This is a genomic window from Spirosoma liriopis (assembly GCF_023196085.1).
Lineage (GTDB): Bacteria > Bacteroidota > Bacteroidia > Cytophagales > Spirosomataceae > Spirosoma > Spirosoma oryzicola.
On sequence record NZ_JALPRF010000001.1, the window covers coordinates 1,210,693 to 1,268,363 of the forward strand.

Annotated in this window: 41 protein-coding genes (2 of these 41 only partly in view); 23 read left to right on the forward strand and 18 right to left on the reverse strand. The window is 49.9% G+C overall.

Features of this window, described 5'->3' with window-relative positions; genetic code table 11:
- The 4 genes from M0L20_RS05050 to M0L20_RS05065 form a co-directional block, all read left to right on the forward strand.
- Positions 1 to 237 carry the 3' end of a lysylphosphatidylglycerol synthase transmembrane domain-containing protein gene (locus tag M0L20_RS05050; protein ID WP_248475965.1) on the forward strand. 810 nt of this gene lie to the left of the window's left edge, so the window shows 237 of its 1,047 coding nt (coding positions 811-1,047); its start codon lies off the left edge, out of view; it ends in the stop codon at positions 235 to 237.
- Between the two features lie 26 nt (positions 238 to 263).
- Positions 264 to 743: a D-glycero-beta-D-manno-heptose 1-phosphate adenylyltransferase gene (rfaE2, locus tag M0L20_RS05055; RefSeq protein ID WP_248475966.1), complete on the forward strand. Its 480-nt coding sequence runs from the start codon at positions 264 to 266 to the stop codon at positions 741 to 743.
- 267 nt (positions 744 to 1,010) lie between these two features.
- Positions 1,011 to 1,436 (forward strand): DUF2147 domain-containing protein, encoded by a 426-nt coding sequence (locus M0L20_RS05060; RefSeq protein WP_232559773.1) that lies wholly within the window; start codon positions 1,011 to 1,013, stop codon positions 1,434 to 1,436.
- Positions 1,437 to 1,665: 229 nt separating this feature from the next.
- Complete coding sequence (locus M0L20_RS05065) at positions 1,666 to 2,331, forward strand: zinc metallopeptidase (RefSeq protein ID WP_435531820.1); 666 nt, start codon at positions 1,666 to 1,668, stop codon at positions 2,329 to 2,331.
- 110 nt (positions 2,332 to 2,441) lie between these two features.
- Here M0L20_RS05065 and M0L20_RS05070 read toward each other — a convergent pair whose 3' ends face one another.
- Positions 2,442 to 2,843 carry a phage holin family protein gene (locus tag M0L20_RS05070; RefSeq protein WP_232559775.1) on the reverse strand — a complete coding sequence of 134 codons (402 nt, stop codon included), beginning with the start codon at positions 2,841 to 2,843 and terminating at the stop codon, positions 2,442 to 2,444.
- Positions 2,844 to 2,920: 77 nt separating this feature from the next.
- On the opposite strand from M0L20_RS05070, the gene M0L20_RS05075 reads away from it, so the two are divergent.
- The 3 genes from M0L20_RS05075 to nspC all read left to right on the forward strand — a co-directional run bounded on the left by M0L20_RS05075 (position 2,921) and on the right by nspC (position 5,850).
- Positions 2,921 to 3,649 carry a class I SAM-dependent methyltransferase gene (locus M0L20_RS05075; RefSeq protein ID WP_248475968.1) on the forward strand — a complete coding sequence of 243 codons (729 nt, stop codon included), beginning with the start codon at positions 2,921 to 2,923 and terminating at the stop codon, positions 3,647 to 3,649.
- Between the two features lie 297 nt (positions 3,650 to 3,946).
- Positions 3,947 to 4,642: a response regulator transcription factor gene (locus M0L20_RS05080; RefSeq protein ID WP_232559777.1), complete on the forward strand. Its 696-nt coding sequence runs from the start codon at positions 3,947 to 3,949 to the stop codon at positions 4,640 to 4,642.
- Between the two features lie 62 nt (positions 4,643 to 4,704).
- Positions 4,705 to 5,850 (forward strand): carboxynorspermidine decarboxylase, encoded by a 1,146-nt coding sequence (nspC, locus tag M0L20_RS05085; RefSeq protein ID WP_248475969.1) that lies wholly within the window; start codon positions 4,705 to 4,707, stop codon positions 5,848 to 5,850.
- Positions 5,851 to 6,039: 189 nt separating this feature from the next.
- On the opposite strand, the gene M0L20_RS05090 is transcribed toward nspC, so the two are convergent.
- The gene (locus M0L20_RS05090) at positions 6,040 to 7,020 is read right to left on the reverse strand and encodes a UDP-glucuronic acid decarboxylase family protein (protein WP_232559779.1); all 981 of its coding nucleotides are present in this window, start codon (positions 7,018 to 7,020) and stop codon (positions 6,040 to 6,042) included.
- A gap of 107 nt (positions 7,021 to 7,127) precedes the next feature.
- Entirely contained in the window at positions 7,128 to 8,459 is a 1,332-nt protein-coding gene (locus tag M0L20_RS05095) for a UDP-glucose dehydrogenase family protein (RefSeq protein ID WP_232559780.1), read from the reverse strand.
- A gap of 372 nt (positions 8,460 to 8,831) precedes the next feature.
- On the opposite strand from M0L20_RS05095, the gene M0L20_RS05100 reads away from it, so the two are divergent.
- The gene (locus tag M0L20_RS05100; protein WP_248475970.1) at positions 8,832 to 9,971 is read left to right on the forward strand and encodes an acyl-CoA dehydrogenase family protein; all 1,140 of its coding nucleotides are present in this window, start codon (positions 8,832 to 8,834) and stop codon (positions 9,969 to 9,971) included.
- Between the two features lie 78 nt (positions 9,972 to 10,049).
- Here the strand turns inward: M0L20_RS05100 and M0L20_RS05105 are convergent, their stop codons facing one another.
- Complete coding sequence (locus M0L20_RS05105; protein WP_232559782.1) at positions 10,050 to 10,292, reverse strand: GlsB/YeaQ/YmgE family stress response membrane protein; 243 nt, start codon at positions 10,290 to 10,292, stop codon at positions 10,050 to 10,052.
- 71 nt (positions 10,293 to 10,363) lie between these two features.
- The gene (gene pgeF, locus M0L20_RS05110; RefSeq protein WP_248475971.1) at positions 10,364 to 11,134 is read right to left on the reverse strand and encodes a peptidoglycan editing factor PgeF; all 771 of its coding nucleotides are present in this window, start codon (positions 11,132 to 11,134) and stop codon (positions 10,364 to 10,366) included.
- 226 nt (positions 11,135 to 11,360) lie between these two features.
- Here pgeF and M0L20_RS05115 point away from each other — a divergent pair, with 226 nt between their 5' ends.
- From M0L20_RS05115 to M0L20_RS05145, 7 genes are all read left to right on the forward strand, one after another.
- Positions 11,361 to 11,759 carry a T9SS type A sorting domain-containing protein gene (locus M0L20_RS05115; protein ID WP_232559784.1) on the forward strand — a complete coding sequence of 133 codons (399 nt, stop codon included), beginning with the start codon at positions 11,361 to 11,363 and terminating at the stop codon, positions 11,757 to 11,759.
- Positions 11,760 to 12,039: 280 nt separating this feature from the next.
- A complete protein-coding gene (locus M0L20_RS05120; RefSeq protein ID WP_248475972.1) occupies positions 12,040 to 13,716 on the forward strand; it encodes a putative maltokinase in 1,677 nt (558 codons plus the stop codon).
- Between the two features lie 25 nt (positions 13,717 to 13,741).
- The gene (locus M0L20_RS05125; RefSeq protein ID WP_248475973.1) at positions 13,742 to 14,590 is read left to right on the forward strand and encodes an SDR family NAD(P)-dependent oxidoreductase; all 849 of its coding nucleotides are present in this window, start codon (positions 13,742 to 13,744) and stop codon (positions 14,588 to 14,590) included.
- Between the two features lie 63 nt (positions 14,591 to 14,653).
- Positions 14,654 to 16,669, forward strand: coding sequence for a 1,4-alpha-glucan branching protein GlgB (gene glgB, locus M0L20_RS05130; protein WP_435531815.1), 2,016 nt, complete (start codon positions 14,654 to 14,656; stop codon positions 16,667 to 16,669).
- Between the two features lie 139 nt (positions 16,670 to 16,808).
- Positions 16,809 to 17,579 (forward strand): hypothetical protein, encoded by a 771-nt coding sequence (locus M0L20_RS05135; RefSeq protein ID WP_248475974.1) that lies wholly within the window; start codon positions 16,809 to 16,811, stop codon positions 17,577 to 17,579.
- 325 nt (positions 17,580 to 17,904) lie between these two features.
- Entirely contained in the window at positions 17,905 to 18,312 is a 408-nt protein-coding gene (locus tag M0L20_RS05140) for a response regulator (RefSeq protein WP_248475975.1), read from the forward strand.
- Positions 18,313 to 18,318: 6 nt separating this feature from the next.
- Positions 18,319 to 21,138, forward strand: coding sequence for a PAS domain-containing protein (locus tag M0L20_RS05145; protein ID WP_248475976.1), 2,820 nt, complete (start codon positions 18,319 to 18,321; stop codon positions 21,136 to 21,138).
- 41 nt (positions 21,139 to 21,179) lie between these two features.
- On the opposite strand, the gene M0L20_RS05150 is transcribed toward M0L20_RS05145, so the two are convergent.
- The gene (locus tag M0L20_RS05150; protein ID WP_232559791.1) at positions 21,180 to 22,142 is read right to left on the reverse strand and encodes an alpha-E domain-containing protein; all 963 of its coding nucleotides are present in this window, start codon (positions 22,140 to 22,142) and stop codon (positions 21,180 to 21,182) included.
- Positions 22,143 to 22,291: 149 nt separating this feature from the next.
- Here M0L20_RS05150 and M0L20_RS05155 point away from each other — a divergent pair, with 149 nt between their 5' ends.
- On the forward strand, positions 22,292 to 23,056 hold the full coding sequence (locus tag M0L20_RS05155; protein WP_435531821.1) for an NIPSNAP family protein: 765 nt from the start codon (positions 22,292 to 22,294) through the stop codon (positions 23,054 to 23,056).
- 144 nt (positions 23,057 to 23,200) lie between these two features.
- A complete protein-coding gene (locus M0L20_RS05160) occupies positions 23,201 to 24,595 on the forward strand; it encodes a Gfo/Idh/MocA family protein (protein WP_248475978.1) in 1,395 nt (464 codons plus the stop codon).
- A 73-nt stretch (positions 24,596 to 24,668) separates the two neighbouring features.
- Here the strand turns inward: M0L20_RS05160 and M0L20_RS05165 are convergent, their stop codons facing one another.
- From M0L20_RS05165 to M0L20_RS05175, 3 genes are all read right to left on the reverse strand, one after another.
- Positions 24,669 to 25,913: an OmpA family protein gene (locus tag M0L20_RS05165; RefSeq protein WP_248475979.1), complete on the reverse strand. Its 1,245-nt coding sequence runs from the start codon at positions 25,911 to 25,913 to the stop codon at positions 24,669 to 24,671.
- 141 nt (positions 25,914 to 26,054) lie between these two features.
- Positions 26,055 to 26,663: a hypothetical protein gene (locus M0L20_RS05170; RefSeq protein ID WP_232559795.1), complete on the reverse strand. Its 609-nt coding sequence runs from the start codon at positions 26,661 to 26,663 to the stop codon at positions 26,055 to 26,057.
- A 94-nt stretch (positions 26,664 to 26,757) separates the two neighbouring features.
- Entirely contained in the window at positions 26,758 to 28,617 is a 1,860-nt protein-coding gene (locus M0L20_RS05175; protein WP_248475980.1) for an ABC transporter ATP-binding protein, read from the reverse strand.
- Positions 28,618 to 28,797: 180 nt separating this feature from the next.
- Between M0L20_RS05175 and M0L20_RS05180 the strand changes: the two genes are divergently transcribed.
- Together M0L20_RS05180 and M0L20_RS05185 are read left to right on the forward strand one after the other, a co-directional pair.
- The gene (locus tag M0L20_RS05180) at positions 28,798 to 30,213 is read left to right on the forward strand and encodes a thioredoxin family protein (RefSeq protein WP_248475981.1); all 1,416 of its coding nucleotides are present in this window, start codon (positions 28,798 to 28,800) and stop codon (positions 30,211 to 30,213) included.
- A gap of 121 nt (positions 30,214 to 30,334) precedes the next feature.
- Entirely contained in the window at positions 30,335 to 30,847 is a 513-nt protein-coding gene (locus M0L20_RS05185) for a low affinity iron permease family protein (protein ID WP_248475982.1), read from the forward strand.
- A 4-nt stretch (positions 30,848 to 30,851) separates the two neighbouring features.
- On the opposite strand, the gene M0L20_RS05190 is transcribed toward M0L20_RS05185, so the two are convergent.
- From M0L20_RS05190 to M0L20_RS05230, 9 genes are all read right to left on the reverse strand, one after another.
- Complete coding sequence (locus M0L20_RS05190) at positions 30,852 to 31,931, reverse strand: AAA family ATPase (protein ID WP_248476601.1); 1,080 nt, start codon at positions 31,929 to 31,931, stop codon at positions 30,852 to 30,854.
- Between the two features lie 136 nt (positions 31,932 to 32,067).
- Positions 32,068 to 32,985: a PorP/SprF family type IX secretion system membrane protein gene (locus M0L20_RS05195; RefSeq protein WP_248475983.1), complete on the reverse strand. Its 918-nt coding sequence runs from the start codon at positions 32,983 to 32,985 to the stop codon at positions 32,068 to 32,070.
- A gap of 107 nt (positions 32,986 to 33,092) precedes the next feature.
- Positions 33,093 to 35,459: an OmpA family protein gene (locus M0L20_RS05200; RefSeq protein ID WP_248475984.1), complete on the reverse strand. Its 2,367-nt coding sequence runs from the start codon at positions 35,457 to 35,459 to the stop codon at positions 33,093 to 33,095.
- A gap of 172 nt (positions 35,460 to 35,631) precedes the next feature.
- Positions 35,632 to 36,570 (reverse strand): PorP/SprF family type IX secretion system membrane protein, encoded by a 939-nt coding sequence (locus M0L20_RS05205; RefSeq protein WP_435531822.1) that lies wholly within the window; start codon positions 36,568 to 36,570, stop codon positions 35,632 to 35,634.
- 63 nt (positions 36,571 to 36,633) lie between these two features.
- On the reverse strand, positions 36,634 to 46,227 hold the full coding sequence (locus M0L20_RS05210) for an Ig-like domain-containing protein (RefSeq protein WP_248475986.1): 9,594 nt from the start codon (positions 46,225 to 46,227) through the stop codon (positions 36,634 to 36,636).
- A gap of 609 nt (positions 46,228 to 46,836) precedes the next feature.
- Entirely contained in the window at positions 46,837 to 50,118 is a 3,282-nt protein-coding gene (locus M0L20_RS05215) for a hypothetical protein (RefSeq protein ID WP_248475987.1), read from the reverse strand.
- Positions 50,119 to 50,212: 94 nt separating this feature from the next.
- Positions 50,213 to 51,268, reverse strand: coding sequence for an NAD(P)/FAD-dependent oxidoreductase (locus tag M0L20_RS05220; protein WP_248475988.1), 1,056 nt, complete (start codon positions 51,266 to 51,268; stop codon positions 50,213 to 50,215).
- Between the two features lie 54 nt (positions 51,269 to 51,322).
- Positions 51,323 to 52,036, reverse strand: coding sequence for a (d)CMP kinase (gene cmk / locus M0L20_RS05225; protein WP_232559805.1), 714 nt, complete (start codon positions 52,034 to 52,036; stop codon positions 51,323 to 51,325).
- Positions 52,037 to 52,163: 127 nt separating this feature from the next.
- Entirely contained in the window at positions 52,164 to 52,703 is a 540-nt protein-coding gene (locus tag M0L20_RS05230; RefSeq protein ID WP_232559806.1) for a GNAT family N-acetyltransferase, read from the reverse strand.
- A gap of 189 nt (positions 52,704 to 52,892) precedes the next feature.
- Between M0L20_RS05230 and M0L20_RS05235 the strand changes: the two genes are divergently transcribed.
- The 4 genes from M0L20_RS05235 to M0L20_RS05250 all read left to right on the forward strand — a co-directional run.
- Complete coding sequence (locus M0L20_RS05235) at positions 52,893 to 55,070, forward strand: TonB-dependent receptor (protein ID WP_248475989.1); 2,178 nt, start codon at positions 52,893 to 52,895, stop codon at positions 55,068 to 55,070.
- Positions 55,071 to 55,107: 37 nt separating this feature from the next.
- Complete coding sequence (locus M0L20_RS05240; protein ID WP_248475990.1) at positions 55,108 to 55,761, forward strand: hypothetical protein; 654 nt, start codon at positions 55,108 to 55,110, stop codon at positions 55,759 to 55,761.
- 75 nt (positions 55,762 to 55,836) lie between these two features.
- A complete protein-coding gene (locus tag M0L20_RS05245; RefSeq protein ID WP_248475991.1) occupies positions 55,837 to 57,315 on the forward strand; it encodes a histidine kinase in 1,479 nt (492 codons plus the stop codon).
- A 12-nt stretch (positions 57,316 to 57,327) separates the two neighbouring features.
- A protein-coding gene (locus M0L20_RS05250; RefSeq protein WP_232559810.1) for a LytR/AlgR family response regulator transcription factor crosses the window boundary here: on the forward strand, positions 57,328 to 57,671 show its beginning. The gene runs 439 nt beyond the window's last position; 344 of the gene's 783 nt are visible here — the first part of the coding sequence; the start codon lies at positions 57,328 to 57,330; the stop codon falls past the right edge of the window.

Genomic DNA, 57,671 nt, shown 5'->3' on the forward strand with positions numbered 1-57,671 from the left:
ATGGCTGCTCCAACGCCTGGCGGCATCGGCTCCTTTCACTTGCTGGTCGGACAGGTGGCGCTTCTGTATGGGCTGACCAGTCAGGACGGACAAGTGCTGGCTACCTTTATTCATGGCGTATCGACGTTGATGATTATTGTTCTCGGCATATCCAGCCTATTAGTTGTGCTGTTCCGCCGGAACAAAACGACGGAGCTTGCCGACGTACTTGATGATCCGAAAGCGATCAAACTGTAGACGCCTATTTGTACATACTTTTTTGCATGACTGAATCAAAAATTCTCACCCGTGAGCATGCTATCCAACAGGCCGACAAATGGCGAGCCGAAGGACAGCAAATCGTTTTTACCAATGGCTGCTTCGATATTGTTCACCTGGGTCATATCGATTACCTCGAAAAAGCCCGGCATCTGGGCAACCGCCTGATTCTGGGTCTAAATACCGACGCTTCTGTTAGCTGCATCAAGGGGCCACTCCGACCGGTCGTTAATGAATACGCCCGCGCTCGTTTGATGGCTGCCCTGGAATTTGTGGATGCCGTTACACTTTTTGGCGAGCCAACCCCGCTGGAATTGATCGAGGCCGTTAAACCTGATATTTTAGTGAAGGGCAATGACTATACCGTAGCCACCATTGTTGGGGCTGATTTTGTCATAAGCCGAGGGGGGCGTGTCGAAACGGTAGCGCTTGTACCCGGTTATTCGACCACAAAGCTTATCGAACGCATTAAGCAAAGTTTCTAGCAGCGAGCCACTAAGCGTTTATCCTTAAAATTACTTAGAGTCGAAAAAATACTCAATTTCTATCATTCAGTATAAAGTATTGATTATTAACAAATAGCCAGCATTATGCTGGCTATTTGCATTTGGTTAAAAAAGTTTAATCTACTTAATCGTCAGAAGTAAACGAATATACTTTTATTTTAGTAGACTGGTGCTTCGCCCACCACTATTATCATCCATTGAGTTGCCATTAGTCGCTTGTATTAACCTGTAACCAACAGTAAACGAATGTCTTTCCTGGTATTTCGACGTTACGCATGGGCATCAAGCCTTCTTTTACTTTGCTTATTTCCGGTCGCGGGCAAGTCTTCAGTAGACCATACGGCTGACCAGATTCTTGGTTACTGGCTTTTTCCAGCTAAAGGATCGAGTATTGAACTCTACCGGAGCGGAGACCGCTATTACGGGCGCATTGCCGACGTAAGTTCTGTTGGGAAAGACAAATTTGGCTTAAGCAAGAACCAGTTGCTGATTAGTGATCTGGTTTTTGATGGCAATGGTTGGTCTGGTGGCGAGTTGATTCACCCAAAAACAGGAAGCCATTTTGATGTGGAAGTAAAAATGATTGATTCACAAACACTCACAGCAACCGTCTTTAAAGGATGCCGATGGCTTAACAAAGAATTTATTTTAACCCGAAAGCCCACTAGTTAATCCGATTCATTGACCAGCTAGTTGCTGCTCAAAATACGTCCGATGGCCCGCTGATTGACAGTGGGCCATCGTGTTTACAGGGGCCGAACGGCCCACAGCCTTGATAAATGGTCGGGTTTGGGGAGACATTTTGCCTAAACTATTGTTTTATAGTAGATGGCCTGGTAAGTTACCAGTTCGTATATGTACAAACCTGACCACAAAAACGATGATTTCACCTTGGTTATTAATGATCCTTATCTTCGGTATCAGCATGTTTGTAAGCTGGCGACTGAAGAGTAAGTTTAGTGAATATTCTCAAATTGGCTTAAGCAACGGCCTCAGCGGTGCTGAGATTGCGCAACAGATGCTCAATGAAAATGGCATTTACGATGTGCGCGTTGTTTCGACGGAAGGTATGCTTACCGATAATTATAATCCGCAGGAAAAAACGGTCAATCTGAGTAATGACGTGTACTATGGCCGTAGCGTAGCCGCAGCCGCCGTAGCCGCTCACGAATGTGGACACGCGGTGCAGCATAAGGCAGCGTACGCCCCGTTGAAGTTACGGTCGGCCCTAGTTCCTGCGTTATCGGTTTCGTCGCAGTATATGCAATGGGTTATCCTGATTGGTATTCTGCTGCTGCAAACGACACCTGTTCCCCTGGCTATTGGCGTGGGCTTATTTGCCCTCACAACCCTGTTCAGCTTTGTAACATTGCCGGTTGAGTTTGATGCCAGCCGCCGGGCATTAGCCTGGATTCAGGATCGGGGCGTTGTTAATCAGCGGGAATACGGCTTCGCAAAAGACGCCCTCTGGTGGGCCGCAATGACCTACGTAGTAGCGGCACTGGGTTCGCTAGCAACGTTGCTGTATTATGCCAGTATCCTGATGGGTGGCCGACGCAGCGACTAATCGAGAACAAGACGAAGCGAGCCAATACGCTTCGTAGTTAATAAAAGAAACGGGCCGTCAGAAGCTATAAAATCTTCTGACGGCCCGTTTCTCTTTGGCACTGGTTTTTATTAAGTAAGTGATACAGTACTTACGTTGGCCAATGCTTCGTATCCTGACTCTATTCGTTCTTTGGTAGGTGCGGAGCGGTCGATCAGCGTTCCGGCAACGGCTACCGCTAATGCGATGACAAGCGCAGGCCAGAAACCATCAATGGTAAAGCTGTCCATAAAGCTATCAATCAGCTTCAATAGAATTGCCGTTACAACAATGCGGATAATCCCGGTCAGCAAAAAGAAGGTTATTAAATTAAGCGGAAAACGAATGATCCAGCCAATGAAAAAATTGAGTAGCCCTAGTAATACCGCGATTAACAACGCCGTCCCGAAACTCTTTACCTGAACTTGTGGCATGATATAAGCCAATCCAAAAATTACAGCTGCGTCCAGTAGCAAGTGTAGTATAAGATTCATACAGAAACGTTTAGATGGTTTCCTGAACAACTCGTTCCAAGCGGGGTTGTTTCAATGGATACTACTTTAGCACGACTATGCACCGTCTCTGGCTATTACCTTTATTTTCCTTGTTAGCTTGTGGTACGGGCTCTTCGCAGCAAAAAACAGCGGCTCAGGCCGCTGACTCAACCGGCTATTACCAATACCAGCAGGCCACCCGCGATGGCATCGGCAAGCGCTATCTGGGACGTGAAATAGCGCAGGTGATGGGTCACCTCGGTGCATCCTGGCTCGAACGTCCGGAGCGGGAACGCGAAGAACGAACTGATCTGCTGCTTAAAGCACTTAATTTACGGCCAACGGATGTGGTAGCCGATATCGGCGCAGGTACGGGATTTTTCACCTTCCTGATGGCTCCCAAACTACCCAAGGGCAAAGTATTAGCGGTCGATATTCAACCCGAAATGATCGACTACCTTCAGGAAGGAACGGCAAAGCGGAAACTGACGAACGTAGAGCCTATGCTCGGTACGGAGTCTGACCCCAAACTACCCGCCAACTCTGTCGATCTTGTCATTATGATTGACGCTTACCACGAGTTTTCTTACCCCCGAGAAATGCTCGAAAAGATTGTTTCTTCGCTCAAACCGGATGGTCGTGTTGTTTTGGTCGAATACCGTGCGGAAGACCCTAGCGTTCCCATAAAAGAACTTCACAAGCTAAGTGTCGCTCAGGCCAGCAACGAGATGAAAGCAGTTGGACTACGATTGATTAAGAACGACCGTCGTTTGCCACAGCAGCACATCATGTTTTTCGGCAAGTAACAACTAATCATTGTGTTCTACTACCCCTCAGTCTGAGCGGGTCTTCTCGTTTATTCCCTTCATCCATAGCGAATCGCTTGATACTCAAAATCATATTAATGATTTTTTAAGGATAAATACCCTTAAATCTAAGACTGCTTTAATTCAGGGCAATCGTTTCTGTCCGTCATTTGCAGTTGTTATGCTAGTACTACACCGAGCGAACGAAGCGGTCCAATTCAAACAATTTAGTTAGTACTAGTCGATTATGTTGATCCAATGCACAGCGCATATTTTACTGATTTCAACCAGATTGGTATGAAACTTTTGTTTATTGACAATACGGCTACGGAAGTCGACTGGATACGTAGGCGTTTAGAAGTTGAGAATAATCAGGTTATTGTCAGCACTGATTCACAAACAGGCTGGACGATGGCTCACCAAGCGCATTATGATGTAGTTCTTTTAACGGTTCACATTCCGGAAGGTGGTCAAGCAGAAACATCTTACCAGTGGATAGCCCAAGCCCACGATGCACCGTTACTCCTGATTATTTCGCCCGATACACCGGCAAACAAGGCCTGGGGGTTAGAGGCTGGGGCCGATGATTGCGTTGGTCATTCCATTGACATTCGTGAGCTAATGGCTCGGGTTACCGCGCTTTATCGACGCAAAGCCGGACAATTTCCAATGAGATCCGTTTTAAAAGCGGGTGATCTGGAAATCAAGCTGCTCGAAAAATCGGTATACCGTGCCGGAAAGCGTATCGATCTGCTCCCCCGCGAATACTATCTGCTGGTTTTTCTGATGCAAAATCAAGGGCGGGTTCTGTCAAAAAAGGAAATTCTCGAAAGCGTCTGGAATGCCAGCGATGCAATTCGGCTCAATACGGTGGAAGTGTACATCAATTATTTACGGAACAAAATTGACCGCCAATCACCGGTTAAGCTGATTCACACCGTTGTTGGCATGGGATACGTTATTCGAAATCCCGAAAAATCGTCGGAGGAGTAATTGCCGAATAAGTACTTGGCCCAGGCGTTCGACAACGCCACAAAAGGCCGTACCTTTGCGGTATGAATACGACCCTGCATCAGCGTCTCGACACGATTCCTTCGCCCAGCTTCGTCCTGGAAGAAGCAAAACTTCGCCGTAATCTCGAACTCATCGACTCCGTTCAGAAAGCAGCCGGTGTTACTATCATTCTGGCTCTGAAAGGGTTTTCGATGTACAGTGCTTTCCCGCTGGTACGGGAATACCTAAGCGGAGCAACAGCCAGTTCTCTGAACGAGATCAAACTCGTCAACGATTACATGGGTGTGCAGGCGCATGCCTACATTCCCGCTTACCGCGACGATGAATTCGATGAAGTTGTTCAGCGCAGCAGCCACCTGACGTTCAACTCGTGGAGTCAGTGGGAGCGCTTTAAGGATCGGGCCGTTGGGCGTGTTTCGTGTGGCATTCGGGTAAACCCCCAATATTCGGAGGTAGCAACGGAAATGTACAATCCATGCGTACCAGGTTCGCGTCTCGGTGTAACCCGCGACCAACTCCCGGATCAATTATCCGAAGGGCTGGAAGGAATTCATTTCCATACGCTGTGCGAAAACGATTCGTTTACGCTTGAACGCACATTAAACGCCCTGGAAAGTCGGTTTGGCGATTTACTGCATCAGGTTAAATGGGTCAACTTCGGCGGAGGACACCTGATGACCCGCGAAGGCTACGACACCAACCACCTTGTTCAGCTGCTTACGGCTTTCCGTCAGAAGTACAACGTACATGTTATCCTGGAACCTGGCTCGGCCATTGCCTGGCAAACGGGTGTGCTGGTTTCAACAGTACTCGATGTATTGGACAGTCAGGGTATTCAGGTCGCAATCCTCGATACATCCTTTGCGGCTCACATGCCCGATACACTCGAAATGCCTTATAAGCCTCGAATTCTTGATTCGTACCATGAGCCCGTGGCCGGGAAACCGACGTACCGGTTGGGTGGAATGACCTGTCTGGCGGGTGACTTTATGGGTGATTACTCCTTTGACAAACCGTTGGCAATTGGCGACAAAATCGTGTTTGATGATATGATCCATTACACGATGGTCAAGACCACCACCTTTAACGGCGTCAACCTGCCGAATATCGGCATCTGGAAAGAAAGCGATGAATTTCAGCTGGTCCGGACCTACGGATACGACAGCTTTAAAGACCGGCTCAGCTAGTCAGTAGCGTGAAATCTACAGCCGATTTCACGCTACTACCTATTTTATGCGGCTCCTTCTGACAAACAAAAAACCTGCGCACAATATGGCCCGCAGGTTTTTATCAGACAGCTAAAGGTGTACTGCACAAGGCAATTACGGAAGTAAAACTACGCAACGTTTGCCTCAACGGCAACGTAACGGTTCAGTTTATTTCTTCTCAAACTCGCGGTGGTACGCAGCTTTGTACAGTTCCTCTTCGGGTAAGCTCTTAAAGTATTCATACGTAATCCGAAGTCCTTCGGCCCGCGATACTTTTGGCTCCCAGTCAAGAATGGCTTTGGCTTTGGTGATGTCGGGTTGACGTTGTTTCGGATCATCCTTCGGCAAATCTTTCAGGACCAGCTTTTGGCTCGTACCCGTAAGCTTGATGATCTCTTCGCCGAATTCTTTGATCGTGATTTCGGATGGATTGCCAATATTAACCGGGTACGCGTAATCGCTCAGCAGCAACCGGTAAATTCCTTCAACCAGATCGTCAACGTAGCAGAACGAACGCGTCTGACTACCGTCACCGAAAACGGTTAAGTCCTCGCCCCGTAGCGCCTGACCAATGAAGGCGGGTAGAACCCGTCCGTCGTTCAGTCGCATCCGTGGACCATAGGTGTTAAAAATCCGAACGATACGCGTTTCCAGACCGTGGTAGGTATGGTAAGCCATCGTTATTGCTTCCTGAAAACGCTTGGCTTCGTCGTAAACACCACGCGGCCCAATCGGATTCACGTTGCCCCAGTATTCTTCGGGCTGTGGGTGAATGGTCGGATCACCGTAAATTTCTGACGTAGAGGCAATCAGAACACGAGCGCCTTTTACGCGAGCTAATCCCAGGCAGTTATGAATACCTAACGAACCTACTTTCAGCGTCTGGATCGGAATTTTAAGGTAATCGATGGGGCTGGCGGGCGAAGCAAAATGCAGGATGTAATCCAGTTCACCCGGTACGTGAATAAACTTGGAAACGTCGTGGTGGTAGAATTCAAAATTCGGCAGATGAAACAGATGCTCGATGTTACGAATGTCACCGGTGATTAAGTTGTCCATCGCGATGACGTGGTAGCCTTCCTTGATGAACCGGTCGCACAGATGCGACCCTAAAAATCCGGCTCCGCCGGTAATTAAAACACGCTTCATTCAGTATTGGGTTTGTGGTTATAATTGTGGGTTGTACCACCAAGTGATCAGCCTAAGCACTTACGCCGACCAAGCTAGGCATTACAACCCACGAATCATAAACTAGATCAGGCTTTTTGTTCGACAGGGGCCAGAACCGCTTCCCGCCCTACGCTGATGTACGTGTAGTTTAACTCACGCATCTGGTCCAGTTCGTACACGTTCCGACCGTCGAAGATCACCCGGTTCTTCAACAGCAGGTTCATCTTGTCGAAATCTGGCGTACGGAACAGCGGCCATTCGGTGATAATTACCAGCGCGTCAGCATCATCCAACGCTGCGTACTGCGTATGCGCGTACGAAACGGCGTTGCCAATAAGGCCACGTACGTTTTCCATTGCCTCAGGGTCGTAAACCGTTACTTTCGCACCTGCTTCGATCAATGCTTTGATGTTATCGAGTGCCGGAGCTTCGCGGATATCGTCCGTATAGGGTTTGAAGGCCAATCCCCAAACAGCGATGGTTTTGCCTTTCAGATCACCACCAAAGTAATCCAGGATCATTGGCATCAACTTCGTCTTCTGGGCGTAGTTGACATCCATTACCGACTTCAATACTTTGAAATCGTAATCGAAATCTTTGGCCGTTTTAGCGAGTGCCTGCACATCTTTTGGAAAACAGCTACCGCCGTAACCGATACCCGCAAACAGGAATCGCTTACCAATACGGCTGTCGGTACCAATACCGCGACGGATATCGTCTACGTTCGCACCCGCCCGTTCGCACAGGTTAGCAATCTCGTTCATAAACGTGATTTTGGTAGCCAAGAACGCGTTTGCCGCGTATTTCGTCATTTCGGCGGAACGCTCGTCCATGAAAATAACGGGGTTACCCTGACGAACCAGCGGTGCGTAAAGGCGGTTCATAACCCCCTTGGCCCGCTCCGACTTGGTACCAATAACAACCCGATCAGGCTTCATAAAGTCTTCTACGGCAACACCTTCCCGCAGGAATTCAGGGTTCGACACAACATCGAAATCAACCTTGGCGTTATCAGCAATGTGCGCGTGTACTTTCTCAGCCGTACCGACCGGAACAGTGCTTTTATCGACAATTACAGCGTATTGATTCAGGATCGGGCCCAAATCGCTGGCAACTTTCAGAATATACTTCAGGTCCGCCGAACCGTCTTCACCAGGAGGAGTAGGCAGCGCCAGGAAAATAACTTCGGCACCTTTGATTCCTTCTTCCAGATTGGTGGTGAACGACAAACGACCCTGTTCCACGTTCCGATGGAAAAGTACGTCCAGACCCGGCTCATAAATGGGAATGATGCCGTTATTCAGTTTTTCAACTTTGCGTTCATCGATATCAACGCATGTTACCTGGTTACCGGTCTCCGCGAAACATGTTCCCGTGACAAGGCCTACATATCCAGTTCCTACAACTGCCAGTTTCATATAAAAAAGTCAAAGTAAAATTTATAAACGATTGAGGTAGATTTTACATACGTACCTGCCGGCCCGATTTCACAAAAATAGGAGTTTTTCAATAACAGCCTAGGACCCAGGCAGAATTGTGACTTACCGGTAATAATTCAGCCTTTTACTAAATGTATTCAGTATGAACAGCAATACTTTTTTGACAAATATACAAAATATAGATATTAATGATTATTTGTTTTAATATTTTTTAATATAGTAACAAAATTAAATCGATTTCTGCTTTTTCTAGTGAATACTACCTGGTAATTATCTGACAAAACGGGATTGGTGCTTTACAACAAATTGCTTAAATTTCTTTTAAATCACTTCATCGAATAACACCCTTATATGACTAACGAAATTGTAGAAAATCAAGAATTAATAGCCCAATCTGTTCGGGATTTGAGTGACCGGTTGATTCGCCCAAACGTACGACAGTGGGACGAGGAGCAGCATTTTCCGCTTGACCTGTTTAAACAACTCGGTGATCAGGGCCTGATGGGCATGCTGGTACCGGTTCACTACGGCGGAACGGGCCTTGGCTACCGGGAGTACGTAACGGCAATTGTTGAACTAGCCCGCGTGGATGGCTCTGTAGGTCTGTCGATGGCTGCACATAATTCCCTGTGCACAAATCATATTCTGCTGTTCGGCAACGAAATGCAAAAGCAAACCTATTTACCCCTACTAGCTACTGGCGAATGGATCGGTGCCTGGGGACTGACCGAACCGAATACAGGATCGGATGCCGGTAACATGCGTACAACAGCCATCCGGCAAGGCGACGAATGGGTACTCAACGGAGCCAAAAACTTTATTACGCACGGACGAAGCGGCAACGTAGCCGTGGTTATTGCCCGAACGGGTGAACCCAACACCCCGCACAACGCCACTGCTTTTGTGGTTGAGCGCGGAACGCCCGGCTTTTCGGGGGGCCGTAAAGAAGATAAGTTGGGCATGCGAGCATCTGAAACCACCGAAATGCTGTTTCAGGATTGCCGTATTCCAGATAGCCAACGATTAGGTGCAGTAGGAGACGGATTTGTTCAGTCGCTTAAAGTGCTGGACGGCGGACGAATTTCAATCGCAGCCTTAAGCCTGGGCATCGCTTATGGAGCTTATGATGCGGCTCTGGCCTACGCCAAAGAGCGGGAACAGTTTGGGCAACCGATCGCCAATTTCCAGTCTATTAGTTTTAAGCTTGCCGATATGGCGACGGATATTGAAGCGGCCAAACTGCTGACTTATCAGGCAGCCGATTTGAAAGATGCTGGTAAGTCGGTAACAAAAGAATCAGCGATGGCCAAGTTATTCGCGTCTGAAACCGCCGTGCGAGTTGCCAACGAAAGCGTACAGATATTTGGCGGTTATGGCTACACAAAGGATTTTCCGGTAGAAAAATTCTATCGAGATGCAAAGCTTTGCACCATCGGCGAAGGAACCAGTGAAATTCAGAAAGTGGTTATTTCCCGACAAATTCTTAAATAACTCAGCAAAAAGCAGAACGGGTACGTAGACTGATCTACGTACCCGTTCTGCTTTTTGCTTGTGTAAATGGCGCTATACCTACACTGTTCTGCGTGATCCTTTGATCAGAGCCGCAATACCCAGGATGATGACAGCACCAACGAATGATGTTAAGATTTGATCAACTATACCACCCGACCGGCCAAATATCCAGCCGCCTACAAAACCACCGGCAATACCGAGAAGGATTTCAGCGAAGAGCGAAAACGAAAACCGTTTGAAGACGAGGTCGGCGAGCCACCCGGCTACCGCACCTACTAAGATAGAAACTAAGATTCCCATGATTATTGAATGTTGAGTAATAAAAATCTATTGTGAAAACAGGTACATAACTTCGGCCAATAAAACTTTGTTTACGATTTAATACCAATAATTGCCTTAATACCAATAATTGCCAGCATTCGTCCTGTTTGTCCATTTTCGGCCCGGTATGAGAAGAAAATATCGTTATTAAGCACTGTCGAAAAAGAAGATACCTCTATTTGCGTTGATGGGACACCAAAACGGATAAGCTGCTGCCGGTTGGCTGCTTTCAGATTTACACAATCTTTCAACGTTTGCGCGTCTTTCTGTACGAACTCAGGCGCAAACCGTTCGGCTACTTCCGGTCCCACTTCGAAGGAGCATTCGTCAATGCAGGTTCCGACGTAAGCGTAGCAATTGGCAGCGCTGGTACCGAACTGTTGCTCCATCGTTATTAGCGTTTTGGCCACGATTTCGCCGGATGTTCCGCGCCAGCCCGCATGAATAGCCGCTACTGCCCGATTAGCCTTATCGTAAATTAGAATCGGTGTGCAGTCAGCTACGGTCACCCCAACAAACAAACCTGGCTTGTCGGTAATCAGCGCATCGTAACCGTCAAAACGCCCTGCCTCTGTGGCATACAATACCTCCATGCCATGCACTTGATGCGAAGAAGCAAACCGGCGATCCACATCGTCAATTCCCAGCGACAGAAAAAAGCGACGCCTATTCTCGTTTACGCTGTCCGGTTCGTCGTTTGTATTGATTCCCAAATTGAGCGAAAGAAACGGTGCTGGGCTAACCCCGCCATGACGTGTACTTTCGGCTGCTATTAAATCAGAGAAGTCGGAAAATATCGCGGGAATATGGTAAGAAGTCATTAGTTGTTCAAGCGTATAGAGTAAGACAATACGACAAAATTGCAATCAAAAGCCTGTCTATCCTAAAAGCCCTACGCTCGATCATCCTTGTTTTCTTACCACTCATCCTTCCGAAAAACCGCTCCGGTAGTTTGTAATGCATAGTACTATCCAGGGCCTATATCTTTGTTTCACCAATCCGGACGATCCCGGCTAACTTTTGAACGAAACGAAAAAACATACTATTATGAAAACGATCCTCAAATCCCTGCTTTTCTCGCTGTCACTTGGCGTATTTACCTCGATGGTTTCCTTTGCTGAAGCCAAACCTGTTGGCCGTCCCGCCAACGTAGCGGCTTATAAAGCTGGGGTATACACAACTGTTTCGGGTCAACTGAGTATTGCGCTTAACAAAGAGATCGGTGGCGCGGTCGATATTCGTCTGAAAAACGCCGGAGGGACCGTGTTGTACAGCCAGCATTTAGGTAAGAACGAAAGCCAATACCGCACCCGTCTGAATATGAACGAACTGCCGGACGGTACGTATCAGGTAGAAATTTCAAATGGCGTTGAGACAACCACCCATACAATTACCATTGCAACGCAGCAGCCAAGCACACCAAGCCGCGTTATCGCGCTGAACTAACCGCCCCAAAAACTTTACGCAAAACCTCGCCCGGACAACAGGGCGAGGTTTTGCTATTACAGGCTTTTCATAGTACTTAATCCCTCATTTGTTAGTAAGCCAGCCAACATCAGCCCGCCATCTTTGTTGTATACCCAAGAAACTTTTGGCCTACAGATCATTGCCTGGTCTGTGGCCATCAAGGAAAAGACCGTAAGACTTTCTCAATGACTTTAGCGGGAGCTTCTTTGCTTATCCCCTATACTTAACTCGTTCGCTAACCGATAACAGCCTTTTGTTTATGGTACCCACTGACCACACTCTCACATCGCCTACAAACTGGGCTGGCATTGCGTCTAATACTGAGTTCTGGTCGCAACTAGCACAGACATTACTGCCTGGTTACGTCAATACGTGCCGCTGGTTTGCCGGAAAAGCTCGTCAACAGACCGGGTTTGCGGCCAAGACGGTACACACGATTCCACTTCCCGACGGCGATGTAGCGTATCTGCTGATACTGGAAGCGACCTACGCCGATGGCATTCCCGAACTGTATCAGCTTCCTTTGTCTTTCATTGCCGACTCAATAGCGAATTCTCTTCCTTTTCAACTAGCAGACGTGCCCGACAAAGGACGTATCGGTGAAGTAGCGCTGGATCATCATGCTGGCGTATTGATCGATGCCATTTATGACGAACGCTTTCGACGGGCTTTGTTTACTAATATTTATACCGATCAGGTATTGCCGCAGCCTGACGGGCAACTCACGTTTCACAAAGGCAAAGGGTTGGAGGAAGGCGACAATATGCTGAGTTCGCGGGTGCTACCGGTCGATTCCAGCAATTCGGCGATGGTTTTTGGAGAAAAGTATTTCATGAAACTGTACCGAAAGCTATTCCAGGAAACGAACCCGGAAGTTGATATGGTCGCGTTTCTGACGGATAAAAGCAGCTTTGACCACATCCCGGCCTTCGGCGGTAGCATCGTCTGGCAGCATCCCGATGCCGCTCCATCCGACGGTGCCGATATTACCCTGGGCATGGTTCAGCGTATGGTTCCAAATGACAAGGATTCGTGGATGCAAACCGGCGACTACCTCAACGATTTTCTGTATGCCGTTCCGCAACGACTTTTTGCCATCCGGGAAGATGTGTTCGAAAAAGTTGAGTTGCTTGGTAAACGAACCGGGGAAATGCATTGTGCGCTCTACAAACCCAATGCCGACGCTGACTTTGCCCCCGAACCGATAACAGATGAATACCGTGCCTTCATGATTAAGCGGTTGGAAGATTTGCTGGAACGCCGGTATGCGCTGCTCATCGATAACTACACCAAGCTCGATCCACAGGCGCAGCGACTGGCATGGGTATTCATGGAAGCGAAGGAAATGATCGAAACGTTTATCGATGATTTCAGAAAACGTCCGCTCGGTTCGCTCCGCATTCGGATCCACGGCGATTACCACCTTGGTCAGGTGCTGGCAACCCGCAATGACTTTGTCATCATTGATTTTGAAGGTGAGCCGGAAAGCAGCATTACCGAACGCAAGATCAAGCACTCGCCCCTCAAAGACGTAGCAGGCATGATTCGCTCCTACCACTACGCCGTGTCGGCAAAGCTGTTTAACTCTTCCGAAACCGACGACCTGGACCCGGAGCACTTGCAGCGCGTTTCGGACCGGTGGTTTTATCTGATTCGTGACACGTTTATGAATGCGTATCAGGATGTTTTTGGCACGCCCCATCCGTTGTTCAAAAACAACAACGAGTTGAATTTCCTGCTATTGATCTACCTGCTCGAAAAGGCTGTTTACGAATTAGGATACGAGATTAGCTACCGACCATCGTGGGTTAAAATTCCGCTCCGGGGGATTATCGATGTCATTCGCGAAATTGAAAAAATTCTGCTGAGTGAGGGAGAAATCGAGGCCGACATACCGTTATTGCAGACCGGTTTGTTGCAAGCCAAAAATTTGTAATTGCAGCGTTAGTCAGGCCCGTTTCATGAGCATCTTTCAAGACACAGTTGTCATTATCACCGGCGCGGGTTCGGGTATTGGACGACAGCTTGCCATTCAGGCCGTTGCAAAAGGAGCAACCGTTATCGCAACCGACATCAATGAGGGCGGCCTGGCCGAAACTCGTACGGACTCGTCGGGTGATATGACCTTACTGCGGCTGGACGTGTCGGATGCGGACGCGATAAAGACGTTTGCCGATCAGATCATTCCAACGCTGAACAACCGTCGGCTTATACTGATCAACAATGCGGGTGTAGCCTTGGGAAGTGGCCCTTTTTCGGATACCGATCTCAGCGATTTCGAATGGCTACTGACCATAAATCTCTGGGGAGTTATTCGGATGACGAAAGCGTTTTTACCGTACTTGCAGACTCAGGATCGTGCGGGCAGACCGGCCGGACACATTGTCAACATGTCGAGTGTTTTTGGACTGGCAGGGGTGATGAACCAGTCGGCCTATAGCACGGCCAAGTTTGGCGTACGGGGATTTACTGACGTGTTGCGTATGGAATTGCTGGACACTCGGATTGGCGTCACCTGTGTGCATCCGGGTGGTATAAAAACCAACATTGCGATCAACGCACGCGTTGGCCAAAACAGCCAGGTAACCGATGCTTTACTGGAGAAAAGCGCCAGTAGTTTCGAGAAAATGGCTAGAACCACCCCCGAAGAGGCCGCCCGCCAGATCTGGCGTGGTGTCGAAAAAAACAAAGCCCGTATCCTGATCGGCTCCGATGCGCGAATGATCGAACGGATCACAAGACTTTTCCCGACAGCGTATGTAAAAATGATGCGCAAGCAGATCGAGAACGTGTTCGCAACAAACCGCTAAGGATTTTTTCTAACTTTCCGCTTCTGATCGCGTTCAATATTCTAGCTATACCAGTCCTAAACAATGGCAAAACGTAAAACCATGATGGCAGCGTCTGACAACCCACCGGCTGACGTAGAACAGCCTGCTTCATCAACCACCAATACTGATCAACCGATGCAATCAGGTAATCCAGAAGCGTACTCCCGCTTCACTGATTTTGATATCTACCTGTTTCGGGCAGGCAAGCACCAGCGTCTATACGAAAAATTTGGCTCACATGTTGTTGAGCATAATGGCGTTGTAGGAACCTATTTTTCCGTATGGGCTCCTTCCGCCCGTTACGTGTCCGTGATTGGCAATTTCAATGGCTGGAACAAAGGAAGCCATCCGCTGGCTGTGCGCTGGGATTCGTCGGGTATCTGGGAAGTATTTATCCCGAATACCGGCAGAGGTGAAACCTACAAATACTTCATTGTCAACGAAAACGGTCGCGAATTAGAAAAAGGCGATCCGTACGCACACCTTTGGGAAGTTCCTCCGCATACGGCTTCCGTGGTGTGGGACACCTATTACGAGTGGAACGATCAGGAATGGATGACTACCCGTAAGGAAAAAAATGCGCTGAATGCCCCAATCTCGGTCTATGAAGTGCACCTGTCATCCTGGCGACGTGACCCTTCCGACCCGGATCGTGAGCTGAGCTACGGCGAAATTGCCGACGCGCTGGTTCCTTATGTGCAGGAGATGGGCTTTACGCACGTTGAGTTTATGCCCATCATGCAGTATCCATATGCACCATCCTGGGGATATCAGATCACGGGTTATTATGCGCCCAGCAGCCGCTTTGGTACGCCACAGGATTTCATGGCGTTAGTCGAGAAACTGCACCAGGCCGGTATCGGCGTATTGCTGGACTGGGTTCCCTCCCACTTCCCCGGCGACGCGCACGGTCTGTACGAGTTCGATGGTTCGCACCTGTACGAACACCCCGACCCGCGCAAAGGCTACCACCCCGACTGGAAAAGTTATATCTTCAACTACAGCCGACCAGAAGTACGGTCGTTCCTCCTGTCGAATGCGTTGTTCTGGCTGGATCGCTGTCACGCTGACGGCTTGCGGGTGGATGCGGTAGCGTCTATGCTTTACCTGGATTACTCGCGGAATGCGGGCGAATGGGAACCCAACATGTTTGGCGGTCGCGAAAATCTAGAGGTCATTTCACTGCTCAAAGAAATAAACGAAGCAGTCTACAGCGAATTCCCCGATGTACAGACAATAGCGGAAGAGTCTACGGCATTTCCGGGTGTATCACGACCTGTCTTTACGGGTGGACTCGGCTTTGGCATGAAGTGGATGATGGGCTGGATGAACGATACGCTACGGTATTTCGAGCGCGATCCGGCTTTCCGCAAATTCCACCAGGATAATCTGACATTCAGTACGGTGTATGCGTTTACCGAAAACTTTATGCTGCCTCTCTCGCACGATGAAGTTGTCTACGGTAAACAGTCGCTCGTCGGCAAAATGCCGGGCGACGAATGGCAGCGCTTTGCCAACCTACGCCTGCTTTTCTCGTATATGTTTACGCACTCTGGCAGCAAATTGCTATTTATGGGTGGCGAATTTGGGCAAACATCGGAGTGGAAGTTTGACACTAGCCTCGACTGGCATCTGCTGGAGTTTGCTCCTCATAAGGGGATAGCCGCCTGCGTCAAAGCGCTGAATCAGCTTTACAAAAATGAACCCGCTATGTATGAGCGCAGCTATACAGCGGATGGTTTCGAGTGGATCGATACGTCTGACCGGGAAAACAGCATCATCACGTACGCCCGTAAAGGTGATCGCCCTGAGGAGACCTTGCTGATAGTTCTTAACATGACGCCCGTTCCGCGCGCAGACTACCGCATTGGTGTTCCGTCGGCGGGTTCATACCAGGAGATTTTCAACAGCGATGCCAAAGAGTTTTACGGCAGTGGCATCGGTAACCAAGAACCGCTGGCGAGTGAAGAGTCGGCCTGGCACGGACGCCCGCAGTCGATTCGACTGAATGTGCCCCCACTAGGTGCGATTGTCTTAAAAATCAGCGCGGAATCGTAGTTCATTGGACAAGACACGGCTTTGACGGCTAATTTGATTCAGAACCGCTTAAAAAAGCGATACGATCAGATTAGTTGTCAAAGCCGTGTCGTATCAGTTCAGGCCCTATCTTTGCCGACTCGTCATCTGATCAGCTTGCATGAAGAAGTTTATTATAGCGGTATTAACTCTGTTTTCCATTCCTGGTTTTGCCCAGTCACCCGTATCAACTCGTCTAAGTAGTGGTTATGACGTGGGTATGGCTTACTCCAAAAACAATTACAATCCGTCATTGGCGTACTACCAAATGATCAACATCGGCGAGCGCAAGCTGTTTTCGCTGGGCTGGACATTGAGATTAGGGGCTTATTACGGAGATAATCTGAATTATTATACCGCGCCAGCTCGGTTGACACGCGGCAAGACAGGCTTTAATGCACTATCTGAACCGCTGATTATCAAAAACATCGACACGGTCAGGATGGACTATTCGTCAATGACTTCCTTAAACCTAGGAATACGCGCTCAAGTTAATTTGGGAGTTGTTGAGTTGGGAGCCAGCGCGGAGTTGCTCGGTCTCACTTTGGGCAAGTCCCGGACAGGCCGCTACCGTTCATCGACGGGATATTACAAGCAAACGAATGCAGCCGGAGTTGACTCAACAATTTATTTTCGGGGTGCAAACGCGGATCAGAAGACGCGCCCCAGCCGCCTGAATGTCCGGCTGTTAGGTGACAACGATATTGGTACGCTCTCGACGGAAGTGTACGCCCGGATTCGCATTAGCCAGCGTCTTTCGGCCAGAGTCGCTTATCAGTGGCTTACCACTGAAATCAAGGTAAATAACAGAGACGCCGAAGCCGACAATGATCGCTTCCGGAGCCGGATAGGAATGGTTTATGCAGGTCTTACCTTCCCCATATTTTATTAATTTCTTCAACCAGCATTACCCAGGAAGTGTATCTTCTGTGGTAGTGCTGGTTGCCATGTTTTTAGGCGCTAGCATGCGATGAAAACCGATCATTTATAGGTTCTTGCTTTGCAATTATGCAAACAAGATTACTTTTTTCACTACGAATAATCACGTTTAGTAACAGTATCCTTCGACAAAATAAGGCTTTTACCAAACAGATAACCGTGACAACTCCACACGTGACTTCCTGAGTCACTAGATTGTCGGATATTTTGCCACATCGTTACAAATTCTGTTATCTTTCGGTTAAAAAGATTCCTCACCGCTGGTTTGTTATCACGTCATGAAATCGCCTATATCCTGCTTCTTAATTGATGACGATGAAGACGATCAGGAAATTTTTTTACTGGCGTTACGAAAATTGGACGCGTCTATCGCCTGCTCTTGTGCCGACAATGGCGTCGATGCCCTGCTTCGACTTCGCCAGGACGAAGCGTTTAAGCCTACTTATATTTTTCTGGATTTGAATATGCCGGGCATGAACGGAAAACAATGCCTGACCGAACTGAAAAAGATTGCGCGTCTCCAGCATACGCCGATCTTTATTTACTCGACCTCATCGGACATGAGAGACCGAGTTGAAGCGGAGAAACTTGGTGCAGAAGGATTTCTGACCAAGCCCGCCCAGGTCTCAACGTTGATTAATCAGTTGTCGCAACTATTTTTGAACTATCCGAACGGCAGAGCGTAGTTCATCATGGAAACCAATAGTGCAGACCCGCGTCTTTACCCATTCCTCAATCAAAAGGGCGAACTTGATCAGTTAATCCGTTCAATGGACTTGTCTGCGAGTCCACTGGGCCCAATTGACACCTGGCCACAAAGTCTACAGACCACACTCAGCATCGTTATGGCCTCGCCCCTCCCGATGGCTTTGTTGTGGGGTTCTGAGTGCATCTGCTTTTACAATGACTCCTTTCGGTCAAGCCTCGATACTGACGGCCATCATGTACAAGCGCTGGGACGTAGTTTGAAAATAGCTTTTCCTGAATGGTGGCATACTATTGAACCGCTGGTGAATCAAGCCTTTGGGGGCGAAACAGTCCGGAGTGAAGACCAGTTACCCCCTATTTATCGGCAGGAATACCCGGAAAATGCATACTGGACGCTCAGTTACAGTCCTGTACTCGATGAGTTGGGTAAGCCGGGCGGTGTGTTGATTACAGGAATAGAAAGCCAGGCGCTTGCTCAGTTGAAAGAAAGTCAGGCAAAGTTACAGCTTGCTTTACAAGCTAGCGAGCTAGGAATCTGGGTACTTGATCCGTTACAGAAAACGGTTCATATGGATGCCCGTTGCCAGGAATTGTACGGCTTTTTGAAAAATGAGCAGGTCACTTATTCCGACGTCCTAAACCATATTTACCCGGAAGACCGCCCGCGTGTAGACACGACCGTTATGCAAACGTTGGCTCCCGGCTCCAATGGTCAGTACGACATCAAGTTTCGAACGCTTGCTCTCGAAGACAACCGATTACGCTGGATACATTGTCAGGGAAAGGCGCACTTTAACGACCAAGGACAGGCGGACCGCTTCGCCGGGACAGCACGAGACATCACGGAACAGGTCGTTACCCAGGAAGAGCAGGAAAATACCGAGGAGCAGGCAAGACTGGCCGTAAGCAGCGCCGGTGCCGGAACCTTCTTTATTGACCTAGAGCATGACACGGTTGTGTGTTCGCCTACCCTTGCCAAAATTTTTACGGGCAATGAACTGACGGGTCTTACGCGGGATATGCTCATCACCTACATTCTGCCGCAGGATCGCCCCAGACGCGACAAAGCCTATGAAGAAGCGGCTCGTACCGGAAAGCTACGCTATGAAGCCAGAACGACCTGGGACGACGGGAGTATACATTGGCTACGCGTGATGGGAACCTACCTGAACAATCCTGCGGGTAAGCCAACTCGTTTTGCGGGTATTGCTCAGGACATCACCGCCGAAGTCGAAGCCAGCCTGGAGCAGCAACAATTTACTTCGTTGGTAGAAGGCAGCCCTGAATACATGAGCATCGCCAGTTTGGACGGGCCTATCCTCTACGTAAACCCTTACGGGCTGGAACTGCTGGGTTTAAAAAAAGAGGAGATCTCATCCAAAAAGCTGAGTGATTTCTTTACGCCCGAAGATTGGGAAATCGTTCTGAACACGCAAATACCCCTTTCTATTTCCCACAAACGCTGGACAGGCGTTCAGCATTACCGGAACTTTCAGACGGGCGAGCGTATTCCTTTAGACATTAAACGGTTCGTGATTACCGATCCCGTCACGGGAGAACCTTACGCCCTCGTAGCAACGGGCCGCGACTTACGCCCTGAATTAGCAGCCAGAAAAGAACTGGAGGAAAGCGAAGCGGCTCTGCAAAAAGTAAACCAACGACTAGAAATAGCGTTGAATGCGGGCCACTTAGGTTCTTACGAGCTCGATTTGACAAGCGGAATTATGCAATGTACCCCGCAGTGCAAAGCCAATTTCGGTTTGCCCGTAGCGGCTACGCTTAATTTCCCGGATCTACTCCGCATAATCCTCCCCGACGACCGACAACTCGTTCAACGGGCAGTCGATTTGGCAATTGCCGACAAGTCTACGTATAAAGCGGAATACCGTGTTACCTGGCCCGACGGTTCGATTCACTGGATCAGAGCTTCTGGTCAGACAACGTACGACGAAGCGGGGATGCCGCTAACCATGGTTGGCATTACAATGGACATTACGGTCCAGCGAATGGCGCAACAAGACCTCGAACGACAGGTTCAGGAACGAACCCGTGACCTGATTAATACCAATCAGGAACTCGTTCGGACCAATCACGAGCTAGAGCAATTTGCGTACATCGCCAGCCACGACCTCCAGGAGCCACTTCGCAAGATACAAAGCTTTGCGGGTCTGCTTCCCGACAACCGTTATGACGACGAACTCTTTGCGCTCTACCTCGATAAGATAATGAAGTCGGCGCAACGGATGTCGGCGTTGATTAAGGCGGTTCTCAACTATTCTCGTCTTTCCAAATCCGATGAGCAGTTCGCCAAGACAGACCTTAACCAGATCATCCGGCATGTACTAACGGACTTTGAACTACTAATTGACGAAAAAAAGGCGGTTATCCGAATCAAGGAACTACCAGTCATCGAAAGTATTCCCATGCAGTTGCATCAGCTATTCGCGAATCTGATCAGCAATGCATTGAAGTTTGCCCGTGAGGTCCCGGTCATCGACATTGCGTCGCAGTCTGTTCCGGCAAATGAAGTGGAACAACTTGGATTACAACCCGACGCAACGTACGCACACCTGACCGTGAAAGACAACGGAATTGGTTTCGATCAGCAATATGCCGACCGGGTTTTTACGATATTTCAACGGCTCAATAACGCCCGAGATTACAGCGGTACAGGCATTGGTCTGGCTTTATGCCGTAAGATTGTCAACAATCACGGGGGTGTTATCTCCGCCGAAAGCGAGCCCGGACAGGGAGCAACCTTTCACATTTATTTGCCCGTAAGCCAGCCTGCTAAGCCGGTTTAACGCAATGGTTTAGGACCGTGTTGCGTTAAACCGATCCGTAGTTATACCTCCACCGGTTTCAGATCGAAATAGGTTTCAAAAATCGCAGTACCGATCTCATTCGTACGCGTCTGAAAACTGTCGAGATACTGGTGCAATCCTGCCTTGAAAATATCCGATGTCTCGGTAAATTCAATGTCGGCCCGGAGCTTGGAGAGCGTTCGTTCGGCCGAATTACCAAAACCGTTCGAAATGGTATTGCCCGCAATTTCGTAGAGCGACAATTCAGCCTGTCGGATGCAGTGAGCCACAGCGCGCGGAAACATCTTGTCCAGAATCAGGAACTCGACAATGCTGGACGGTGTCAGCGAACGATACTGCTGGCGGTGCATATTGTAGGCACTCACTGATTTCAATACTGCAGACCAGATCATCAGATCAAGCGTAGAGCCTACCGCTTCGACTTCGGGCAAAAGCGTAAAGTATTTTACATCCAGAAAGCGCGAAGTTTTATCGGCCCGTTCCAGAAACCGTCCTAGGCGTCCAAAATGCCAGGCTTCGTTGCGGGTAATCGTCGCATCGATAATACCGTAAAATAGCTGCGTATCGTTACGGATGTCCGTAAAAAAATTTTGCGTCTGCACCTCACCCCACTGCTGCTTGGGAGACGTGTCACGCATTTTCAGATAAAACTGGTTCAGGTGCTCCCACATCTCCTTGGAAATGACTTCGCGGATAGTACGAGCATTTTCGCGAGCGTTGCTCAGGCACGCCACAATCGAGTTGGGATTGCGCTTGTCGAAGGTCATAAAGTGAATGACATTCTCACGCGTCGGCTGGTCGTAGTGCTTGTCGAACAGGAAGTTATCAGCCGTAGCGATAAGCAGCGGCTCCCATTGCTGGTTGACGTTGGGCGGCAGGTCGAGCGCCAGGTTGAAGTTTACACTCATAAAACGGGCATAGTTTTCGGCCCGTTCGATGTATCGGTGCATCCAGTAAACAGAATTGGCGACGCGGCTCAGCATAGGTAAAACGTTTGGGTTAGCGTGGCGGGTGACTAACAAAAATAGGACTTCATCACTGTTTTACAAGAAGTACTTTCCGTCTCTGGCTATTTTCCAAAATAATCATCTAAAAATAAAGTAATTTGCTGCCGATTCTTTTCTTATTTACCATTATGTCTAAATTGTATTTTTTCCTCCTGTTAAGTGTAGTGTCCGCTACCGCAACGTTAGCCAAAACAAATCCGACCAAGCCTAGCTCCAAGTTCTACGAAGTCAGGATTTATTACCCAACACCGGGCAAGTATGCCGAGATCGTCGATCGTTTCCGGCAGTACACAACCCGAATATTTGAGAAGCACGGTATGGAAAATATCGGTTACTGGACCCCAACCGATACATCCCGCAAAGAACTGATTTACATACTGGCTTATCCCAGCCGTGAAGCACGTGACGCATCCTGGAAAGCGTTTGGCAGCGACCCGGAGTGGAAAGCCGTAGTAGCCAAGACCGAAGCGAACGGCAAACTGGTCGATCATGTCGATCAGATCTTCATGACGGAATCGGATTTCTCGCCCAAGATCAAAACGGCACAAAAATCACCTGCCCGTACGTTCGAACTGCGGACGTATACACCAGCACCCGATAAACTGGATGCGCTCCTGACACGCTTCCGCGATCATACAATGAAGCTTTTTAGCAAGCACGGCATGACGAATATTGGTTACTGGATCACGCAGGAGAAAGACGGTGGTCAGCCTAAACTGCTTTACATCCTGGCCCACCCCAGCGAAACCGAGGGCAAAGCGCATTTCGATGAGTTCCGCAAAGATCCGACCTGGGTTAAAGCCAAGGGAGAGTCAGAAAAGAACGGCCCATTGACCACAAAAGTCGAATCGGTCTATATGACCCCAACGGATTATTCGCCCATTAAATAGATTGACAATGATCTGAACGGGTTGGCTTAATCAAGTCAACCCGTTTTTGTTTTGTGCTGGGCAACAGAACAGCCCCGCTTCCCCACTACATTAGTTCTGGTAACAAAGTCGTAATGAGCAGGTTTTAGGCAAAACGACGACGTTATGAAATCCATTGATAACCTGTTTGATTTACTCAACCAGACAACTTCATCACCCGTATCACGGCAACAATTTCTCAAAACGGCTGGCCGTGGCCTGGCGGTTGGTGCCGTAGGTAGCACTCTGGTCGGATGCGATAAAAAGCCGGAAACGACGGCTTCATCGGCTCCGGCCACGGTTGATACACCCAGCGGTCCGGTGCCCAAATTACCAGCGACATCACCACCAGCCGAAGTACCCGCCGATTCTACAAAACCCATTGAACTCGAACAGATAAAAGCCAAAACCGAACAGCAGGAAGGGTCAACGCCAACGCCTTTAACCGCCGACCAGCGGGTTGGCTACGCAATCGTCGGACTCGGTCACCTGACACTCAACCAGATCCTGCCCGCTTTCGGTGCTGCTAAAAAGTCGAAGGTCGTTGCGCTAGTGAGTGGTAGCCCCGAAAAAATGAAGAAGGTGGCCGCCCAGTACGGTGTCAAAAAAGAAAGTTGCTACAGCTACGCCGATTACGATAAGCTCCGGGACAACAAAGAGGTACAGGCCATTTACATTGTGCTTCCCAACGGTATGCACGCGGAATACACCATCCGGGGAGCGCAGGCGGGTAAGCACATTCTTTGCGAAAAACCAATGGCTAACAGTGCGCAGGAATGTCAGGCAATGATCGATGCCTGCAAGAAAGCGGATCGAAAGCTGATGATTGCCTACCGCATTCAGTACGAACCCCACCACCGGATTGTGCGCGATATGATTCAGGACGGGCAGTTCGGCAAGGTGAAATCGATCATGGCAAATAATGGACAAAACTCGGACAACCCTGATCACTGGCGGTTCAAGAAAGCTTTAGCCGGTGGTGGCTCATTACCCGATGTTGGCTTGTACTGCCTGAACACGATCCGGTATTTGCTGAGTGAAGAGCCAACCGAAGTTATGGGTTACATTCACAGCACACCCAACGATCCGCGTTTCAAGGAGGTAGAGGAACAGGTCAACTGGCTGATGAAATTCCCGAGTGGTATACAAACCAGTTGCGCAACCAGTTACGGTCACCACGACGATAAGAACTACAAAGTTTTGGCCGATACAGGGTGGATAAAAATGGACCCGGCCTTTCCGTATACGGGTTTACAGCTCGAAACGAGTCAGGCGCAGGGAAAAGAAAACCAGATTGTTCAGCATAAGATCAGTGATGTAGATCAGTTTGCGACCGAAATGGATCACTTTTCGGAATGCGTCCTGGAAAACAAAGTACCATTCACCCCCGGCGAAGAAGGCCTTCAGGACCAAAAAATCATGGAAGCCATTTACCAGTCGGCGCGGGAAGGTCGCCCGGTTAGGCTAGCTGCTGTTAATAAGAAAGACGCCTTTAGAGGACCTATGCCAAAAGAGTCATAACGGATAATGCACTAGCTGATTTCGACTAATTTTGAACGATTTTTCGGAATCAGTTGGTGTTTTTGCGCATCTACTACAGCACGACAAACTCCACCCGACGATTTTTCTTTCGGTTCTCTTCGTTGTTGTTGGGCGCTAGTGGGTCCAACGGTCCGCGCCCGACCGCTTTCAGCCTACTTTTTTCGACTCCTTTACGAATCAGGTAATCAATCACCGACTGGCAGCGATCGCGGGAAAGTTTGGTGTTTAACTCGAAATCACCCTGATTGTCCGTATGACCGCGAATTTCAATTTGTAATGACGAATGTAGCGTCAGGGCAGCAGCCAATTCATCCAATTCAGCGTAGGACTCAGGCCGTAAAACCGGACTGCTTTGATCAAAATAAATGCGATTAAGTTGAATTCGTTTGCCCGTTTCCAAGTCGACAAAGGTAGTTGGTTTAACCGACGACAATGCAAAAGCGGGTGGGCCAGACACTTTCGACCCTATTGATTTCAGGCGACTTGATATGGAAAGCGGCTGCACATCCATTACAGGCGGCTTAGCGATCAAGCGAACCATTACCGGATTTTGTTCATTTTCGATGGCGACCGCCCGTATCGACTCTTCGTAGCCACTGGCCCGCGTAGTCAGTTGATAGGTTCCTTTCTCGGTCAACTTCGCGATTACCTGTCCCGCTTCCGAGCCAGCATTGAGTGTAACGGGCGACATTCCACCGGGGTTGATCAGCGTAAATCGAGCCTGCGGAACAACTTTATTCGTCCGGTTGTCAATCGCCCAGATCACTAATCCAAGCGTTTGCTTATCCAGTTCAGCGTCAAATTCAACTAACTTTCCCGATGGCGGAACGTCGATCATTAATCGTCGGCTGACGGACGTATACCCATCCGCGCTAACCTGAATATCCAGATCGTCTGGTTCGGTAAACGTACGTTCGAGCCGTCCAGCGGGAAGCGTGAACTGCTCTTTCTTACCCGTAATCCGCGAAGTCATTACCACCACTGCCGATGCCAGCGGTTGTCGGATCGTCGTAGCAAACACTTTGACGACCAACATACTAGGCTTGGGCTTTATCAATTTGATAGTTAATTCCTGAACGCTATTCAGGTTCGACAAGCGCATTCGGGTAGATAGATAGCCGGAAGCCCATGCCACACTGTTTAATGACGTGCCAGGCAGTACTGATACGCTAAAACGCCGACTGATGCTGTCGTATTCAACAGGTAGAACCTGCTGTGTTTTTTCATCCGTCACCCGAAGCTGTCCACCCGAAATAGGCACGTACGTTTCCGCATCAACCAATCGAAACGTTATCATTAGTAAAACGGACGTTTCCGCTGATCGGGGCTTTCCATAAACCCCTCCGAAAAGCAACAGGAACTGGACTGCCAATAATACAATCCAAGTTATTGAGCTTTTCATAGACAGGTTATTAATACGATTTCGCTACCGACGCTGTCAGTGATGAGCCGTCGTTGATACAGGCGGGTTGATCATGATATGCGCACGGTGCGTACCGGGGTCCATGATCCAGGGCATACCGGGCGCTTCTGGCTTTGTTGGCAAGCCTGTACTTTCAGCCGTTGCGTAAGGAATATACACGACATACCGCAGATAGCCGTCCTTTACATCGCCAGAAGTAGGATTATAATCACCATCCTTAGCGGTATACACAAACAATGTTGACGGCTGCTCAGGCATCTTCAACGTTTTCGCTTTCACTTCTTTTTCGCGGATGGCCAGAATTTCGTTGGCTTTCTTTCCTTCCTGCTTCAGCACCCGGCCCCGGTCCATGAATGGGTCCAGATCGCGGTGATAACACGAAACACTCAATCCTTTCTGGGCGGGGTCGTCGGCCAGACAGACAAGTTCGTTACTGCCCTTGCGCAGTAAGACAAACTCGTTTTTAGCCGAATAACCGTACACAGCCGCACCGTCTCGCTTGTCGGCAGGAGCGGCTAATACCGCTGTTTTTATCTGTACATCGGGTGACGGCACAACCGGGCTTTGCGCCATAGCGGCTGTTATCAGACAGGATGAAAGGCAGAAGAAGGAAAAGGTTTTCATGCGTAGTAAGTAGCTATCTTGTACAACAAACCGATTTACATACTACGCAAGATGCCTTTTTATTAGCAATCCAGCAACTGGATTGATCAAACCGCTACTGATACCCTCTCGCTTGCAAACCGAACAGTTCAGCGTACCGCCCATCTTTTTCAAGCAGTTCGTAATGACTACCAATTTCGAGCAGCGTTCCGTTTTCTAACACTAAGATTCGGTCGGCCATACGGACGGTACTGAACCGGTGCGAAATAATCACGGATGAGCGTCCTTCGGTTAGCTTGGCAAAACGCTGAAAGACTTCGTACTCCGCCCGCGCGTCGAGAGCCGCCGTCGGCTCGTCAAGAATAACCAGTTGTGCATCACGCATATAGGCTCTACCCAGCGCTACTTTCTGCCACTCGCCCCCCGACAATTCAACACCCTTGTTGAACGACCGGCCTAACTGCTGATCATAGCCACCGGCCAGCTTCGCGATAACCGTATCCGCCAGACTGCGTTGCGCTGATGTTTCAATGCGTGGCTGGTTGGTTCGCTCGTCAATATCGCCCACGGCAATGTTGACACCAGCCGACATTTTGAAGCGGGTATAATCCTGAAAAATAACGCCGATGTTTTGCCGAAGCGCCGTCAGATCGTACTCCCGCAGATCGTAACCGTCGAGTAAAATCCGTCCTTCGGCGGGGTCATAGAGCCGAGCCAGCAGTTTAACAAGTGTGGTTTTACCCGCACCGTTCTCACCCACGAGCGCCAGTTTTTCACCCGCATGAAGCGTAAAAGACAGGTTACGCAACGCCCACCGTTCGGAGTTTGTGTATTTGAACCCGACGTTTTCGAAAACGAACCCTTCGCGGATGGGATTCGGAAAGGGCCGTGCTTTACCGGGCGAATGAATCAGGGGTTGGATAGCGAAGTAGTCAAACAGGTCTTGCAGGTAGATCGCTTCCTGCGTTAGACTACTGAACTGAAGCAAAATACCTTCCAGCGACCCACGCACCTGCCGGAACGAACCCGCCAGAAATGTAAGATCACCCAACGAGATTTGTCCGCTTACCGCCCGCATAACAATCCAGACGTAGGCTCCGTAATAGCCCGCCGTACCAAGCGCGGTCAGGACAGTTCCCCAACTCGCCCGGCTAATGGATAATGCCCGATTCTTACGAAAATACTCCCACGAAAGGCTCCGAAAGCGATCAATCAAAAAGCCTGAGAGTCCGAAGATCTTAACTTCTTTCGCTGTCTCGTCACTCGCGCCAATGTAGCGTATGTAATCGAGCTCGCGCCGTTCGGGTGTCCACGACCGCGACAGAGAGTAACTACGCTGATTAAAGTAGTTGTCGCCAATAAACGAAGGCGTCACCGCAACCAGAATCAACAGTAACAGCCAGGGATTGTAAACAGCCAGACCAGCCGCCAGAAAGCCAATCGAGATCAACTCCTGCACCTGCCCGAATACGCCCGATAGCAGTACCGTCCGGCCCGATGTCTGTCGGCGAGCCCGCTCCAGTTTGTCGTAAAACGTAGCGTCTTCAAACTGCTCCAGATCAAGCGTGGCCGCGTGTTCCATCAACCGAATGGAAATCTTATTGGTGAACAAATCGCCCAGCAATCCGTCCAGCAACGACACGGCCCGCCCCAGCGCCGTCGACAGAATGGCCAGCCCAAACTCGGCGGATACGAGCCACCAGAGATAGTTTGTATCATCGGCACCTGCCCCGCCCGGCTGTCTGGACAGGATAACAACCTGATCAACAATTAATTTACCAACGTAAAGCGTGGCGGCTGGAATAGCCGCCCGAATCAAACGCAATGCTGCGTTCCCTAAAAACAGACCCGGCGACGTTTCCCACACCAAGCGAAAAAAAGCGGGCAGATTACCGAGGGCGGCAAAGCGTTCGCGCCAGCTTATTTGTTCCTTAGTATCAGTGGAGTTAGCATGTGAATTTACCTTTTTTGCCATATACTAAAAAGACAAGCGCGACGGGGTATTAGTTCATTAAACGAAAGGCGGTTGGGAAGTCTATTTAGCGACCCATTTTGTCGTCATTCCGGGCTAGTTCTGCAAACCGATCTGACTAAATAACCGTCCTTTACCAATCCCCAAAGCGGATTCTTTTTCTTTTCTGCGTAGCTTCGTCTCATGCAGATTTTAGTAAAAAAGAAGGACGTGCATTTACGCCTGTCACGCTTGGTGATGAGCGTACTTTTCGCGGTATTCCTTCACCACTATGCAGCGTGCAAACCCGTTTCGCTTGATCCTCTAGCGGGTATTGCCTTTTTTAAAGGCCCCTGGAAGGACGTACTGGCCGAAGCGCAGCGGCAGAACAAACCTATATTCCTGGACGTGTATACCAGTTGGTGCCCTCCCTGCAAACGTATGGCTCGCGAAGCGTTTCCCGATCCAGAGCTGGGAACAAAGTTCAACGTACATTTTATCAACTACCAGCTCGACGCCGAAAAAGGCGAGGGCGTGCTGATTGCTAAACAATACGCCGTATCCAGTTATCCAACCGGACTTTATATCGCCCCGAATGGTAGCTTAGTGCATCGATCCGTCGGCTACGGGGGTATCAAGGCGATGATTGACCTGGCTGATCATGTGCTTGCCTTTCCTCAACTAAAGGCAACCGTAGCGAAGGGCGATAAAGATTTCGCAAAGGGCAAACGAGAGCTAGCCTTTCTGAAAAAGTATCTAAAAGCGCGTCAGGAGCTTAACCGACCCGTCTCGGACGTGTTGGATGCTTACCTGGATGCCGTACCAGCGTCGGAACGCAACAGCCCCGAAACCATATTGTTTATTGCTCAGCAAATAGAATCTTCGACTACAACCGCCTTTGACTACCTGATAAAAACGCGCTACGGTCTGCTTGCCGAGGATGTAGCGAGTGCGGTCTCTGGTGCGTTGAACCGGGCACTTAGCAATGATCTCAATCGGGCGTTTGCAACCAATGATGAGACTCTTCTCGAAAAAGCAATTGCAAACGAAGGTCGAAACGTCGCTTTTAGCCATCCAGACCAATTAACTAGTTACCAACAGGGAACCGCCAATCTGTATCGATTACACCTGTTGAAAAAAACAAAAAACTTTGGACGCTATGCTACTATTGCCCGACTCCTGGTGCAGAACCGGTTTATGAATTTGCCAGTGGATGAATGGCACAAAGTCGATTCGGTCGTGACTACGCCCGGAACAAGCGCTCAATCTACTGCTCAATTCCTGGAAAGTGATACGCTAGCTACTGCTTCGGACGATGCGCGTCAAAACGATCCGGCGCGCAGAGCGGCTAACATCCTCCAGCAAATTGCCGATACCTACTGGCAACAGGCAACGTCTGCAGCCGACCGGGAACTTGCTCTGACCTGGGCTCAGCGATCGGTTGCTTTATACCGCAGTCCCGCAGGTCTGGCTACCTGCGCTCATCTCTTAAAAAAACTCGGACGTACGGAAGAAGCGATCAGCATTCAGAAAGAAGCCATTCAGGAAGCCACAAAAGCAGGTAAGGACACAAAAATCTACGAGGCAGGCCTAAGCAATATAACGCAAAACCGAAATTAATCTAGTATTAACTATCTGTTAGATAGACAATTAAATCAGAAATGCATTAAAACGATTTAATTTCACAAAGTAGCCCGTTATCCGTTTATATATAATCATTCACCTTTCACCGTACTAGCTCATGAAATCGAACAGATTCACCAGTTTCTTTGAAAAAGCAGCCTCAAAGGCAACGCAGGCCACCGGCTCGTCAACGGCCTTTTTGCTGGCTTTATTAACGGTCATCATCTGGCTTGTATCCGGGCCAATCTTTGGCTATTCGGATACATGGCAGTTGGTGATCAATACCGGTACCACGATCATTACGTTTCTGATGGTATTCCTGATCCAGAAAGCACAGAACAAAGACTCGCTGGCCATGCAGATCAAACTAAACGAGCTGCTCGCCGTGAACCGAAAAGCCAGCAACCGGTTACTGAACGTTGAAGACTTAACCGAAGCGGAACTCCGCTCTCTGCATGAGTTTTTCGGACGACTTGCCGAGCGTGCCAAAGTTGAAGCAACATTATCGGAATCTCATTCGGTTGAGGAAGCCGAAGAGATTCACGAGGACAAGCGCGAAGAATTGGAAAACCGGAAACAGGAACGTCAACGCGAAAAGAAAACCAAGAAACAGCCGGTTACACCGATGTAATCGGTTAGAATCCCATCTTCACTTCCTGCCGCTCGCCCGAAACCGTTTGCGCTTCCATATTGAAAATATCGGCCAGCGTCATCGGCTCTTTGGTCTGGAAATCCATGCCGAGGTGCGCCAACAGCTCATTGGCTTTCGAAGCGGATAGCTTCCCAAAGGCGTAGTCAACCATCAGGCGGCCTTTGCGAAGCAGCGCTTTATCAAGCAGGTGCTTACTGGCGTTGAAGGTAGCAATCACCTGAATATGCATACAATCGGCCAGTAGGCCATCGGTCAGGTTCAGGATATTTGACACGCTGTTTGTATCACCACCGGCCTCACGCGATTGCAGGATACGTTCGGCATCCTCAATGATGAGCACGGAGTCTTTGTTATCGAGCAAAAACGGTATAATCTCCGGCGATGTGAGGTAATTGGTCATGTAAGGAGGCAGAATAAGCATATCCTTCTTGACCAATGAGCTTAAATACTTGATATACGTCGTTTTACCCGTTCCTGGCTCGCCGTGAAGCAGCATCAGTCCTTTACTCTTGGGCTGACCGAGCAGCGTCACCAGACGTTCATGCACCGGCGGAAAATCGTCGTTGTAGTACAGTTCCAGATTAATATCGGGGGGTACGATATCGACCCGTTCGGTATGAAGCCCCCCTAAGCCGCTCTGGATCAAATAGATGTGCGTCTGATTATCTTCATGAACGTACTTATGCGCCTGAAAGCCATCGAGCAGGTTCCGTGCGCTTTGTTCGTCGCGGTAGAAGCCATACAACCGAAAGAAGCGTTCCCCCACAAATTCCGCTTTCAGAATGACACCATCGCTGTGTTGATAGATTCGTTCTACAGTATGCCACCCATCATCCGTAACGCGCGATGACAGATTGATCTGATTAAAGCCCCGCTCTTCGAGCAATGCACGCGCCGACGGCTTAAAATCGTCATTAAAATGCAGGTAATTCGGATAACTGCCAAAGGCCTGCACAAAGTGCGGAGCCATCGGAAATTCACGGTCGAGGTCGCCGGGTATGTACAAGTTTTGAATGGTTTGTTGATTTGACATACGACTATCGGCCGTCAGATAGCGGAACATTTCGGCTTTAGAAAAATCTTCCTGAGGTTTCAAACAGGCGCTAGCTTACAATTTTTCGCTACTAAATTACCTTAAAATTAATCAATTGCCTACACCAAGCCTCAGTTTGCCCTAATACCGTGAAACAACCGTTGATTTAGTACGAAAACTTAAGTAAACCTGGCGAAAAACGAAACATAATTTCGTGTACGCTTTTTTCGTAATATTGGTTAGACAGTGGACTTTCGGGCGTTTGTGAATTGAATATGTAGCCGAGCCGGATCGATTTTGTCAATTGATATTCGGCAAGTGCCTGCAAATAATTCGTCGAGATGATACCGGGACTATTTCGCCGGTACGATAATCCAAGCCCAAACTCTTCGCCGAACCATATACGTGCGTTCACGTCGATGCCCAACGGTCTATCCTCAATTTTGGAGACCAGAATGGACGGAATCAATACGGTTCCTTCGTCAATTTCCAGCTTTGTACCTACATTCACCATAATGGGTCGCACCGCCGGATAGAATGTTTGGCCCGCCAGGTTCACGCCCCGCGACACAACTTCGGGCATGGAAATACCACCAAAGAAATGCTCAGCCTGGTAGTAAATACCCACGCCAAAGCTTCCGACAGCACGGTTCAGACTCGACGCACTGGTGAAATCGTACACGGGCAGCACGTTCACACCGCCCTGCACTCCAACCGACAATTTAGCGAGCGCGGGTAAATTGAATCGGTATGCCACGCTGCCGTAAACGCCCGTAGCGGCCAACAGCCCCATTCGGTCATTCAACGCCTGAAAGCCTAATCCGATGCGGCCATTGTCGATGGCTCCGTCGCCCGAAACGCTTTGAGTGAGCGGGGCAGCACGGGCAGAGATCCATTTACGACGCAGAAAGGCGGACAAATGAAACGATTCCCGGCTACCCGCGTAGGCCGGATTGATACTTAATGGATTGACCAGATACTGTGAGTAAAGCACTTCCCGCTGGGCCAGAACCGGCTGAGCAGCCAGCAACGCACAGCCAGCAATAAGTAAAAAACAAAGTTTCCTATAGATACAAACAGACATGACACGTTACGAACAGGAAACCAAATTGCGCGGTTTTAGGGTAAAAACCTAATTTAATCCACCACTCGATCACTGCGTACAGTTGGTTTATAGAGCGCGTGGGTATACTACAGGTTTAAAATTTTAATTTCTGTCCGGCGGTTTTGCTGATGCTCATCTTCTGAGCAGTTGACACCATCTTTACATTTATTCAACGGAAGATTTTCTCCGTACCCATTTGCTGTCATCCGTTTAGCGGCTACGCCTTTCTTTTTCAGGTAATCGACAGCGGCTTTAGCCCGATTGCTCGACAAGGTTTTATTGTAGCTTGCCGTAGCGCGACTGTCGGTATGCGACCGCATTTCGATTCGCATCGTCGGGTATTTGGTCATCAGCTCGGCCACTTTATCAAGTTCAACGGCAGCATCCGGGCGAATCGTTGCCTTGTTCAGATCGTAGTAAATGTTATCGATCTTGATGATATCGCCTTTCCGGAACATGGTCAGATCAGCGGAGCCCGTACCGTCTTTGGTAATCCGCCCCCCGCTGGTACCCATACCGGCTTTGGTTGCCTGAATGGCGTAATCACAACCCGATTTTGCGGTGAACTCGTAACTGCCATCAGCGCCCGTCGTTGTTTCCTGCGTCGTTCCATCGCATTCGTTGATCAAGACAACCTTAACCCCTGCTATCGGTTTTTTCTGATTCTGAGCGGTTATAATCCCGCGCATTGTCGTTGCATCCTCGTCCGACTTCGTAAGCGAAATCTCCAGGCGAGAAGGCTGGTCGTCCGCCAAGTCTTTTATGGAAAAACCGATCTTACTATCCACGTAACCTTCTCGGCTTGCCAAAAACTTGAACTCGCTTTCGGTGTCAATGCAAACACGCATTGCGCCTTCGGCATCCGTTTTAAGCTGTTTGTCACTTCCCCTGCTGCCCCCATCGATAGTCACGGATGTATTGGCCAACGGCTGTTTAGATACCGCATCGACGACGCTTACCATCAACTCCCGACACGGATTCGTTGGTCCCTCGCGCGTGAAGCGATAGATATCATCATCCGCTCCGCCATTCTTGCGGTTACTGCTAAAATAGCCCGCTTTGCGGTTCGCGTCGGTTACGATGCCAAAGTCGTCCTGGGGTGAATTCAATGGCTCGCCAACATTCTGTACGTTCTTTACCTGCAAGCCATCGGTCGTCAATTGCGCATAAAAGATGTCCAGGCCACCCAAGCCGGGCTGCCCATCGGAGGCTACGTACAGGTTCCCGTTGGCATCGACAAACGGAAACATTTCGTTGCCCTTGGTATTGATTGTTTTGCCCAAATTTATTGGCTCTGACCACTTTCCATTCTCCCATTTCGAGACGTAAATATCGGTACCGCCAAAGCCACCGGGTCGGTCAGAGGAAAAGTACAGAAGCTTATCGTCGGGAGAAAGTGCGGGATGCCCCGTTGAGAACTCATCACTATTAAACGATAGCTCGTCTACTTTGCCCCAGTAGCCATCTACCTGCGTAGACGTATACAGTTTTAGTTTGTTGACCCCGTCGGTGCTTTTACGATACTTCCCATCATTGTAGTTATTCCGAGTGAAAATCACCCGCACGCCGTCTCGGGTAAACGTAGCTGGCCCTTCGTGGTATTTACTATTCAGCGTCCGGCTAAAGCGGTCAGACTCACTAACCGCTTCCTGGCTATAACCCATCCCCGCGTTGATATTGTTACCACCGAAATAGCCGATGGTTCGCGAGTCATTAGCCGTTTGTGCCGTATAATCGTCACTGCCGAGCGGTCGGACAAGGGTCGTCCTGGGCGCTTTCTTAGCCGCCGGAACCGATCCTCCTACCCGAGCCGATTTTACACCGCGAAGACTTTCTGCCTCAGGCAAATAATAGAGATCCAGAAAGGGGGTACTGTTCCATTTGAACACACGCTTGATTCCATTAGCCTCCCCTGCCGACACAAACACCAGTCCTCCTTTGTAAAGTACCGGACTAAATTCGGCTTTACGGGTATTCAAACCGAGAAACTCAACGTCGTACCTGTCGGCGTTACTCGTCATCGGAGTCATTTCCCGATAAAGCGTAGAAAACGAAGCCCCCCGCTTATCATCCGTCTGCGTTTTAGTATACTTTTCGTAAATCTGCTGAGCCTCCCGGTATTTTCCGTTACTGGCCAGCGCCTGCGCGTAATAAAGATAGCTTTGACTGTATTCAACGGGAAGTTCACCCTCCGCCAGCAGTTCACGATAAACCCGCTCCGCATTTTTGGTATCGTGAATCTGGTGATAACTGTAGCCGAGTCTGACTTTGGCCGTCCGTCGTTCACTATCCGATAATGATGCGGGACTACCCAGCGCCTGTTCGTAAAGATCGACTGCCCGCGCATACGCCAATTGCTCAAATTGACGGTCGGCCTGCTTACTGACTGACTGGGCAAATGTGGGGTTGGTAAGCAGCCAACATAGCGCTACAAGTGAGCCTATTCGTATCATAAGTAAAGCTTGGATTATAGCTAATCTCAATATATATCTACGATCTAGATAAAAATATATACTTTCGATCAAGCAAATACTGCGCCGAAGTCGAATCGACGGCAAGGAAAAAGGCGTAAATGAAAGACCTAATAATTCGTCTTTCGCCTACGCCTTTTCGCTGTATACCTAATTAGAAATACCGGGGTGTCAGAACACGATTCTTGCCAAAGCCGAACTCATACCGCAGCATGATCTCGTGTGAACTGGGCGCTACATCCTTGAAGTTGTTCATTGTCCGATCATAAGCGTACCCAAACCGAAACTGATCCGTCAGCTGTACTTCCAGCATCCCAACCAGCGCATCGGTACCTACATTGCTCCAATCACTGAACTGATTCCGACGAATGGAAGCTCCGATGGCTATTCGATCGGCAAACCAGATGTTCAGGTTACCGTCAAAGCCCAGGGGCGCTCCCTCAGCGTACTTAACCAACAGCGAAGGCTTTAACTTGATCGCCGGACTCAAACCCACCACAAAACCAGCTGCCAGGTAAGCATGACGACGCTGCGTCGAAATGACATTCCCCACATTGTATTCGCTCAACTTATTTTTGATCAGTCGAGGCACCGACAGGCTCAGGTACGAGCGATCGTTGCTGAGGTAGATACCCGTTCCAAAGTTGGGCAGCAGCTTGGTAATGTTACTGGCAAAAGCAGGATCGATCTGGGTGCCACTGGGGCCGGTTCGTACATCCGCCAGGTTAACGTTGTAGCTGGCAGCTCCGGCCTGCAAGCCCAGAGCCAGCGTCGAGCGGGAACCAACCTTGATCCGGAATGCGTACGAGGCAAACCCGCCCGCTTCCTGAACGGGTCCGAACTTATCGCCGTAGAGTTGCAGGCCAATACCCACTCGCTCCCGGTTAAGGGGCATATCCATCGTGAACGTAGCGGTTTGAGGGGCTCCTTCCACGCCGGTCCACTGGTTGCGGTAGAGCGCCGACATACTCAGCACATCACGACTACCGGCGTAGGCTGGGTTTAACGCCAACATGTTGAACATGTACTGCGAGAACATCTTGTCCTGCTGAGCCAGCAGTGGACGGCTGCCGACGCTTAGAAGCATCAGCATAACCAGCGCTTTCTGGTATTTTTTACTTGATAGAAAAAAATGTCGTAACATGAGTGTCTAGAGCTAGCGGTTAATTGTCAGGTAGCGCACAAACTGGCGACCATCGCTGGTCCGGATCATATAGTAATAAGTACCGTCAGGTAGTCCATCAGCGTCCGAGCCCAGCATCAGGCCCGTGTTGGCCTTACCGTCCCAATCATTGAGATAGTCCTGGTTCTGGTAAACCAGGTTACCCCAGCGGTTATACACCTCCAGACTGATGGTTAGTCCCTGCAACCCTCGGATAATAAACAAGTCATTGATACCATCCCCGTTGGGTGAGAAGCCCTCGGGAATAAAGACGGTAGAGTTGTCTACCGGCAATGTCAGCGGAGTAGCCTCCCGTTCATTGTCATCCGTTGGGTTGTTGTTGCCATTGAGATCGGGGATGAGCCCGTTGGTCGACACGTCGGAGACGATTCCCGTTCGGCTTAGTGCCTGCGCGTAAACCGAGTTGAAGAACGTCGTCGTCGTGCCATTACTAGCGACATTGACCACGATCCGAATCGTATCCGTCTGTCTTGGCAAGAGTACACTCGTGTCGTCTCCGATCACCAGCAAGGCTTGGGCGTTACCATCAAACCGATCATTAAGCTTCAGGCGACTGCCCGTGGAACTGGAGAACGGTGTCCGCACCACTGAATAGCGGGCGCCTGTCTGGCTGTTGAAGACTTTCACCAGTGAGTCGCTGAGACTTACCTGCGTCAGTGTATCGTAACCAAAGTTCTGCACAACGATCTGGTAGGTTACGTTGTACGAGCCATTGGGCTGGCGGCTGGTGTCGGCAACGGCCATCGCTACCCCAATGTACGAACCGGTAGAAAGCCGATCAAGCGATACTGGCGTTGGGATATTGCTATTCCGAGGGTCCAGTGTATTGGCAGGATCAGGATTAAGACCCGAAGTAGACGTGTCGGCAACGGCCAATCCCTGTTCCGTTTGAGCGACGGTGTACGCTCTGTTGTAGAACGTAAGCGTATCTGCATTCTTTACATTCACCCGTACCGTAAAGCCAAGCTGACGAGAAGCACCTACTGGCAGACTGCTTAAGGAGTCGATCAGCATGTTTGTCAATACGCCCTGACCCGTATAAGACGGATTTCCCACCAGACCCGCATCGGTAGAAACAGGTATTATATTGTCGATAATCAACGCCCCACGGCCAAAGGTTTGCGACAAATTATCGACCACCTGCACTTTGTAGAGCGGCTCCCGGCCCATGTTGCTCAACCTGATGATGTACGGAATATCGTAGATACCTGCCTGGACCAAAGCAGGCGTACCAACCCACTTAGCGACCCCGATTAACGCCGATGGCAGATTAAAGCGAACAGCCGTTGCTACCGCTCCCTGCGGATTTGGATCGAAGCCGTCGTTCGAAATGTCCGTTACGGTCCGGCTCGAATCGGCGGTGCGCCCTCGACCGACAACAGACGAGTAGAATGGCTGCACAGCTCTGTTCGGCTTCACGTTAACAGTAATCAAGACCGTATCCTGCACGCCAATATTCAGATAGCTGGTTCGGGTCAACAGGTCGGTCGCGGTATTACCATTGAAAGCCGTATTTGCCACCAGCGTACTATTGGCGCCAACGATTGGTGTACCCACTACCGAGTAGGAAGCAGGCGACGCAAACGTTTTCGATAAGCTATCAACCAGGCTCACTCCGTAGAGCGGAGTACTACCAACGTTTTTGACGGTCGCTTTGTAAGTGACGTTGTAACTACTATCCGGTTGCAATCTCACGTTGATGACGGCCAATGCTACACCAATTCCGGGTCCGTTCAATTGCGGTGCCCCCAGTGTAAACACCGTAAATCCCGTGTTATTGGTTGGATTGCCGTCGTTATCAGGATCAACATCACCACCGTTAACCGACAGATCCTCAACTTTCACACCACTACTTAAGGCCGACGCACTGGCAATGTTACGGAATGTCCGTGTCGTATCCCCAACGACGCGCCTTACGGTCACGTCAAGGAAAAACGTCTGCGTACGTCCGGGTGCCAGATAACTCGTTGAATCGAAAAGATGTGTATTGTCTCCTCGTCCGGTAAACGCTGGATTTTGTTTCAAACTGAAATCCGTGTTTGTCGAACTGATGGTAACCGATTGGATCTGATTTGGCGAGAACGCGTAAGCCAGATCATCTGTCACCAAAACGTTTTTGAGGGTATCGTCACCGAAGTTTTTGATAACAAACCCATATCGTACCGCGATCAGCGAATCAGCTATGTTGACCGGCGTTCCGACAACCGCTTTAGCCAGACCAATAATACTGGCTTTCGTAGTCGACGTATCCTGTACGGTTACGCTCGACGTGTTGTTCGCCAGATTAAGGTCCTTGTTATCCAGATACGTGATTTTGGCCGTGTTCACTACCTTTTCTTTCGTCAGCAAACGAGCGGAGAAGGTAATCGACTCGCTTTTGCCAGCCGGAAGACTATCAATACGCCGGGTAATGATATCGTTCGAAAGCGTGTAGTTTGGTGTTGAGCCGAGTACAAGTTCCAATCCTTTTGGTAATGCATCCTGCACATCAATGTTACGAGCGGTGTACTTACCATTGTTTGTGACTGTAATTGTGTACGTGACGGTTTCTCCGCGCTTCACAGCAGGCTTGTTCACCGTTTTCGCAATGGAAACATCGGTGTCCAGGGTGTCAGCCGCACAGTTGAAAACCTTTACTTCGATTCTCGACGGCGCACTCAAACAGCCTGTTGCATTTCTTTCGACCACCCAGTACGTCCCTTGCCCTACGGAATCAGGGCGAAGTACAAGATTCGATGCAGTACAGGCACAGGTTCGATAAATGTAGCTGCTGCCCGCGCTCGTTGATGAAAGCGCTTTGGTCAGATCCACAACCTTCGCCGGGCATGCGTTGCGCAGGTTATTTACCAGCGGTGGCACTAACGGAGCGGCCACCTCAACGACCACGTCCGCCGACTTGACCGAGCTGCAACCGCCCGCGTCCAGCACCTGCACACTATAGCGACCACTCGTACGGACGACGATGTTTTGAGTAGTTGCATTCGTGTTCCACTTGTAGCCAGTTGCTCCGTCGGGTGCTTTAAGCGTTACGGAATCGCCAGCACAAAGCTTCGTTGATCCCAGAATAGAGACAACAGGTACGGTACTGCTACCCTGGATGGTAAGCACCAGTTGATCCGAAGCAACGGGACAGCTAGCGTTGTTAGTGCTCACCGAAAGCGTTAGCGTCACCTTGCCGGCAGCAACATCGTTTGCACTGGCGTTATAAACGGCATCTAGCGCAAACGGATTCGTAAATGTTCCGCTACCGCTCGTCGTCCACTGAGCGACCTTGCCAGCTCCACCCATTTTACCCGCCAGTTGGTAGGTTTTAGCCGCGCAGATGCTAGCGTCTACACCCGCGTCAGCCGTAGCTGGATTCTGCGGATCGCAGGGCGTTTGTCCCTGACAGGAAATAACCTGAACATGGATCGCCACCGGCTGGCTGTAGCAACCGCCCACCGTTTTCTCCACTACGTAATACGTTCCAGTCCCTACAGCCGATGCACTAGCGACCTTTGAAACACTCGTTAACGAAGCATCCGTGTAATACTCGAAAATTCCTCCGGTAGTTGTCACCTTGCTGGTTACTGCCGTTATCAAATTAACCGTAGTAGCTGGACAGGTATTTGTTCGATCAAGTACGGTTGGCGGTAGCACCGCTAGCGACACACTGACGGTTACAGCGTTCGATGACGCGCTACTGCAAATCGATGAATTACGACAACGCGCCGTGTAACTCGCCGTTGCTGTCGGCACAATCGTAATCAATCGACCAACCTGTCCTGTTGACCAAACTACCTCACTGGTTGCCTGACAACCGTCGGCCCTTAGCGTCACTGAACTACCAGCGCATATGCTTGTGCTAACGCCTGCATTGACTATCGTTGCCGTTGGTGCAGCAGGCGCTCCGACCGTAATGGTATTGTAAGCCGACCAATCACTTTCACATTCACCCAGTTTGCACTTGACGCGGTATTGAGTGGTAGCTGTTGGAGTAACCGTCAGCACAGTGCCGGTGGTGCTCGCCGGATCAGACCAGATGTAGGTACCTCCCGCACAACCCGTTGCCGTCAATGAAACGGTTTCGCTGGTACAAACAGCGGGCGTGTTCGCTACGATAACGGGAATAGCGGGCGTAGTGATCGTTAGGCTAAGGATAGCCGACGGTGCACTAACGCACCCGTTCTGCGTGCAGGTTGCTGTAGTCGAAAAACCGCTAGTGACTGTTTTCTTGATGCTCTGTCCAGTCAAGCCGTCGCTCCAGGTAACCGTTCCACCTTCACAACCAGTCGCGGTCAGAGTAACTTGTGCTCCGTAACAAACGGTAGTGGATGGACTAGCGCTTAGCACGGGTGGTGATACGGCTTTCACGCTCACTTTAGCCCCTAGCAGATCAAGGTCGGCACATATTTTTTGATCGGCAATCAACCGCTTCACATCCGCTCCGGTAGTGACACCCAACTTAATAGCACTTAGATCCAGGTAATTCTTATCACCCACGGTCGCATTGTACACCAAGGTATGGATTGTGTAATCAGCAGCCTGCGCGGGTACGTTGAAACTTGGTGTGGCCGCCGTTTGGGTAATCACCAGTTCAGTTCCTTTCGTGAGCACGTACAATACCGAGTAGCCTGTTGGTTTCACCAGACCCGTGCCCGGAGTAGCAGCAACCGTTACGGTGGAACTGGTTGCTACGCAGACCGTTGGGCTAACCGCAGTCAGCGTACCAGCTTTGGTTACGCAATCACCCTTATTAGGGCTAATGGTGATGCTAATCGATGCGTCACTCAGACAGTCGTTGAGCTTGCATTGGGCGTAGTAGGTCTGTGTACCATCGGGACGTACCACCAGAACAGCACCTTTATTGTTACCGTTGATGTCGTTGGCGGACCAGATCACTTCTCCCGTACAGCCCGTTGCGGTCAGCGTGACAGTACCCGTCGATTCAATAGCCGTAGCCGAGGCTGTAATCGTCGGCACAGCTACCGGTATTACCGTAACAATAGCACTCGTTGATTCCTGACTACGGCAAGTTCCCTCCTGACAGTAAACCGTGTAAGCCGTCGTTGCTTTCGGCGTTACGGTAATGCTGCTTGTCGTCTCACCCGTGCTCCAGTGCGGAGTACCCTGACAATTGTTTACCGATAGTTTGACTTCGCCACCGGGACAAATGGCAGTCTGGCTAGCCGTAATCGTTGGCGTCGGGGTTGGCGTTACGTTAAGGTTAATCACATTTGAGCTACCACTGGCGCATTGCGTACCGGTTCGGCAAACCGCGTAAAACGATTTGTTGGTGGTCGTCGCCGTTACCGACACAACTCCGCCCACCTGACCATCCGACCAGACGACCTCACCTGCGCAACCCGTCGCCGTCAGCGAAACCACACTACCGCTACAAGTCGCTAATGTCGATGCTCTGACCGTTGGAGCTGCTACCCCGGAGGTAGCGACGGTGATCCGAACCTTATTGGAAGCTGCACTCTCACAATTACCCACGGTGCACGTTGCATAATACTCCTGCGTGGCCGCCGGTCGAATGTCAACGCTGGCTCCGATTCTATCCGCACCATACCATTTTACGGTCCCCCCACAGCCTATGGCTCTCAACGTCACCGTATTCCCGCTACATACCGACAAGCTCGACGCCGAAACGATTGGTGCTGACGGCGACGCTACGGTCACAGTAACTGACTTCGATGATTCGCTCAGGCAGTTGTTGCCTACTTTACACAGCGCATAGTAACTGGTGCTTGCTTCAGGATAAACGATAATGCTTGTTCCTGTTTGCTTGGTACTCCATATAACTGTACCCGTGCAACCCGTTGCCGTCAACGTCACCTTGCCTTTGGCACAGGTTGAATCGACATCGGCGCTAATCGTAGGAACGGTCAGTGGAGCTACTGTGATCGTGTATACGTTCGACGTTTTGCTGATACAAGCGCCGTTTCTGCAATAAACGCTATAGCTGTTGTTACCAATGGATGGGGTTACCACAATGCTACTGGTCGTAGCGGTTGTACTGCTCCAGATCGGTGTACCAACGCAACCGGCTACCGTTAGGGTTACGGTTTCACCCGGACAAACGGTAGCCTGGCTAGCCGTAATGGTGGGTAACCCTACTTCCGTGACAATGTCAATGGTTTGTACAGCCGGGTTACTCAAGCAATTCCCCACGCGGCACTGCGCCGTGTAGGTTGTTCTCGTGTAGGGCTTAACAACAATCGACGCACCCGTCTGCGGACCTTCCGACCACTCGATGGTACCACCCGCGCAACCCGATGCGGTCAGTGTCACCGACGATCCGGCGCATACCGTACCAGCGCTAGCGGTCAGAACTGGTTGCTGAGGGTCACGAATCGTTACCGTGACTAGATTCGAGGCATCACTCACGCAGCTATTTACGACACAACTGGCGGAATAGGTCGTTGTCACCGTTGGCTTTACGCTAATTGTGGCACCCGTTTGTCCATCGGACCATCGGACGGTGCCGCTACCACATCCTGACGCTTGTAGCGTAGTTACGTCGCCCGTACAGATAACGGGAACTGCACCGACGATCGTTGGCGCTTGAATACCACATTGATTCGTGGGAATACCAACCGACGATGTATCGTTCTGCCGATAATTCGGGTCATTATTCGAACCGCTGATCGTCGCCGTAGTGCGGGTCGAAGCCGTACTGTTTATTGTCGCTTCAAGGTATAATGTGCGACTCGAACCAGCCGTTAACGTACCAATCGTCCAGATACCCGTCGATTGATTATAGCTATCAGCGGGTGTGGCACCGGCGAAAGTTAGGGCTGATGGCAGAAGTTGCTGTACCTTAACATCCGTACCCGTAGCAGGTCCGTTGTTAGAGGCCGTTATGGAATAGGTTATCTTCTGACCTACGCTGTAAGGACCAGCCGTCGTTATTTTTGTTACGACAGCCAGATCGGCCTGACAAGCTGCCACTCGAACCACTACCGACGTACGGGTAGCGCTAACGCAATTGTCGGCAGTGACGGCTTCGGCATAGTAGGTGTTAAGACCTACCTTGGTCGGTCTTACCGTAAACTTACTCCCGCTCTCCGTTGTCATGAGTAGCGTGTTGCTCTCGTCATACCAGTTAATTCGGGCCCCTGATGCGAACCCAACCAGCTTGGTCTCTCCCCCCTGACAAACTAGCGTATCGTCTGCGGTTACCCGAGTCGGCGCGTCTGGTAATTTGCCAATTTTCAAAATGAATGAACTGGTTGAGGCACTGCAAACACCCCCCGGTCCGTCCGGGTCATTGGTCGTAGCCGTAATCAGCACCGTACCGCTAGCAACATCAGCAGCTGAGGGAGTGTACGTAGTAGTCAGGCCCGTTGCCGTATTGAAAGTCCCCGTTCCGTTCGATGTCCAGCCGACGGTCGTAACCGAACCCGAGATCGTTGCCGTCAACGACACAGGATTGACCGAACAGGCCGCTGTGCCCGAACTAATTTTTACTTCAGCCAGGTTCGGACAACCACAATTTACCAGATCGACCGTCAGTACAGCCGGGCTGCTGTAGCATCCGTCCGTCGAGCGAGCAAACAAGTAATAAGTACCCGCCCCCACGTTCGTTGGATCGGCTACCCGCGTTGTTTGCGACCGGTTGACATTAGTATACCATTCGTACGTGAAGGCCGGATTACTGTTAGACACCACCACGTTTGCCAGGTTGACCGTCTGAGCAGGACAGGCATTTTTGATGCTTGCCTGAATAGTTGGCGTCGGCACTACATTCACCGTTATGGTAACCGGTTTACGAGCGCTATAACATCCGTTGATCGATGCTTCGACGTAATAGGTTGTCGTAACCGTGGGTTTAAACGTAACCAGATCGCCATTATCGACGATAGCCAACGGATTTTCGTCGGTTGGCGTCAGGAACCAGCAGATTTTTGCACCCGGCAGTGAAGTAGCCGTCAGCTTGATCGAATCGCCCGAGCAGATACTTGCGTTAGCCGAAGCCACCAGGCTATAATCCGTCGGACATGACGAATACAAACCCGCATCCAGATTGTTGTTTACCTCACCAACCGCTAATGTTACCGATCGAGTTTGCCCCGTAACCGGATTGACATCGCTATTCTTTGTGTCGTCAACGCCGTCAATACTTGAACTTCCCGTAAACTGGTAACCAGCTGGCGCAACAAAACTTACTGAATAAGGAACGCTGGGAGTTAGTTCGGAGAATGCATAAATGCCATTGGCATTAGTGGTCGTAGTTTTGAGTGGTTGGTTGTTGCTATCAAGCAGGACAACCTTCACCCCGGCAATACCTGATTCGCCCGTTTGTTGCAAGCCATCTTTATTCGTATCCGCAAACACCAAATCGCCCAAACTACCGTATACGCCCTGAATCACGTCGATGTTACAGCAATTAAGGGCTGAACAGCCGTTCAAGGTCGTAGAGAAACGGTAACTACCCGGACTTTTGATCGACAAAGACGAATCCGCGTTGACAACCGCCAGATCAGCCGAAATCGTTGTCACGTTGCTATCGTTCCGATACCACACGATATTCTTGTACCCTGATGGAACGCTAACAACAAACTCATCGCCGGCATACCACAAAATCGGTACGGAAAAACAGACCGCTTCGTAATCATCCTCTGTCAGACTGGCATTGTTTGGCTGCGAATCCACATCACGCTGATCAGCGGATACGACCTCGGCGGTGTTAAACCAAACTCCGCGGCCGAGTACGGTAGCCTGTAACGTGAGAACGGCCGAGTCGTTCGGGGCAATTGCCCCTACGCTCCAGATCCCGGTAGCTGCGTCATAATTTCCTCTACCCCGCACCAGGCTACTCGAACCGGCTACATACGAAACCCCGCCGGCAGGTAGCTGATTTTTGACGATTACGTTGGTAGCATTGGCCGATCCGATAGCGTTTCGAACAATAACGGTATACGTTACCGGCTCGCCCAGGGTCGGATTCTGCTTGCTGATTTTGGTTGAAACGCTTAGATCAACCGTAGTCGGTTGAGCCTGTAATGAAACGCTACTTAAAAGAAAGAACGCGATCAATGAGAAAGCATAACTCGCCAATTGCCTTGGTTGTCGCATGAACCGGGCAAAAGCAACCAATGGCGAAATCGATTTCGTTAAATTGAGTTGTCTGCTCCGTTTCACCGCCCCTGCTGATCGATACAGTTCGTAGCTGTCGATTTGCTTAGCAGTTATACAGTAAGATTGATTTAGTAAAGTTCGTTCATCCATTGGTTGGCCTCTTAAAGAAGTAAATACCTGATGCGGAAAATAAGTCAACCCATCAGGCGGGGTGTGGAAATTGTCTTGTGCTGAACAACCCGGAGGATCGCCATCTGCACAATAAGGCTGGATTTTATCAATGACTTCAGCAGGTTTTAAAACAGCTACGGTTCGGCAGGGCAAGTCGTTGTAGCCGTCGATCGCTGGCCGAATCGCCTTCTGTTGGGGAAATAGAGAAGTCAGCAGACCTATCGAACGCACTACCGAGTTCTTACTGCTAGCGAAGCGAAGAAATAGTCTGGATAACTGACCAGATAAGATCACAGGGCAAGTTGACTGTAGCGTAGAAATTACCTTCATAAGCAACTCAATTAGAAACGGCCCCCTGCAATCAGACTTAGAGATGTTTAGTTAACTTATAGCTCTTTCTATATACTGTCACAGCTAGACACTGATCGTTCGAGACACTACAGTTACTATTTTTTATTCCCCGAGTACTGAGCGAAAATTATGCCAAATGCTGGCTAAGTCGTAGCAATTCTCGACAACAGTTATCTCTTGTTGATTTTGGATGTCGTGGTTAACGCAGACCGTCCACTTGTTTTCACCATTCGTGACCATTCACTTTCGGCAACCAGGATCCGTTAGAAGGCTTCCGGAGTAGCGAAAACTATGCCAAGTCTGGGGGAAACAACACCAAAAATTAATTTACTGGATTTCATGTGTCTGAACCGAATAAGGCAGTACTTACTTAGCCAGTAAGGAGCCTTATTGAATAGACAAGAAGAGAGAGAATATGTCGAATGCACGCCTGATCAACTTTCTCACAAAGTGTGACGGGTAGCGGATCAACGAACAAATATATGTAGGAAATTACGTGTTACAAAAAATTGTTGCGAACAGACTAGTTATCCACAAAAAAAGGGCCCGTCAGGACCCTTCATTGTGGATAAACTAATTGCTTACGGTTTAGAAATCGTAACCCAGTGTCAGATAAGCAATGGGTTTGCTAACAACTTTATTTTCAAGACCCCATCCATAGTCAAACTTAACAAAATAGCCGAACAGCATCGTTCGCGCGCCAGCTCCATAACCAATCAGGAACGGATTCTTGAAGTTCGTCACGACAGCTCTAAATGGAGTATTACCTCCGCCGACAACTTCTGTGTTTAAGCTGTTCTGCTGACTAAAGGGACCTTTTCCAGACCAGGCCGTACCGATATCCGTGAACGCAACCAGTTGCAGGTTCCGCAGGAAGTTCGAGGTAATATTCCCACGATACAGGTACCGAATCAATGGTAAGCGAAGCTCTACATTCAGCAACATATGACTGGTACCAGTTAGTTTACCTTGGCGGAAACCGCGTAGTGGCGCTGCAAAATCAAGGAAGAACACATTCCGGTAGTCGTACGGAATTTCGGCTGGAATCGTGTTCGGAACCAGCAATGGGTTCGATGCAACCAGCTCTTTGATAGAGGAGTTAGTGCCGATCCAGTTATCCATACCCCCTAATGTACTTTGTTTAGGAGCAGGGCCACCCGATTGGCTAAAGGAGAATCGCGCAGCTAACACCAGATCCCGGTGAATTTTCTGATAATGCCGCAGATCAAGCGACAACCGGCGGAAACTTTCTGACGATGACCGCAAACCAGCGTATTCTTCATACTTGATTTTCATCTTCGTTCCGACGGCCAGATTCATGCCATTGACTTTTGTGTTGTCAAAAACGATTTCACCCCGTACACCACCATAGTCCGATACCCGATCCGGCTCGCTGAACGACGAAACATCGATCAGCCGGGTCGTCGCATAAAACGGCGACACCGTAAACCGGGTCGTTACCGAAAGCGGATAAGACGCCGAGAGCGCCACTCGATTGTACCGGTATTTTTGGCTCAACCCGCTGTTGTCAACAAATAAGGTACTGCGATCTACGCGCGCTCCAAAGTCGATAAGGTGTTTCAGGTTGGTATACTCTGCGAACAGATCACTGTTGCGTAACGTAGTCGTGATAAACAACCCGGCGCGCAGAACATGATTTTCCAGCAAATCAGTGAGTGTGACATCCTGCGAATACCCAAATCCTTTCGCTGAAATCGGATCGATCCGCCAGTTTGAGTTCGCATCACTAACGGTGAACAGTCCCTTGTAGTTGAAAGGCCCCCGAATGGTGATGTTTTCCCGACGGCGATTACGCGGTAAAGTTGTCGTCAGCGTAGGTGCGGTGCCTCCGATCGTGCGACGTTGACGATACTCAGTCGATTTCAGCACGTCCGGATCGAACTGGTAGTTATCGGTATCTACTTCGCCCGGCTCCAGCGCCAGTCTGTTTGCGTTGACCGTTTGTTTTGCGGCTACTGTATCAGGCCGGGTAGTATCGGCACGGCTTACCTGACCCGCAGAATCTGTTTTTACAGTGTTAGAACGATTCGTTGTTGCTCTGGCGGGCTTGACCGAACCAGAGCTGATACTGCGCTGGGTTGGCGGGGCCTGAACCGTTTGCGTCAGGTTGATCTGCGAACGGAATCCAATGTATTCTTCACCATTCTTGAGGCTACTATAAACGAAACCACCGTTTGACGGATTCAAGTCGTAAAACCGAATACTTTCGGGAAAAGCCGTTACTTGCCCGACCGAACCCGATTCGGTGTCGAGCCGGTACAGGTTGCGGATACCGCTCACATCATTCAAAAAGTAAACAACTGTCTCGCTGGCAGGAATAGGCTGCGTTGCGTGCGATAATGAATCGGTCAGGCGAACCAGCGAAAAATCGCGTGCGCTCCCTTCGTGCGAAAATAAGCTCAGGCGATCCGTGATAGTTTTGTATGACCCTTTGTCGACGCCGAGCGTATCCTGTTTGCGGTTCGAACTAAAGACGACCTGACGCGCTGTTCTGCCCACAAACTGCGGATACAAATCGTCATACAGATCGTTTGTTATCTGCTGGTAAGAACCCCGGTTAATGCTGTAAATAAATAAATCGTTCTGCCCCCGGCGGTCGGCGCTCAAAATTAAACTACCGCCATCGTCCGAGGCATCCATCGAAAGAACCTGAGTTAGACCGTTGATCTGCCGCTTGAATTGACGCTTGGGCTTTTTTTCAAAATCGCTGTACTGATACAGGTTTGTTTTACCTAGCTCGTCGGTGATGATGACAAGGTTGTTGCCCCGCTGCCAGGAAATCAATGGCGTACGGGTTCGAGCTTCCTGCCCATCAAGCCGGTAGCCGCCCTGAAGTACCTTCGTTCTTTTCTGATTCGTCGTATTGACAACTTCGACCTTGTACTTCCCGTCGAAAAGCGTGGTGTAGGCAAAATACTGCTTATCGGGGCTTAACTTCAAACTATTAAGTACTAACTCTTCATCCGATGACGATTTGATCTTTATTTGAAACTCGTCGGAGCTGGGCCGATACGCTTGCGTTACTGCATTGGCCATTCCTGCGTAATAGTCACGCCATTCCCGCAAAAACCGGCTGTAAGGAATACCAAGCGTACTCGAAATACTGCTTTGCTCATTCCGAATGATACGGGTCAGATTCAGAATGTTCGATACATTGTCGCGACCGTATTTCTGAACGATGTAATTCCAGATCGAATGCCCTACGCGTTCGGCTTCGGCACCGGCAAGCAGCGACGGTTTTTTGATGGTGCGCGTCAACGATGCATCACGCATGTAATCGTCCAGCTCAAGGCTGTAGCCGTCGGCAATGTAAGAGGCAATACCCGGCATAAACCACTCCGGGAGCGTCAACAGAAGTGAACTTTGAAGGGCGTCTTTCAGGCTACCGCCGTAGAGCATATCATACACGAAAAGCATGGAAACATCGTGTACAATCTGCCGACGAAAACTGATCTGATCGCCGGTAAAAGCGAGCTCAATTCGTGACTTCGACAAGTTCTGTTCGCGCTTGTTCAGGCTTCCCTGCGTATTGAGCCCAATGTTGCTCTGTGCCAACTCTGAGGGCGAATTGAACAGAAAGATCTTTACCCGGTTGTAGGGCGTATACCCAAGCAGCTCCGTGATTCGGTCAAACTCCGATTCGGCGTACTGCGCCGTCAGGTTCGCGATCTGCGTGCCATCCTGGTAATAGTAGATCTCGAAGTTGGAAGTTCGGATAATCTTCCAGTCAAAGCTCCGATATTGGATACGGTTTTTTCCAAAACGCTCCAGCGCCGGATAGTTTTGTGCCGTGGCTGCGCCCAATGCTCCCAGCCATAGCCCCATCAGCAGAATGTATTGATTTCGCATACTAATCGACAAAACGTTGGACGTTAGCTATCAGCCTTATGGCCCTAGCCTGAACGCTAAAACCTTACTCCTATACGCTAACGTTTAATGAACGCTATAATAACGAAACATAACGGCTAATATTCGCTTCCGGCTCTAATTCTTCGCCGTCTAGTAGATATCGAGCAAATTGCTCGGCCAGATAGGGTGCTAACGACACACCTTTGGTACCCATACCCCCAAAAATCCCGATGGCTGGGTGCGCCGGATGCATACCCACAAAGGGCCGACGGTCCTTGCTGGACGGGCGAATACCGGCTTGCTGGTTCACAATTTCGTACGGGGTTTTCAGTACAGCCTGAACTTTCGATTCTAGAAACGACCGGCCGTCGTCGGTTGTTTGCCAATCCAGATCGTGCCAGGAATACGTGGCCCCGATCCGCAGCAATCCATTGCGAATCGGCAAGATGAAAACACCCTGGTTGACAATGCTTGTAATCGGATAGCGGTCAACCATCACCGTCAGAATCTGGCCTTTCACGGGATTATATGGAAGCCAGTCAAACAACGGGTTTTCGCGACCCTGAACCCCATCGCAAAATATGACTTTCTTTATTTTTATGTCTTTCCACTCAACGCCTTCGTCAGTAATTTTTAAATCGCTGACGGATACATGGCCTTCGTAATATTGGTTCTTTCGAATAAAGTACCCTTTAATGATTCTGGACAATTCGATTAAATCAACCCAGCCACTTTGTGTTACGTCTAAACCACCAAACGGGTTATTGATGTAGTCGGTGTACAGCGAATCGTTCGTTGCTTTCGAAGCATACGGTTGTATCTGAGGGTCAGCAACAATGGCGAGATACTCTTTTTGTTCGGCCAGGGAGCGAAAAGGTCGGTAGATCGTCTTGGGGTGGAAGAAATGAACACCGAGCTGTTCTTCGATTCCGGCGTAGAACTGGTGCAGAAAAGGAAACAGTTCGTCGGCTTTCCAGGTACGGACCAGCTTTCGCCCCGTCAGTGGATTAATAATTCCGGCAGCCACGGCCGAAGCGGCAGGCAATGTCGGGTCATCGGCCAATAACACAGAACAACCACGCTGATCGAGCGTCCAGGCCAGCGCAGAGCCAGCCACCCCCTGCCCTATCAGTAAAAAATCGGCAGTCATGCGTGTCTTGTTAGAAAAAAACTCATACTCGAGTAAGGCAAAAACCAGCGATAATTACCCGGCTATTTTCTTTGTTTTTGTGCGGTGTATTTCAGCCAGTCGCCGGTCCGCCAGTTCAATCACCCAATCGACCTGTTCCTCAATCGTCATGTGGGACGTATCGAGCAGGATAGCCTCAGGAGCTTGTACGAGTGGGCTTTCAGCGCGTGTGGTGTCGATTAAGTCGCGCTTTTCGATGTTTTTGACAATATCATCCAGGTTGACCATCTCTCCCTTGGCCAGGAGTTCCTGCTGCCGCCGTCTGGCCCGGATGTACGTTTCGGCAGTCATGAATACTTTTACCTCGGCATCGGGAAACACCTTCGTACCAATATCCCGGCCATCCATAACAACGCCCCGGCGACGACCCATTTTCTGCTGTTGCGCGACCATTGCCCAACGCACCTCAGGAATAGCACTTACTTCGCTAACCAGGTTGGAGATATACATCTTCCGGATTTCTTCCTCCACATTCAGCCCGTTCAGGCAGGTCTCGTTTTTGCCGACACGAGCGTTGAAATTAAAGGTGATGTGAATGCGTTCGAGAGCCGATTCAACCTCTTTCTGATTTGAAAACGACACACGCTCCTGGAGGAAAAATAAGGTAACGGCCCGGTACATAGCCCCCGTATCAATGTAGCCGTAGCCCATCCGGGCCGCTACAGCTTTAGCGGTTGTGCTTTTCCCGCAACTCGAATATCCGTCTATGGCGATTACTATCTTCGGCATGAAATTTTGGTCCGCCGAAGCGGCAAAAGTTAGGCAAAATAACCACAAATTAGAGGGATTATCAACCGATCTGACACCTTCGATTGCACCGTATCGCTATAGGCACATAGCCAGACCACAGCATTAGCTACTTGTTTAACGCTCTGAACTCCGAACGAAGCATGGCGAAAATGTGCTCATCCAGATACTGATTATTCTTTACAGCGGCTTTGCGGTGGATCGCTTCGTGCTGATAGCCAGCACCTTCCAGCACACGCATTGAACCAATATTTCCTTCCAATACGCAGGCAAAAACTCGATTGACCTGGAAATTGGAAAAGATGTATTCGGTTACAATGGGTACCGCTTCGCTCATAATACCCCGACCCCAATATTCTTCACTAAGCCAGTAGCCAATCTCAGCGTTGTATCGGTAAATATCGTCTTTGACCGTAAATCCGATGTTACCCACCGCTTGGCCATCAATTTCAATGGCCAGGTTATTAGGCTGCTGGTAAGACTTATTGGAACGTACCCAGGAATGCGCGTCGCGGGGTGTATATGGATACGGAAAAAAATCCCGGACATTATTCCAGATACGACGGTTACTGGCATGGTGCGACAACGAATCTTCATCGCCTTCACGCCAGGGGCGAAGCCTGCCCAGCGAAAGCTTAAATGTAATCAAGGTAGTGGTCAAAGGTGCGCGGGTTTGTACGACAATAACAACGTAGTTGGGTAAATGTTAAGCCAAATTTATCCTTATCCGGCGGGATTTCACGCTACAGTTTCCCCGGTTCGTCGGAAAAAGCAAAGGGCAGGCGATTGGTCATTCTAGTTTTGAGCATCCTATCAGCCACTGAACTGACGAACAGTCATGAAAACACTATACTTCCTCGCCATACTCTTATCCGCTACCCTCAGCACGTCGGCCCAGACGATGCTGGCCGGACGGGTGACGGATCAAAAAGGTCACGCACTGCCCGGAGCCAATGTGTTTCTGCGCGGCACTTACGATGGAGCCAACACCGACAGCACCGGTAGTTTCAAATTTGCCAGTAGTCGGCAAGATACAGCCACGCTGATGGTTTCGTACATCGGCTACGAATCATACAGCAAAAAAATTACGCTCGCGGCCAACAGCTCTATTCTTGTCCGGCTCACCGAAACCGCTAATGAACTAAACACGGTGGTCATAACGGCGGGATCGTTCGAAGCTTCCGACGAGCGCCGAATGACCATGCTCAAGCCGATGGATATTGTCACAACGGCGGGCGCTGGTGCCGACATTACGGCGGCTATGAACTTACTTCCCGGCACGCAGCGCGTTGGCGAACAAACCGGCTTGTTTGTGCGGGGTGGCTCCAGCGAAGAAGCGAAAGTTGTGATCGACGGGATGATCGTGCAAAATCCGTATTTCAGCTCAATGCCGGGTTTACAATCGCGGGGACGGTTTCAGCCTTTTATGTTCAAAGGTACTTCGTTCAGCACGGGTGGCTACTCCGCGCAGTATGGACAGGCGCTTTCATCGGTACTGCTGCTTAATACCGTCGATAAAACGCAGACCGAAGGATTGAGCCTGAGTCTGAACCTGGCGAATGCCGCGCTTAGCTACGATCATGCTACCGAAAAATCGTCGGTTTCGGCAACGGCTTACTACGGTAACCTCAAACCCCTTTTTGCGCTCGTTCGGCAAAACATTGACTGGACGCACGTTCCCGAATTTGCGGGCTCTTCCCTGACTTACCGGCTGCAACCCACCAAAACAGGTATGCTTAAATTCTACGGCATGTACTCCGACAGTCGGCTGGGAATGAACTTTGTTGATCCATCTAACGAAACGGGCAAAACAGCTTTTCGTCAGCAGAATCGTAATTTCTTTACGACCAGTACGTATACGGACAGTTGGGCCGATGGTCGCTGGCTGCTCCACTCCGGCCTGTCGTACAGCTACGATACCGATGCGACAACGTTTAGTGCGCAGGATTTTGGTCGTTCCAGTGAGCGACTACAAGCGCGGGCTGTGCTGACCCGATTGCTACCCGGCAATAATTCGTTTTTGTTCGGAACTGAAGGAAGCCGGGTTACGTACCAAAACGCGGTATCGGGGACCCAGTATGCCCTGCACGATAACTACGGAGCCTTGTTCGCTGAATCCCAAACCTACCTTGGCCGCAATCTGGCGGTTCAACTAGGTCTTCGGGGCGAATACTCATCCGTAATCAACCGGTTCAATCTGGCTCCTCGTCTGTCGATGGCGTACAAAACGGGTGTATACAGTCAGGTGTCGCTGGCGTACGGGCAATTCTACCAAACGCCAGACTATCGTTACCTGTACCGGAACGAAAATCTGAATTACGAACGAGCCGACCACCTAATTCTAAACTATCAGCTTATCAAGGACAAGCGTACGTTCCGCATTGAAACCTTCTACAAAAACTACGCTCAGCTCGTTCGTGAGTTTACGAGCCAGCCCGGTATGCCCAACTACTATGATGCGAATCCGTACCGCTTTCCCCGGGGTCGCACCGATAACAGCGGCAATGGCTACGCCAAAGGCTTCGACGTGTTCTGGCGCGATCAGAAAAGCATACGAGGCTTGGATTACTGGGTGACGTACAGCTACGTAGACACCAAGCGGTTGTTTCAGCAATACCCGGTAGCCGCCACACCAACCTTTATTTCCAACCACAATATCAGCCTGATTGGGAAGCGGTACTTCGACAAGATCAGCACGAGCATGGGGCTTACCTACACCATCAGCAGCGGTCGTCCGTACTACAACCCCAACAACGAGCTTTTCCTTGCCGACCGCACGCCCATCGTAAATAACCTTAGCTTCTCGGCCAGCCACATCACCCGGATCAAAAAGAATATGGTCGTTCTGTACGCTACCATCGATAATATCCTCAATACGCATAACGTGTACACGTATCAGTACACACCCGACGCCAAAACGCGCTACGCCGTTGGTCCGCAGTCGTACCGAAGCTTCTTTGTGGGCGGTATGATCATGCTTTCGAAAAAGGCAAAAGTCAATGTCAACGAACTGTAATTCACATAAATCGATCACCTATACATCCATCTAAATCATGAAAACGCTTATCATCTCCATCGCGGTGGCCGTAGCTACCTCCTTTTCTGCTCAGGCTCAGTCAGACCAGTACAAACAGGCTATGGGTCAGGCACTAAACACTATGCAATCGCACAACGAAAAATCGTCTACCGCCGATCTTATGGCGTCGGCCAACCAGTTTGAACGTATTGCCGGAGTCGAATCGAACCAGTGGCTTCCCCGCTACTATGCCGGCCTGAATTATGTTTATCTGGGCTTTTTGGGCAAAGATGAAGCTGACAAAGACAAGTACCTCGATCAGGCCGATGTCAACCTGAAAGCAGCGGAAGCTGTCTCACCCAACAACGACGAATTGACCATTCTAAAAGCGTACATTGCCCAGGCCCGTATGGCGGTTGATCCAATGAATCGCTGGCAGCAATACGGCCCGTTATTTCAGTCAGCTTTAGCGAAAGCAAAAAGCCTCAATGTTGAAAACCCGCGCGCTTACGTGCTGGAAGGTTCATCGCTTATGTACACGCCGGAGCAGTTTGGTGGCGGCCCTGGTGCAGCATGTCCGGTGTTGAAGCAGGCCAACGAAAAATTCGCTAGTTTTAAACCGGCCAGTGAGTTCTCGCCAACGTGGGGGCAGAAACAGATGGAACCACTATTGGCGAAGTGCCCCAAATAAGACGGTATATTGTCGACATTTTCGACGTACAGTTGTGTAGCCCTAAACGCCAACCACAAACGGATTAATCAGCTAATGACTCGCGAGCAACTTATCGGCACGATTGGCAAAAATGGGAAACGACTCAACATGCGGGCGTCGGACCTGTCTGATTTCGACTTCAGCGGTATCGATCTGACACAGGCTGATCTTCGTTTCTCGAACCTCACGCGAGCCAATTTTCGGGGTGCTGTACTACGACAGGCGAATCTGAGTTTTTCGGAATTGAGCGGAGCCGACTTTACGGATGCTGACCTCTACGAGGCCAATCTGAATTTCTGCGGATTGCAGGATGTAAACCTGACGGGTGCAAACGTCGAAGGGGCGACGTTCAATTTTGCCGGACGCAGTAAATACATGCCCAAACCGACAAAAGCGGAGCCAATTACGCTGACCAAAGTTCTGCAAAAGCCCGGCTGGGGTACGCTCATCGGAGCACTATTAGGCGCTTTGCTGATCTACGGTTGTAACGCTATCGTCTATTTCACGCATCTGATTTCGTCGGCCAAAGATCCGTTGGTTGCGGGTTTGTACCGGTTTCTGATCATACAGAACATGGCGGATGGGATCGTCGTTTTTTTACTAACATGGTCATTGTCAAGCTGGCTGGCGCGACGAGTTCCGGCGGTCTGGCAGCGTCACCTCATCATTAGCCTATGCATTCTATGCAGCTTCTTTGTGGTAAACTTAAGCATCTATGCGCTAGTCGGCAGACCTTACCTCGTTGAACTGGCTAAACGACCGGGTGGTTACGAAAAGACCGCTTCCTGGTATGTGTACGTGATGGGTGACCTGCTGATCGCTAACTTCTTTCTGTACGTCCTTCAGCAGGGCAGGCAGCTCACCCGCAAACTGTCGGAACAGGAATTTCAGCTTCTGAATCTGGAAAAGTTGAAAACCCGCGCTGAGCTAGACGCATTGCAGGCCAAAATCAACCCGCACTTTCTGTACAACGCGCTCAATAGCATTGCCAGTCTGGTACACGATGATCCGGACAAGGCCGAAGAAATGACGCTGCTCCTGTCCAAACTGTTCCGCTACTCAACCGGACGCACCGGCGAATTATTTGCTACGCTGGCCGACGAACTGGAGATGGTCAAAACCTATCTGCAAGTGGAACAGGTCCGTTTCGGCAATCGGCTTACGTTCAGCGTCGAAGTAGCTGACCCGACCCTCAACGAATTAAAACTACCGCAGTTTTTGCTTCAACCTATCGTTGAAAATGCAATCAAACACGGCATTGCCAAACGCGCCGATATGGGCCGGATCGATGTGCGCATCTACGAGAAAGAGGGCGAATTGCACTTATGCGTGCACGACAATGGCCCCGCTTTCCCGGACGATATGGACGGTGGCTACGGTCTGCGTAGTATTCAGGATAAACTTAAACTGCTTTACGGCGAAGATGCGCGGGTTGAGTTACAGAACTGGCCGCTCAAGCAGGTTCTTATTTCTATTCTTATGAGTAAAGTTCGCAGCGACCATTCTCTGGTAATTCCTGACACAGACGCTTAATTTCAAGAACCAATGACATTCCCGCTTAGAACCATACTTATTGACGATGAACAACTTGCGATCAGTCGATTACGTCGTCTGCTCACAAAATACAGTGATACGTTTGAGGTCATCGGCGATGCACCCAATGGAGCCGAAGGGCTGACGCTCGTTGAGGCCGAACGACCCGATGTTATTTTTCTGGACATCGAAATGCCCCTGCTTAACGGCTTCGAAATGCTATCGCGCTTGACAGCCATGCCGCTGGTGATTTTTGCGACTGCTTTCGATCAATACGCTATTCGAGCTTTCGAAGAGAACTCGGTCGATTACCTGTTGAAGCCGATTGAGGCAGACCGGTTAGCCCGTACAGCGCA

What these genes read in the sequence shown, in the direction of transcription:
- rfaE2 (WP_248475966.1), top strand. Translation starts at nt 264, where the DNA reads ATGACTGAATCAAAAATTCTCACCCGTGAGCATGCTATCCAACAGGCC.
- M0L20_RS05060 (WP_232559773.1), top strand. Translation starts at nt 1,011, where the DNA reads ATGTCTTTCCTGGTATTTCGACGTTACGCATGGGCATCAAGCCTTCTT.
- M0L20_RS05065 (WP_435531820.1), top strand. Translation starts at nt 1,666, where the DNA reads ATGATCCTTATCTTCGGTATCAGCATGTTTGTAAGCTGGCGACTGAAG.
- M0L20_RS05070 (WP_232559775.1), bottom strand. Translation starts at nt 2,843, where the DNA reads ATGAATCTTATACTACACTTGCTACTGGACGCAGCTGTAATTTTTGGA.
- M0L20_RS05075 (WP_248475968.1), top strand. Translation starts at nt 2,921, where the DNA reads ATGCACCGTCTCTGGCTATTACCTTTATTTTCCTTGTTAGCTTGTGGT.
- M0L20_RS05080 (WP_232559777.1), top strand. Translation starts at nt 3,947, where the DNA reads ATGAAACTTTTGTTTATTGACAATACGGCTACGGAAGTCGACTGGATA.
- nspC (WP_248475969.1), top strand. Translation starts at nt 4,705, where the DNA reads ATGAATACGACCCTGCATCAGCGTCTCGACACGATTCCTTCGCCCAGC.
- M0L20_RS05090 (WP_232559779.1), bottom strand. Translation starts at nt 7,020, where the DNA reads ATGAAGCGTGTTTTAATTACCGGCGGAGCCGGATTTTTAGGGTCGCAT.
- M0L20_RS05095 (WP_232559780.1), bottom strand. Translation starts at nt 8,459, where the DNA reads ATGAAACTGGCAGTTGTAGGAACTGGATATGTAGGCCTTGTCACGGGA.
- M0L20_RS05100 (WP_248475970.1), top strand. Translation starts at nt 8,832, where the DNA reads ATGACTAACGAAATTGTAGAAAATCAAGAATTAATAGCCCAATCTGTT.
- M0L20_RS05105 (WP_232559782.1), bottom strand. Translation starts at nt 10,292, where the DNA reads ATGGGAATCTTAGTTTCTATCTTAGTAGGTGCGGTAGCCGGGTGGCTC.
- pgeF (WP_248475971.1), bottom strand. Translation starts at nt 11,134, where the DNA reads ATGACTTCTTACCATATTCCCGCGATATTTTCCGACTTCTCTGATTTA.
- M0L20_RS05115 (WP_232559784.1), top strand. Translation starts at nt 11,361, where the DNA reads ATGAAAACGATCCTCAAATCCCTGCTTTTCTCGCTGTCACTTGGCGTA.
- M0L20_RS05120 (WP_248475972.1), top strand. Translation starts at nt 12,040, where the DNA reads ATGGTACCCACTGACCACACTCTCACATCGCCTACAAACTGGGCTGGC.
- M0L20_RS05125 (WP_248475973.1), top strand. Translation starts at nt 13,742, where the DNA reads ATGAGCATCTTTCAAGACACAGTTGTCATTATCACCGGCGCGGGTTCG.
- glgB (WP_435531815.1), top strand. Translation starts at nt 14,654, where the DNA reads ATGGCAAAACGTAAAACCATGATGGCAGCGTCTGACAACCCACCGGCT.
- M0L20_RS05135 (WP_248475974.1), top strand. Translation starts at nt 16,809, where the DNA reads ATGAAGAAGTTTATTATAGCGGTATTAACTCTGTTTTCCATTCCTGGT.
- M0L20_RS05140 (WP_248475975.1), top strand. Translation starts at nt 17,905, where the DNA reads ATGAAATCGCCTATATCCTGCTTCTTAATTGATGACGATGAAGACGAT.
- M0L20_RS05145 (WP_248475976.1), top strand. Translation starts at nt 18,319, where the DNA reads ATGGAAACCAATAGTGCAGACCCGCGTCTTTACCCATTCCTCAATCAA.
- M0L20_RS05150 (WP_232559791.1), bottom strand. Translation starts at nt 22,142, where the DNA reads ATGCTGAGCCGCGTCGCCAATTCTGTTTACTGGATGCACCGATACATC.
- M0L20_RS05160 (WP_248475978.1), top strand. Translation starts at nt 23,201, where the DNA reads ATGAAATCCATTGATAACCTGTTTGATTTACTCAACCAGACAACTTCA.
- M0L20_RS05165 (WP_248475979.1), bottom strand. Translation starts at nt 25,913, where the DNA reads ATGATAACGTTTCGATTGGTTGATGCGGAAACGTACGTGCCTATTTCG.
- M0L20_RS05170 (WP_232559795.1), bottom strand. Translation starts at nt 26,663, where the DNA reads ATGAAAACCTTTTCCTTCTTCTGCCTTTCATCCTGTCTGATAACAGCC.
- M0L20_RS05175 (WP_248475980.1), bottom strand. Translation starts at nt 28,617, where the DNA reads ATGGCAAAAAAGGTAAATTCACATGCTAACTCCACTGATACTAAGGAA.
- M0L20_RS05180 (WP_248475981.1), top strand. Translation starts at nt 28,798, where the DNA reads ATGCAGATTTTAGTAAAAAAGAAGGACGTGCATTTACGCCTGTCACGC.
- M0L20_RS05185 (WP_248475982.1), top strand. Translation starts at nt 30,335, where the DNA reads ATGAAATCGAACAGATTCACCAGTTTCTTTGAAAAAGCAGCCTCAAAG.
- M0L20_RS05190 (WP_248476601.1), bottom strand. Translation starts at nt 31,931, where the DNA reads ATGTTCCGCTATCTGACGGCCGATAGTCGTATGTCAAATCAACAAACC.
- M0L20_RS05195 (WP_248475983.1), bottom strand. Translation starts at nt 32,985, where the DNA reads ATGTCTGTTTGTATCTATAGGAAACTTTGTTTTTTACTTATTGCTGGC.
- M0L20_RS05200 (WP_248475984.1), bottom strand. Translation starts at nt 35,459, where the DNA reads ATGATACGAATAGGCTCACTTGTAGCGCTATGTTGGCTGCTTACCAAC.
- M0L20_RS05205 (WP_435531822.1), bottom strand. Translation starts at nt 36,570, where the DNA reads ATGCTGATGCTTCTAAGCGTCGGCAGCCGTCCACTGCTGGCTCAGCAG.
- M0L20_RS05210 (WP_248475986.1), bottom strand. Translation starts at nt 46,227, where the DNA reads ATGAAGGTAATTTCTACGCTACAGTCAACTTGCCCTGTGATCTTATCT.
- M0L20_RS05215 (WP_248475987.1), bottom strand. Translation starts at nt 50,118, where the DNA reads ATGCGAAATCAATACATTCTGCTGATGGGGCTATGGCTGGGAGCATTG.
- M0L20_RS05220 (WP_248475988.1), bottom strand. Translation starts at nt 51,268, where the DNA reads ATGACTGCCGATTTTTTACTGATAGGGCAGGGGGTGGCTGGCTCTGCG.
- cmk (WP_232559805.1), bottom strand. Translation starts at nt 52,036, where the DNA reads ATGCCGAAGATAGTAATCGCCATAGACGGATATTCGAGTTGCGGGAAA.
- M0L20_RS05235 (WP_248475989.1), top strand. Translation starts at nt 52,893, where the DNA reads ATGAAAACACTATACTTCCTCGCCATACTCTTATCCGCTACCCTCAGC.
- M0L20_RS05240 (WP_248475990.1), top strand. Translation starts at nt 55,108, where the DNA reads ATGAAAACGCTTATCATCTCCATCGCGGTGGCCGTAGCTACCTCCTTT.
- M0L20_RS05245 (WP_248475991.1), top strand. Translation starts at nt 55,837, where the DNA reads ATGACTCGCGAGCAACTTATCGGCACGATTGGCAAAAATGGGAAACGA.